Source organism: Oleidesulfovibrio vietnamensis (assembly GCF_055388115.1).
In genome coordinates this window covers 1,629,039-1,685,885 of record NZ_AP042419.1, presented here as the reverse complement: position 1 = coordinate 1,685,885, position 56,847 = coordinate 1,629,039, and the positions used below count along the sequence as shown (strand labels likewise).

Here is a 56,847-nt window from a genome sequence, read left to right as displayed (position 1 = left end):
TGTCCTTGGTTACCCTGCGCACCTGCCCGGCTTCCGCCATCGGTACACAAAAGCAGCAGCCTTAGGTTCCTGTCATCCATCGTGGCAGATATGCAAAAAGGTCTGACGGATATCCCCATTTGCAAAAACTCTGCAAAAAAAGCCGCAGCCAAATCACAGCCGGCACGGGGCAGCCGGCATCTCTGGACAGGCTCCTCCGTCACCGCCCCCCCCGGCTTTTAAATTTTACCCTTGCCAGCCACAGATATGATTCCCATATTAGATAATGTGTTTTTTCCAACCCTCACACGGAGGCTGTGATCATGCATACCCCCCTAGTCATCATCGGTTCCGGCCCTGCCGGACTGTCTTCCGCCATCTACACCTGCAGATCCGGCATTGATACTATCGTATTCGGCTCAAAGCCCAAAGTTGCCGGAGATTATGAGATAGACAACTATTTCGGATTTGAAGAAACAATTTCCGGCAAAGAACTGCTGGAAAAAGGGCGGGCGCAGGCCGAGCGCTTCGGTGCCCGCTTTAAAGAAGACAGGGTGCTCTCTGTACATCATAACGAAAGCGGAGGCTTTCATATAAAAACTGAGCACGAAGAATTTGACGCATGCGCGGTCATTCTGGCCACCGGCGTGGGCAGAGTCCGTCCGGGCATAAGCAACCTGAAAGATTACGAGGGCAAAGGAGTATCCTACTGCGTAAGTTGTGACGGTTTTTTTTATAAAAACCGAAAAGTTATCGTAGTCGGGGAAGGCATCTACGCCGCCAATCAGGCTCTTGAACTCTTGTCGTATACGCCCCACGTGACCATAATCACGCAAGGGAAAAAATCGTCCATCACTCCGGAATTCCAGCAACGCCTTAGTGCTGCCGGCATAACCGTTTCAGAACAAAAAATCGAAACCCTTTCCGGCTCTCCGGCACTGTCATCCGTTACCTTGTCGGACGGGACAAGCCTTGAGGCCGAAGGTATTTTCATTGCCATGGGCGAAGCTTCTTCACTTGATTTTGCTTATACTCTGGGGCTGGAACGCAGCGGCGTCTTTCTGGTGGCAGACAAAGAACAAAAAACCAACATTCCCGGAATATACGCTGCAGGCGACTGCACAGGCGGTTTTTTGCAAATTGCAGTAGCAGTTGGCGAAGGAGCCACTGCTGCACGCTCGGCCATTGCTCACATCAAAGAAAATTGCAAAGGCTGAAAGCAAACAGGCACCATAACATATTGACACCCCTCGTGGCTGGTGATATCTAGCTCAGCTCGTTGGACGCAAAAGGGCCTATAGCTCAGTTGGCAGAGCCTCCGGCTCATAACCGGCAGGTCGCAGGTTCAAATCCTGCTGGGCCCACCACGAACGTAAAGGTTACGACTATGTCGTAACCTTTTTTCTTTGTCTGCACCGGACACCGCCAACCCGCACCGCCATCAGCTATAGTTGCACCGACTCCACGCTGTCCCCTCACTCGTACGGGCGCAAGACCTGAAACTGAAGACGAACCCTGATCCGATTAACATCGTTGCGAATTTGTGGACACCATGCGCTTCTGCCACGCAGTTGCAATCAGATGCAGCAATGACTCCTGCCGGAGCGCAGAATTCATGCCTACCCTGCGACACAAACTCAAAAAGCCTGCCGCACTGCAAAGCCCCCTCAATCGACGCTGACGGTGAACTGCTGCCCGATGACCAGGCTACATTTTTGCCGATTCTTTGCGCGCAAAACAGCATCTCCTCATAAAAACATCACTTTCATCATAACCTGCCAACTATCCATTTTTTTATTTTGCATCTTGCACAATCATTTTTTCTGCGGTATTCGTAGCTCACTTTTTATAGATAATGAGTTTCAGAATCAAAATCAAAAAGGATCTGTACCCGGTGAAGTTAATGAAACCAAATTGTTATCTTACATCTGCCGCACTCCTGCTTCTTATGCCGTTATCGGTCTTGGCAGCTTCCCCTGCTGCTGATGTCATTGCCGAAACAGCCAAAGCAATACAGGCGGAATCAGCGGCACAGGCAGATTATTCCCGCTGGGCAGATCAAAAAGAAGCACTCGGCGCTGAAATCCGTGATCTGAAAGCCACAGACACATGGCTCGATTTTCAGAATGAGAAATACGCAGCCTATATCAATAAGCAGCATGAAGTAATTGCCGAACTCCAGCGAAGAAAACAGGAAGCCCGACGCATTCAGATGGAGCTGGAGCCTTTTCTGGAAACCATTGTCGATGACCTTGCCCTATTCATACAAAGCGACCTGCCCTTTCTGGCAGAAGAGCGGGCGGCAAGAGTGGCCTTTTTGCGCGACAGTCTGGGCGACTACAGGCTGGAGCTCAGCGAAAAGCTACGAAGAGTTTTTGAAGCTCTGCACGTTGAAGCAGAATACGGACGCACAATTGAAGTATCTGCGCAGGAACTGACCATTGAAGGAGAGCCGAGGCAGGTTTCGCTTTTCCGTCTGGGCAGAACAGCACTCTACTACACCACGGGTGACGGTGCCCGGGCAGGCATGTGGAATGCTGCGACGCAGACATGGCAATCTCTCGATCAGGATACCGCCCGCACCCTGCACAAAGCTGAAGAAATGGCGGCGCGCAAACGTGCAGTTGAGCTTCTGCAACTACCCATCGGAAAGGTACAATGAAATACAAAATACTCACACTGGTTACACTGCTGATAACCGCCAGCGTGCCGGCACACGCCCAGTGGTCCGGTGCGGTGGCTGAAACCCGCAAACTGGCTGCGGAAACCCGCTCAGAGGCAGCCAAAACCCGCGACCTGATAACATCGGAAAAAAAAGCTGTGGTGAACGAAAAAGCGCAGCTTGAAAAAGTGATTGCCGCCAAGCACAAGCAGCACGAAGAGCTTAAAGCCAGATACGAAGCTTTGCTGCAGCAGGAAGCCCGACTGAAAGAGGAGCTGGCGCAGCAGGCCCATGAACTGAAAACCATTGACGGCACCATCCGCACTTCAGCCAAGCAGGCCAGAGACTATTTTCACGAAAGCCTCACAACACCTGAATTTCCGCATCGTGAACCGGTGCTGAGCGCCATCCTGACTCCGGAAACCTTTCCCGGACTTGAAGGCATAAAAAATCTGCTGCGGCTTTATATGGAAGAGATGTCCGCCTCAGGACGTGTACAGCTTCGCGAAGGGTCTTTTGTCAATGCTGACGGACGCACAGAAACCGCCCGACTGCTGCGTATAGGCACATTCACAGCGGCCTTTAAAAAACAGGACGGCACTGCCGGATTTCTGCGTCCCCTGCATGAAGGTTCGTTACTGGGCGCTGTTCCGGGAAATCCCGGCTGGACGCTGGGACGCGGAATGCGGGCGTACTTTGAAGGCGAAAGCGATACCTTTCCGGTAGATATTTCCAATGGAGCAGCGCTGGCCAGGCTGGAGCAGGACCAGAAAGGAATATACGAGTGGCTCCAGACAGGCGGCCTGCTGGTATGGCCCATCATTCTGGTGGGCATCATCGCGCTGGGCCTTGTTATTGAACGTTTTTACACACTGGGCAGGTTGCGCGGAAATTCTGACAGAAACATGCAGACCATACTGTCCATGATTCGTGCCAGAAAATGGCATGAGTGTCAGGAGTTCTGCGCAAGGGCTTCCAATTTTCCCACATGCCGTATCATAGGACATACTCTGGGATATATGGGGGCAACCCGCGAGATTATTGAAAACGCTTATCAGGAAGCAATGCTCAAAGAGTTGCCTGTTCTGGAACGCTTTCTGCCCACACTCAGCGTGCTGGCAGCGGTGGCGCCGCTTCTGGGGCTTCTGGGTACCGTCACCGGCATGATCAACACCTTTCAGACAATCACACTGTACGGTACCGGCGACCCGCGCATGATGTCGGGCGGTATTTCAGAAGCATTGATCACCACTCAGCTGGGACTGGCCGTGGCCGTGCCCATCATGATTCTGCATCACATTCTGGAACGTCGGGTAGATGCTCTGATGGGCGACATGGAAGAAAAAGGAACAAGCTTTACTGTAGCACTGATGCAGCAGCGCCAGATACGACAGGGAGAATCATACGGTGCAGCTGCATGATTATCTTGAACAGGTGCTGGTGTATTTTAATGCCGGAGGGCCGACTATGGTTCCTATCATGGCATTCTCGTTTGCCATCTGGCTTATAATATTACTCAAATCATACTGGTTCATTACCGAAAACCGCTGCGAGGCCGCGCCGGCGGACTGCCTGCGCACCACGCCGCAGGAAAAATGCAGATGCGCCTGCTGGCAACGGGAAATAGCTGATGCGTACATTCAGTCAAAAAGCGACGCCCCCGACCTGAACCGCAAACTGCTGCATAGTCTCTGTGTCAGGCAGCATGCAAAAACAAACAGGCTTATCGCCACGCTTTTTATTCTGGCAGCCATCACCCCCCTGCTGGGTCTGCTCGGCACTGTCTCCGGCATGATATCAACATTTAACGTCATATCCCAGTTCGGCACCGGCAACGCACGGGCCCTTGCCTCCGGCATATCAGAAGCCCTTGTAACCACGCAGAGCGGACTGGTGGCAGCTATTCCCGGTCTGCTCATGGCAGCCATACTGGCCCGCAGGGCAGACAAAATGAAAAAACGTATGGAAATGTTCTGCATAGGACTTCAGTACGAAACCGACAGCCCCATGACCTCAACCCACACGGCCGGTTAACCATGCAAAGCATCCGCTATACCCGGGCCGCCCGCAACAGGCGCAGCGAAGTCAACATGACACCGCTTATTGATATGGTGTTCATCCTGCTGATTTTCTTCATTGTGACCACCAGTTTTGTGCGGGAATCCGGCATAGATGTAAATCGTCCTGCTGCCCAGTCGGCGGAAACCAAAGAAAAAGCGAACGTCATACTGGGGCTAACCAGCGAAGGCAGAATATATGTTGAAGGCAGAACGCTGGATATACGCTCCGTACGGGCGTACATGGAACGGTTTCTGGCGGAAACCCCCGAAGGATCAGTCGTTATTGTAGCCGACAAACAGAGCATGACGGGCAACGCGGTGCAGGTTCTCGACCAGTGCCGTCTGGCCGGAGTGCGCAACATCAGCATTGCGGCCAAAAAAGAATGATCGTCAGGCCCATACGACACACCGGCAGACTGATTGCCGGAGCGGCAGGTGCCGTTTTCATGGTGGGACTGCTGCATGTGGGTATCCTGCAGCTTAACCGTGGCGGCGAGACAACCCATCCTGAAGAAATACACGGTGCCATCCGGCTGGCACAGCAGACAGACGAGCCGCCTGTCCCCGAAGAGCGGGCGAAAGCCATAAAGGAAACCCCGCCGCCGGAAAAACTCCCCAGAACATTTTCATCGAAACAGACTTCGCGGCCGCAACGCCCCGCCATGACGCAGGCTCCGTCTTTTTCCGCAGAGCTGCATCCGTCCGTGAAAGGCGGCATGGCCATGCCCGCGCTGTCCGTGGCCGGAGCAACCTTTACCCTTGCCGAAGTGGATACGCCGCCGCGGGTGGTACGCACCGTCCCCCTAAAGTACCCGCTTGTGGCCAAACGCAGCAACATTGAAGGCTATGTGATCGTAAACATGCTTGTGACTGCCGAGGGCAAACCCGAGCAACTGAGCATACAGGCCGCTTCTCCGGCAGGTATTTTTGAAGAATCTGCTCTTGAGGCAGCCCGGCAGTCGCGTTTCACTCCCGGAAAGCTCAACGGGCAGGCTGTTGACACATGGGTTCAGCAACCGTTTGAATTTAAAGTGACGCAATGAAATACGCCATACTTGTATCATCTGTTTTACTGCTGCTCTGCATCAGCATAAAGACGTCCCGGGCAGACGCATTGCCCGCCGAAGCCAGAAAACCTCTGCACACAGCGCAGCAGTATATCCAGAAAGAACGCTACAACGAGGCGGCTGCTGTTCTTGAGGATTATTTAGCCACTGCCGCAGACCCTGCCCCGCCGGAAGCATATCTGCTGCTTGGCGGGGCGTACAGCCATGCAGAAAAAACCATGCAGGCTCTGGAAATATGCAAAAAAGGTCTGCGGAATTTTCCGGAAAATGCCATGCTGCACCACAATGCAGGAATCGCCGCATATTCGCTCAAGCGCTATGCCGAAGCCGCATTACATCTTGAAAAAAGCTGCACCCTGCAAAAAAAACCACAAGCGGCACTGCTTCTGCAGACAGGATATGCCTATTATCAGGCCGAACACTACAAGGATGCAGCACGCGTACTGCAACTGTTGCTGGACAGATATACACCGCATCAGAAGCAATGGGTAAGCCTGGCGGTACATGCCCACCTTAACGCAGGAGCGGCCCGGAAGGCGGAAGAAATCATACTTTCCGAAATCGGGGCAGAAAGCATCACTCCGGACTACCTAAAGCTGCTTGCCAATATTTACCTTGAGCAGGAAAAAACAGCCAGTGCCGCTGCCGCCATGGAACTGTATTCGCGTCTCACAACCATGTCCGCTCAGGACTTCAGCTGGCTGAGGTCGCTTTACCGCTATCTGAACGCGCCCCTGCTGGAGCTTCATACGCTCAGCCGTACCGGCGCACAGGCCGGTTCATCCCAGACGGCTCTGCAGACGGCAAAGCTGTATGCAGAGGCAGGCAGAACGCTTCAGGCTGTGGCTCTGCTGCAAAAACACGCCGGTCAGAATGCCCTTATGGAACAGGGAAAAATTCTGTACAACGCCAGAAAGTTTGCCGATGCCCGCACAGCCCTGCAAAAAGTGACTGACCCCGACCTGCAGCAACAGGCCAGATTCTATCTTGCTCTTTGCGCATGGGAACAGCAGCAATGGAGTTCCGCGCGCAGCAGTCTGCAGCAGATCAGCAGACAGTCACCGTTTGCAGCACAGGCCCGTCCGTATCTGAACATTCTTGACGAGCTGGACAAAGCAAAAGAACTGCAGCCATCATCATAAACGCCGCTCTGCCGTGCTGCAGCAATGTCATGCGCAGCCATGCGCATGCTGCCCTGTTGTCTCCCTGCCCTCCCTATATCGCCTCTTCGCCGCGCCCCGGCCTGCGTACGGCAACGGCTGCCTTCTTGCCGCCGTTGCCGGCGCGGGCCGCTTTCCACAATCCTCCGGAACCATCTCCGCCCTGCCATCCGCTGCCGCAATCTGCCCCGTTCCGGCGATTGCCGGCATGCGGCAAAACTTTATCAATGAAATAACAGCCGATTCATACATAATTACCGCTACAACAGTCATTCTGCTCACAACAGCGTCTTATCCGGATGCATCCAGACAGGCAGAGAGGTCCGCCATGCTCAACAAGCTTAGTATCCGTTCCATTATCCTGTTCACCGTGCTGCTGGGCCCAGTGGTGCTGACAGTGCTGCTGGCGGGACAACGCCTGAACGATATCAAAGAAAGTTCCAGACAGGCCATTCTGAGTCAGAGCCGTGCCATAGTACAGCTGGCGGAAGATACCCGTAATGAAATGGCACACAAGCTCAATGACGGTATTCTGAAACCGCTGGACAGCTTGCCTGCGGACAAGGTGCTGAGCGCGGTACCTGTTGTGACAGCCATGCGCATTGCCCAGCAGAGTTCACAGAAAGCCAACTATACTTTCCGCGCTCCCAAAATATCACCACGAAACCCCGCCAACGAACCGACTCCGGCAGAGCTGAAAGCGCTCAGCGCCATGAAGCGGGACAATCTCAATGAATACATTATCACGGAACCGGACAGGATTCTGTATTTCCGCCCTGTGCGCCTGACAGAAGAATGCATGTACTGCCACGGCGAACCGAAAGGCACCCGCGACGTGACAGGCGGGATCAAGGAAGGCTGGAAAACAGGAGATATCCACGGCGCATTTGTCGTCATCAGCTCTCTGGACGAAGCCAACAGAGACATGGCGCGGGCGCGGATGAGCGTTGCAGGCTGGGCGGGCGGCGTTCTGGCCGTTATCCTCAGCATAACATGGCTTATGCTGAAGCGCAGGGTCATATCACCTCTCAACAACCTGCAGAGTATAACAGAAGAGATGGCACAGGGCCGCTTTGACAAAACGATCCGGTCCACAGCCAGAGATGAGTTCGCCATGCTTACAAAATCGCTGGGCAAAATGCAGTCTCGCGTGGCCATGACAGTACAGGGAGTCAAGGTCACGGCATCGCAGGTGGCGGACGGCAGCAGACACCTTTCCGAATCAAGCCGTTCCATGTCCGAAGGGGCGGTAAGTCAGGCGGCATCCATGGAAGAAATATCGTCTTCCATGGAAGAGATGGCCTCGAATATCAAGCAGAACGCCCAGAATGCCCGTGAAACCGAAACCATATCGTTGCAGGCGGCACAGCAGGCGGAACAGGGGGGCACAGCCGTGCTGCGCACGGTGGAAGCAATGAAAGAGATAGCACAAAAAATCACAGTGATTGAAGAGATAGCCCGGCAGACCAATCTGCTGGCACTTAACGCGGCCATAGAAGCTGCGCGCGCCGGTGAGCACGGCAAAGGCTTTGCCGTTGTGGCACAGGAAGTACGCAAGCTGGCAGAACGCTCCGGCAGCTCCGCTGCCGAAATCAACAGCCTGTCAGCATCCAGTCTGGAAGTGGCAGACTCCGCACTGGCCATGCTGCGCAAAATTACCCCCGATATCCAGAAGACATCGGGGCTGGTGCAGGAAATTGCTGCAGCCTGTGCGGAACAGAATATCGGCGCAGAGCAGATAAACAAGGCTATCCAGCAGCTGGACGCCGTGGTACAGCAGAATGCAGCCACTTCGGAACAGGTAGCCAGCACTTCCCGGCAACTGGCCGCCGGAGCTGACGAACTGCAACGGAATATCGACTTTTTTCAGGTAAGCGAACACAGCGCGGGCCATGGCAGCGACTCCGCGGCGCTCAGCCCCGTCAGGCAGGCAGGCCCGGGCAAAAAGCGCTCAGGCCGGAAAAATTCCGGCGGGCAGAAAAAACATGCAGCAGATGAATTTACCAAGTTCTGAACCGCAGGCGCGTGGCAACACTACCCGGCGGCAACTGCACCAGCGTAAAAGGCGGCCTCATGGTCAGTCCCCGAAGAATACTGACGTTCATCCTGCTTATGGCAGCCGCGACAGCATGTTCCGCTGCGCCGCCTCAGGAATCATCCATGCTGCCGCAGTGTCCTGACCGTCCCAACTGTGTCAGTTCCCTGCAGCAGGGCACAAGCCACGCCGTGCCTCCCATGGCGTTGCACGGCACCACAGAAGCTGCAATGGAGACTGCGGAACAAATCCTGCGGCAGATGGGCGCGGCATCAGTCAGCAAAACAGAAAACGGAATCCATGCTGTCTTTCGCAGCAGAATTTTCGGCTTCAAAGACGACATGCATATTGTCGCTGATTCCTCGCAAGGACTTCTGCATATCAGGTCCGCTTCGCGAACCGGTTATTATGATTTCGGCGTCAACCGGCGGCGGGCACTGGATTTTGCCGCACGCTATGCCGACGCCACCCGCAGGCCCTGAACCTGAAATGCGGCGGTCAGTACCATATTCCACCCAACCGCCATCTGGGGCGCAGTATCTGCCGGACCGGCACCTGCACCGGCTGCGTGTACCGGACATAGAGCGGCACCTGTGCGCTGCCGCCCTGCGTATGCATCCGGCCTGCAACAGCCATCAGCCTGTTCACCCGCTCATGCGTGGGCGGATGAGTCCGTAAAAAAGAAGGTTCTTCCACTCTTCTGCCCGGTGCCAGCATACGCTCCCAAAGTCCGGCCCCGGAACGCTCCAGACGCTGCAGCGCCATGGCCAGTCCCTGCGGGTCGCCGCTGAGCCGTGCAGCCATGGCGTCGGCATCAAACTCGCGCGTCCGCGACAACGCAAGCTGAAGCAACATGGCCATATGGGGCGCAAGAATAAGCAGCACCACCAGCAGCCACGAAACAGTGACCTCTCCGGCAAGCAGCAGCGGAATGTTGAGCAGCAACAGAATCTTGCCCGCAGTGGAAAACAACGCCGTCACCCTGCTGACAACATCGGCAAGAGTCATCACACGGGTGTCCGCACCCGCGATATGTGACACCTCATGCGCCAGCACGGCAATCAGTTCGCGCATGGTCAGGTTACGCAGCAAAGCGTCGGAAACAGCTATGGCTGCATGCTTTCCGCTGCCGACGGTAAAGGCATTAAGCACCGTGCTAGGTATATGATACAGCACCGGCAGATGCTCCAGCCCCGCCCTGCGGCTGAGTTCTGCCAGAGCATGGTACACTGCGGGCGCATGTTCACTGCGCAGTGGTCTTGCCCTGTACATGCGCAGCAGAATGGCAGGCGACACAGACGGCAGCCACAACAGGGCAGCGCCTGCCGCGGCGACAGCCCACACGGCGCCTCCGTCGCCCAGCAGTATCCATCCTGTCAATGCCAGCAGAGCAAGCATCCCTGCCACCAGCAGCACTGTCTGTATCAGATTCCCGTGGCGGAACCCCTCGTGTAACATGATTTTCTCCATATCGCTGTCAGTCAGATCACATCATGAGCTATAACAGCAACCTGTCTTGTCAATGCGTGCCGGAGTGCTTTTGTTCCCCGGCAAAGTACGCTATGAGTTCCTAACCACGTGCGCAGATTGTGCATTCATACAGGAGCCGCCATGTCCCAGACCCTATCCACCGCAACACAGCAACACCCGTTCAGAACAAAACCAGCCAGAACATTTCTGTCACTGGCTGTGCCGGTGCTGTTCTCGCTGGTGGCAGAACCGCTGACAGGTCTTGCAGACACGGCCTTTGTAGCCAGACTGGGCGAAGCGCCGCTGGCAGCACTGGGCGTGGGCACCATGACCCTCTCGGCCATTTTCTGGGCATTCAATTTTCTGAGCATAGGAACACAGACAGAAGTGGCACAGGCTCTTGGCGGCGGTAACAGAGAAAAAGCGGCAGACACATGCGGAGCCGCCCTGCTCCTTTCATGCTCACTCGGCGTGGTCACGGCTCTGGCGGCGCTCCCTTTTCTGCATCCGATCGTAACTTTCATGGGGGCCGACGAAACCATGGCTCCGCTGGCAGCAGAATACATCCGCCTGCGCCTTGTGGGGGCTCCGGCCCTGCTTGTGACTCTGGCCGGCATCGGAGCGCTGCGGGGGCTGCAGGACATGCGCACACCGTTCTGGGTAGCCTGCATTGTCAATATAATGAACATTCTGCTGGACTGGCTGCTTATATTCGGTATCGGGCCTTTTCCCGCGCTGGGCGTTTCCGGTGCGGCACTGGCCACATCGTGCAGCCAGTGGGCCGGCGCGGCATGGACGCTGGCCGTGGTGTGGAAAAGGCTGCGTCCTTCATGGCACATCCAGCTGCACGACATAAAAAAGCTGTTCACCATCGGCGGCGATCTTTTTGTACGCTCAGGAATGGTCATTCTGTTTCTGCTGCTGGGCACCAGAGCAGCCACCGCGGCAGGTACTGACGCCGGAGCGGCGCATCAGGCCATAAGACAGTTTTTCATCTTCACGGCATTGTTTCTGGATACCTTTGCCATTACCGGACAAAGCCTCATCGGTCTTTTTTTCGGCCAGCGCGATATTGCCGCATCGCGTCTGGTCGCCTCTTTTGTCTGCCGCTGGAGCCTGTGGACAGGTTGTCTGCTTTCTGTAGTGATGCTTGCAGGACAAAAAGGCATCGCATGGCTGCTGGTGCCCGCATCTGTGCTGGATACATTTATTCCCGCATGGGTGGTGGCGGCGCTTATCCAGCCGGTGAACGCACTCTCTTTTGCCACCGACGGCATCCACTGGGGCACAGGTGATTTCCGCTTCATCCGCAACGCCATGGTTGCGGCTTCCACCACGGCCATTGCCGCTCTTATCTGCATCACCTACCTGCAACCTGCCGCCATGCTCAACTGGGTATGGGGCATTACCGGACTGTGGACTACAGTCCGTGCCGGATTCGGCCTGTACCGCATCTGGCCCGGATCCCCGTCAGCCCCGCTGGGGCGCAGCAGCCCGCTGTAGCGGTGTCCTGTACCCCGCGTACCCCGCCTGCTCATTCCTGTGCACACTGCGATTCTCTTTTACGTCTACCGGATATCACTATGAGCATACTCCAGATAAAACATTGCACCGCCTGCGGTAAAAAAACCTATCACAGATTTTATGACGCGCTGAAAAACAGATACGTATGCCGGTCATACTGGGAATGCCTGGACTGCCGGACACGCTCGGAACAGCCGCATGACAAAGGCTTCAGTTCAGGATGCCGCATGGCACCCGACACCGGAAAATGAAGCGGGATGCCGAAGCATCCCGCAGGCAGGTTCTGTAACCGGATTATCTCATTTCAAACCCGTCATACACCGTGTCGTAGTCAATCCATGCAGCCTTCACATCAAGAATGCCGGTTGCCGGACCGCCCTGTTTCAGCACAACTTTCAACTTTTCAAGCCCGCCGTCATTCCCCTGAGCCAGCAGCTCGGCACGGCCGGTTTCAATCCTGCGTACCCAGCCGTTCAGCCCCAGAACAACGGCATGATCATATACCCATGCAAGAAAGTACCCCTGCTCAACATTACCAGTTACGATAAGATGCAGGCTCTTCATATGGTACCTCTCTTTTCTGCACATTACGATGAGTCACCAACGCACCGCACAGCTGCAAGGCTTGTTTTTAGTATAGCTACGCATTAAAAATCAGGCAAGATCACTACCATGGAGTATGTGCCGGTGGCAGACTCTTGCGTGGCACGCCGTGCTGGTATATCTGGGCGGGACAACGCTGAACCGATGCCCGCAAGGAGGCTCCCATTACATTCAAGGAAACAGTGATGCTTGCCATTAAGATGGCAGGTAAGCAGAAAAAAGAATTTGTGGTAGGCAAGGAGGACGGGCGCTGGCTGATTGCGGACATAGGTGACCCGTCTTCGGATCAGCTTTCGCCCAGCATCATTGTCACCGGAGAAGGCATAAAGTACCCGGACGACGAGTATCTTTTTACACGGCTTGTGGCCGAAGGTGCCTGAGCTGACGCCCGGAAAAACAAGGCCGCCCTTGCGGGCGGCCTTTAACAACAATGCCGGCTGCTATTTTTTAAGCCAGGGCATCATGGAACGCAGGCGCGCCCCCACTTCTTCAATGGGGTGCTCGGCCTCGATGCGCCGGCGGGCCGTGAAGGTAGGATAGTTTGCCTTGCACTCAAGGATGAAATCCCGTGCAAAACGGCCTTCCTGAATATCCTTCAGCGCAGCCTTCATTTCTTTTTTGGTTTCTTCAGTCACAATGCGGCGGCCGGTCACATAGTCACCGTATTCTGCCGTATCGCTTATGGAATGCCGCATTTTGGCAAGACCGCCTTCGTAGATAAGATCCACGATAAGCTTTGTCTCGTGCAGGCACTCGAAGTAGGCGATTTCAGGCTGATAGCCTGCTTCCACCAGAGTTTCAAAACCAGCCTGAATCAGAGCGCTGATACCACCGCACAAAACCGCCTGTTCGCCGAAAAGGTCGGTTTCCGTTTCTTCACGGAAGGTGGTTTCAATGACGCCGGAACGTGTTCCGCCTACGCCCATGGCATAGGCAAGGGCTTTCTCCATGGCCTGTCCGCTGGCATCTTGGTGGATGGCCACAAGACAGGGAACGCCGCCACCTTCGGTATAGGTACGGCGGACAAGATGGCCCGGCCCCTTGGGAGCGATCATGAACACATCGACATCCTTGGGCGGTACAATCTGGTTGAAATGGATATTAAAGCCATGAGCGAACACCAGCGACTTGCCGGCGGTCAGATGCGGCTTGATATCATTTTCATACACAGAAGCCTGATACTGGTCGGGGAGTAGAATCATGATCAGGTCGGCTTGTGCGGCAGCCTCTGCTGCGCTAAGGGGCTGGAAACCATGCTCCTTTGCCAGCTCGAAGTTGGGGCCGCCGGGGCGCTGGCCGACGATCACGTTCACGCCGGAATCACGCAGGTTCTGCGCATGCGCATGGCCCTGACTGCCGTAGCCTATGATGGCCACGGTCTTGCCCTTGAGCACTTCCAGGTTTGCATCCTGTTCGTAATAGACCTTCATTTCTACTCCCTGCTGTAGCTTGTACAGCTTCCCAAAGGTTAGTGGTTACCTATAAAAAAACCCACCTGAGAGGCTCAAGCGCCCGTCAGGTGGGTTGCCGCAAAAATGCAGTTAAACCTGTTCCGGTTGCATGGAGCGCTTCATAGCCACGGTACCAGTTCTGGCTATCTCCTTGATGCCGAATCTGGTTAGCAGCTGAATCACTGCCTGAATTTTACCATGATCGCCGGTCGCTTCCAGCGTCAGATCATGCAAACTCACATCGACCACCTTGCAACGGAAAATATCGGCAATGCGCAGAACTTCCGCCCTGCGCGTTTCCTCGGCGTTAACCTTTAAAATAACCATCTCCCGCTCTACGGCGGCTATATCTTCGAAGTCAACAACTTTTATAACTGTCACCAGCTTTCGCAGCTGTTTAACAATCTGCTCGATAATCTGATCATCACCGCTGGTGCTGATGGTCATCAAAGATACACCGGCTTCAAGAGTCGGGGCAACGTTAAGCGATTCAATGTTGAACCCCCTGCCGCTGAACAGCCCGGCCACCCGGGAAAGAACGCCCGGTTCGTTTTCCACCAGAACGGAAAGTACATGACGCATGGAAGTCTCCTACACAAGCAGCATCTCGTCCAGCGCCGCACCGGCCGGAACCATGGGATAGACATTTTCCTCGCGCTCCACGCGCACATCAACAATAGCCGGAGCCGGGCTTTGCAGGGCCTGCCGCAACACCGGCTCAAGATCAGCCTGTGCTGTGATGCGGTACCCTTCCGCTCCGTAGGCTTCAGCCAGTTTCACAAAATCAGGCTGGGCCTCCATGCAGGTTGAACAGTAATTACGCTGATAGAACAACTCCTGCCACTGGCGCACCATACCCAGATAGCCGTTGTTCAGAATAATTATTTTAACCGGCAGCTTGTTACAAACCGCTGTGGCCAGTTCCTGAATATTCATCTGAATGGAACCGTCGCCCGCAAAATCAATCACCAGATGCCCCGGAAACGCCATCTGCGCACCTATAGCCGCCGGAAAACCGTATCCCATGGTGCCCAGTCCGCCGGAAGTCAGCAGCGTGCGCGGTTTACGGTATTTGAAAAACTGTGCGGCCCACATCTGGTTCTGCCCCACCTCGGTGGTGACAATACACTCGCCTCTGGTAATACCGAAAACAGTTTCCACAACCTGCTGCGGTTTAATACCTTCAGAAGGCACATACCCCAGAGGATGACTCTGCGCCCAATCGTGCACCGTGGCAAGCCACTCAGTCCAGCGGGGTACGGGAATGTTTTCTTCAAAGCGGGCCGAAAGAATCTCGCGCATGCCAGCAAGCGCCATACGGCAGTCGCCCACCACAGGCACCTCTACGCCCACATTTTTTCTGATGGATGTGGGGTCGATGTCTATGTGGATAATCTTGGCACCGGCGGCAAACGCCGAAAGCTTTCCTGTCACTCTGTCGTCAAAGCGCGCACCGGCGGCAATAAGCACGTCACAGCTATTCACCGCCTTGTTAGCGGCAAAGGTGCCGTGCATACCCAGCATCCCCAGAAAGAGCGGGTCGTCACCGGGAAAAGAACCAAGCCCCATCAGACTTGAAGTTACCGGAATCTGCAACGTGCGGGCCAGCCAGCCAAGCTCTTCGCTGGCATCGGACCCCACAACCCCGCCACCGGCGAACAGCAGCGGCCGTCTGGCAGAAAGAACCAGTTCCGCCGCTCTGCGCAGCTGGTTAAGATTCGGTCTGTATGTCGGGTTGTAGCTGCGCAGCTTGACTTCTTCAGGAATCTGAAACTCTGCACGGGCTACCATGATATCTTTTGGCAGGTCGACAAGAACGGGACCCGGCCTGCCGGAACGGGCAAGATAAAAAGCTTCGCGGATAATACGCGGCAAGTCGCTCAGTTCCTTCACCAGATAATTATGCTTGGTGCAGGGACGCGTAATGCCCACTATATCCACTTCCTGAAAAGCGTCATTGCCTATCAGCGCACGCGGCACCTGTCCGGTTAGCACCACCAGAGGAATGGAGTCGCAGTACGCTGTAGCGATTCCGGTCACGGTATTGGTGGCGCCGGGTCCCGAAGTGACCAGACAGACCCCCACTCGACCGGAAGCACGGGCATAACCGTCCGCGGCATGTACTGCGGCCTGTTCGTGGCGCACCAGCACATGACGCAGGTCATGCCGGGGAAGTTCGTCGTAAATGTCGATCACGGCCCCGCCGGGGTAGCCGAAAATGACATCAACGCCTTCCTTTTTAAGACACTCCAACAGGATCCGGGCCCCGCTCGACTCCATCTAGTTCTCCTTACTGCGGTAGCTTTCAAGGATGGTCAGAAGCTTTGTCTTCCCTTCAAGCTTCTGTTTTTTAAGTTCTTTCACATGTGTCTGTTCACTGGGTGTCAGGAACGGTTTGTTGTCCAGTTTCTCGATCTGCTTTTCGTAAAGCACATGATCTTCCCACAAGGCTTTGAGCTCAGGATCCCGGGACGACAATTTCTCCAACAGTTCAAGGTCTCGCGTTTCCATGAAACTCATCTCCTTCGGCTATGTTGGGTTGCTCCTGATGCCCTGTTTCCGGCACATCCAGAACAGGCATCGTATCCCTTTCGATCAACAAGACTTTTTTTCTGGAGCTTACCCCCGATTCAAGTCGCACCCTGTTCTGTTTCACACCGCAGAGCTGCGCCACAAACCGGATAAGCTCTTTGTTCGCCTTGTTGTCCACAGCGGGCGCGCTCAGCCTTATGCGCACCCTGCCGTCATAAAGTCCTGCTATACCGCTGTGTTTTGCCCCCGGCTGCGCCCATACTTTCAGGCGCCATAAACCTTGTGCCGCAGGGCAAAGATACTCATTGTCATTCATCACCGTTTCCGGCGGGCTGCTGAGCCTCATCCGGCACGGAACGGGGCTGCTGTTCGGCAAGCGAAAGCTCCAGCAGATGCAGATGGGCATCAATGACTGACCGGACTTTCATTTCAAACTGCGCCCTGAGCTTTTTGGCCTGCAGAATCTCTTCCTGCAGTCTTGCAAGCCGCATGTGCCCCTGATTCACCAGCGTTTCAGCCTTGGCATGTGCCGCGTCGATAATAAGCTGTGCTTCGCGCTGCGCATTGGTTTTCATGTCTTCAGTCATGCGCTGGGTGGCTATTAGCGTATCGCGCAGGGTGGCTTCGCGGTCCCGGTATTCCGCAAGGCGGGTTTCAAGTTCCGCCACCCGGGTTTCCAGACGCGATTTATCTTCTCCCAGCCTGCCTATGGTATCAGCCATCTCCTGCATGTACCGGTCGACTTCCGCCGTATCGTACCCGCGCAGAGAGCGGGAAAAACCCTGATTGAGAATATCTATGCGACTGACAGCCATACCCTGTGCTCTCCTACATGCCCGCCGCAAACATGGCCAGCGAACGGATGACAAATCCCCGTATGAATTCAATGGCAAGCAGAAGTACCACGGGAGAAAGATCTATACCGCTGAAATAAACAAACGGCAGCCACTTGCGGATTCTGTACAGAACAGGTTCCGTAAGGCTGTGAATAATTCTGACAATGGGATTGTACGGGTCGGGATTTACCCAGGAGAGTACCGCTGCCGCGATCACAACCCAGAAGTAAAGTCCCAGAACCGAATTCAGAATCGTGGCAACAGTGGATATGAAATTTACGGCAAGTACGTCCATGAATCCTCCTGACGGGGTTCTTGCCGGGTGAGAATCTGCCTTTAGAGATATAATTCACTTCCCGGCGTTTGGAATCAAGCAAAAAATTACATCATTGCTAAAAAAGAGCCGGACGGGAGCAACCGCTCGCCAGCAAAGAGAAATACTGCACAAACTGAGCGCGTAGACTCCAGAAATCGTTGATATGCCGCTCAGCCTGCAATGTTTCATTACGGAACGCCCAGAAAGGGACCTCCGCGCTGTGCGCCGCCTGACTGTCCAGCAGCGAATCGCCCACAAAGGCAATCTCGTCCCTGCCGCACTCCCAGGCTTCCAGAACTTTATTGACCCCTTCCGGATGGGGTTTGGCAACAACCTTCGATGCAGTCATCACCGGATGAAAAAAACCGCTCATGTCAAAAACATCGAGCACATACTCCATGCTGTTTGTGCGGTTGGTATGCACAGCCATGCGCACCCCGTTGTCTCGCAGCAAAGCCAGAAATTCCAGCAGGCCCGGCTCCGGTTCCATGGATGGCACTATTTCCTTGAGATAATCCACCTGCTTGCGCGCCCATCCCATACGGTCATGCATGGCAGGCGGAATGATGTGCACCAGAGACTCGCCCACGGTGTGCATATGCACATAATCTTCCTGCGCGGCCGTCATGGGTCCCAGTCCCAGCTTTTCCAGAATCAGGTTGTAGTACCGCATGTTCGCAGCGCGCGAATCAAACAGCACTCCGTCACAATCAAAAACAACACCATGCAGCCCCCGCGGGAACCGTGAGGCCAGATAATGGGCAGTCAGCAGCACAAAAACTCCTTACAGATCGATATGATAAAAAACTGACACAACGGCTCAGCTTTCCGCGCCGAAAACAACCGTAAACACGGTCTGCTGCCAGTCTCTTCCTTCGGGGACACGGCCATGCCCCAGTATGCGCCACAAGGGCGCCTGCACCTTCATCAGCCTGCCGGCTGCGGCCAGTGCGCTGTCATCCCACGCACTGCACAGAGCAGCAGCCTCCTGTGCGTCCAGCGCAGCAGTTTCTTCCATTGCCGCAAGCACATCTTTCATACCGTCGTCATCCGTGACCAGTACAGTGCCCTCCGGAAGAAAAACTGCCATATTATCCAGCACCACACGCCACGAAAGACGCATAATATCAGTGCCGCGGCCTTCAAGTGCAGAAGGTGCGCCAGCCAGTCCGGCCAGTTCCTGCAGGTCTGCATCACGCTCAGCGCCCAGCAGATCCCCCATAGAGGCAAGAGAGCTTTCATAACGGCTTTGCAGCGTTTCCAGCTCGCTTACGCTCTCCTCAAGAGAATATGCCAGCAGAAGAGTTTTCTGGGCCTCCACCAGCGGGTTCTTCATCAGGGTTTCATGCGGGGCGGCAGGGGCAAAGCTGCCGCCGCCTGCCGCCACAAAAGCTTCCAGATCAGCCAGTTCCTGCTGTCCGGCATGCTTGTGTGCATGGTCTTGCGCCTTTTCGTTGTCCAGAGCAAAAACAACCAGATCGCGGCTGTTGCCGAAAGTTTCAGCCAATGAAGCCAGTTCGTGCAGACAGGCGCGCGCAGCGGCACCGGTGAACGGCAGCCCCGCAGGTGTAAAGCTGCAGCGCTCGTCATCCTCCGAACCATACAGAGGAGCCAGTCCGGGATTAAAGAAACGCACCTGAGGCAAAGAGAGCGCCCCCGTTCCTGTTTCGGGCACCACAGGATGCATACAGGGCACCGCCACAACAGGCGGTTCAGAACATGTTCGGTCATTATTCACCGGCATAACCGTTTTCTCCAGCATTTCAATCGTTATGATTCGGATGGCTGCTCAGTACGAAAGCGGAACCTGCGGCAGACGCCTTCACAGGCGGGCAGCCGCAGAATACACAGCCCACCCAGCGAATGGGTGCAGTCGATGCTTTCCGGAGCACCGTCATCCTCTTCTCCGGCACAGCCGCCGCAACCGCGGCAGCCGACTTCCGGCCGGTATTCTTCGCAGGCGCTGCCGGCAGGCGGCACCCCCTCCATCAGCCGGAAGATGAGGTTAAAGGCTTTGTCACCTGACAGATTAAAGCCATCTGCCCGGTTCATCAGCTCTTCATACGCAGCCACAATACGGACAATCTCGGTACAATGAAAAGACTCGTCCAGACCGGGGTTCAGCTCTTCTTCGTACAGGCAGTGCCCCGATACATAAAAATCACATGCCACACCGGGCATTCTGCAGACAGTACCCACTGCATCAGCCCTGCGAGACGGTTTCATAGGGCCACATATCCATGCCGCCGTCCAGCACATAGACATGCCCTGCGCCCAGCCCTGCCAGATAACAGGCCACACTCCACGCATCATCAGAGCTGCGGCCGACGATGACCAGCGGGGTGAATCTGGGCACTTCATCCTGCAGCCGCTCTTTCAGCTGGGGCAGAGGAATGTTGCAGGCGTCTTCGATATGTCCTTTTTTCCACTCCGGCTGCGACCGCAGATCAAGGGTGAAAAACTCCGCACCGGCAGCGCGGGAAGCTATCAGTTCATCAGGGCTGATGCCGAACACTTTGCCCCGCAGCTTGTTATCAACAATGCAGGCAGCGGAACGCAGCAGGCGCCCGCTTTCGCCGGGCAGGTCCAGTGCCGCCAGCATTTCCACCGTCATGCCGCCGGACAGTGCCAGCGCCCCGGCAGAAGCGAATCCGTCGGACAACCCGCAGGGGTCACCCGATACAGCCTGAACCCCCAGAACGCGGCGGGTGGATTTATCCACCACCAGCTTTACGGCACAGGGTGCCTGCCCTGCGGCCCCGCCGCCGGTTTTCAGCATGGCAAATTCGGCTTCGATGCCGGCAGCCAGAGCCTCGGCCAGTCCGGTACCGGCTTTAAACAGCCTGCCGCCGGGAAAAGCCTGCGTCACCGGAGCGATCATGGGCCCGGCAGAGAAAGGCTGTTCACCGGAAAGGACATCAGCCACATGGCGGGCCATGGAGAAAACAGATTCTTCACCGGCCACCACAGGCAGCTGCGCTGCCCCGCAGTGCTTTACGGAAACAGCACTGCCGATGGCGTATACATCCGGTATACCGGTCATGAAATTGTCATCCACAGCCAGCAGACCGTTTTCGGCAAGCTCGATGCCTTCGTTGGCCAGCAGCGGATGCACGGCCCGCTGCGGGTCCGCCCAGAAAAACATGTCGCCGCTCACGCTTTGTGCTTCCGGCGACTCCAGTGAAACCAGCAGGCCGTCCGCGTCCGTCACCGTGGCCAGCTGGTCAAGGCGGAAACTGCTCCAGTCGAGAATCTGTACTCCGCCGGCACAGGCAGTTATCAGCGAATCGGCATGGAACCACATGTCGGCATCAAGCACCGGTGACTGCGCAGGGGCGGTGCGCAACCAGCGTACGGGAACGTCCGAAGAGGCGAGAAGCCGGACAAGTTCCACAGCCTGACGGCTGCTTCCCACCACTACAGCAACAGAGGGGCGGATTTCTGCCAGAAAGGTATCAAGCGCCGCCACATCTCCCACCGGCCAGGGAACAACATTGTCACAGCGGCGCAACGCTCTGGGTACACGGGGAACGGTGTTTATTTCCAGCACCAGCTGGTCAAAACGCATGGGCAGCCAGCCTCTGGCCGAGCGCACGTGGATTTCACGCTTTTCAAAATCAAAATCCAGCTCATCCGTTTCCAGCACGCCCACATCACGGGTTTTCATCTGTTCAAGCGAAATGCGGTTCTTTTTCGCATAGCTGCCGAAAACCCCCTTGCCGGCGTCGCCGGCGGAAGACAGCACCAGATTCACCTCGGCGTTCTCCGTCATCCGTCTTGTCCGGGCCGCCAGCTTGGCCGCTGCGGCGCCTTCCCCCACAATTACTATCCTGCGCATTATCCGTGCTCCTTCCTGTGACCGGACATCCTGCCGCACAACCGTCTGATACGGGGCGGCAGGCGCTCTTCAGCATCAGTTATTTTTTTATAAAACCCTAGCGATTATGGCCTGCCAACCGCAGCGCGCCTTGACCTCAAAGGCTCACCTTGTGTATAGCGACCTCATTATCCCACGGAGGCATGCTATGTTCGGAATTGGAATTCCCGAGTTGCTGGTTATCTTCGTCCTCATCCTTCTGGTTTTCGGGGCCAAAAGGCTGCCCGAAATAGGCGGAGGACTGGGGCGCGCGATCAAAAACTTCAAAAAAGCGACCACCGAGCCTGACGAAATCGACGTCACCCCTTCTTCCGAGAAGAAACACAAGGACGAGTAACCTCTTTCGCCCTGCGGTGAACCGATGTACAAAATCCCGAGGCCCCAGGCCCCGGGATTTTATTATAGTGAACCGTCAGGCTCCAGCACCCAGCTGAGCCCTTTGCCTTCGAGCGCAGCCTCCAGACGCCGTTCGAGAGCCCCTCTGGAAGCCCCGCGGAGCACCCAGCGGGCTGAAATACCGGCAGCCTCCATACTCACCTGTGCAAGACCGGCTTCGTCAAAATCGCGGTCCCATGAACTGAGTTCTTTATCAAACGACTCCACCCCGTCGGGGGTGAACCAGCCGCTGACCTGCAGCACCAGCGCATCATGCGGGCCCTGGGCTGCGGCAAGCGAAGAAAAATACTGCGCCCATATGCCATGCCACGCATCTGCCAGCGTGGTTCCGGATGCCGCCCTGCTGTGCCCGCCGGCATCCAGTCTGCCGGTCCACATGTCCCCTCTGTGTTCCAGAAAAACCGCCACAGAAGCGTTCTGGGTCACCCTTGTGTTGTACAAAGCCTGCAGACGTCCCAGCTCATCCCATACATCAGAAGCACCGCCGATGGTCAGCATGTACTCCACAGGCTCCGCCGAGCCGCGCATACATCCCAGCCCCCGCAATGTGTCTTTCAGCGCTCTGCGGTTTACCAGCACACCAACACTCAGCGTTGTACCGGAATCAGAAGAAGCACTGCCCAGCTCGGAGTAGCTCTGAACATACTCCATAGCCCGGGGCACAATAAACTCGCGCAGCAGTTCTCTGCGGGCATCACTCAATCCGTCGTCCGCCATGGAGAGCGCCTCCAGCCAGACAGCCTGCTCAAAAGCCTTTTCGCGGGCGGCAGAAGCACTGGCGGGCATGTTTTCTTCCGCTGCCGCGTCCCGCACTCCGGCATCGGCACTCCAAAGCACATCCACCTGCCGGGCCTGCACACCGGCTGCGGTGCCAAGGCAAAAAGCGCCGGCAAGCACAAGCGGCAGAGCATGACGCATCAGCCTTCCGAAAAGCAAAAACAATGTTCTCACGATAAACCTCTTATGAAAAATCAGGCACTGCGGCCTCAATGTCAGTATAGAGCTTGTCCGCCGTCATTCCAGCATAAAACAGGGCGGCGGGCAAGCGGCAGCATGCGGGCATTCCCGCACGCTCATGGCTGTTTCGCACCGCCGCAACCGGCCATGCCGCGCAGAGCGGCCAGCACCTGCAGGGCCTCCATGGCTGAAACGGGCTGCTCCGCGCCGAAACGCCCGTCACGCAACTGCACAAAACCGTTCTGAACCAGCAAAACCGCTGCATTGAATACGGCATCGTCTCTGCGCACGTCAGACAGCACTCCGGCGCTCTGCATAAAGCGGACAGCAAGCGAAGGGTCGCCGCTGACCCTGATGGCACAGTCCTCATACAACAAAGCAAGATCGGAACGCCGGAAAACCGAATCCGGATCAAACCTGCCCGCTGCGGACATCTGCAGTCCCCGCAGGCGCTTTTCCAGAACGGCCATTATGGCCTGTTCGTCCTCATGTCCCGCGATATCAGCCGGCAGCTCTTCCTCTGCCGGTACCAAATGCATTCCCGGCACGGCAAATTCCGGCATCAGGGGGGCGGGACAAGCCTCGAAAAAACCCTGCGCGGCCAGCTCCGCTTCAAGCAGACCGGCCATGCGGGCGCGTGTGAGCTCGGGGACAAAAGCCATCCGCCGCCCCGTGTCTGTCACCGCAACCCGCAGCACCCTGTCAATATCCGCCAGCCGCCGCTGGAGCAGTTTCATGCGGGAACGGTCAAGCCCGCGGGCGACCTGAGCCTGCACATACAGCTTGCGGGCCTGCGTCAGCCTGCCGGTATGCCACAGGGTCTCCGCCCGCATGAACAGCAGTCCGGCACCGCTGACACCGCTCTGCAGCGCGGCGTCAAAAACGCCGTCGCTCAAAGCGGCATAACGCTGTCTGTCCAGTCCGCCGTACAGAAAAAAAGCGGTCTGCACGCGCAGGCACTGTTCCGCCGCAGCCGAGCAGCCTGCCGGTATGCCGCCCGACCGGCCACCCGCCCCGCCCGGCAGCGCGCCCGTGCCTGTGTCCTGAACGGAATCCTCAAGGCACAATTCTCTGCCGAGCACCGCAGGGGCGTAAGCGGTACCGGCAAGCAGGGCGGCATCAAAAGCCTCGCAGGCTTCAACCGGTCTGCCAGCTTCCAGCAAATCCAGCGCGCGGGAGCTCTGCGTCATGGCGCCATCAGGCACAACGGCCGGTGTCCTCTGACCGGCGGCAACACAGCCGGAGAGTCCGGCCAATCCGATCAGTCCGATCAGCCTGATCAATCCGGCCAGTCCGGCCAGTCCGGCCAGTCCGGGCAGTCCGGCACCCCCCGCAAAACCTGCTCCGCCCAGCCACGGCCCGCACCGGAACAATGAGCGCCACCGTGTTTCAACCGGGCCGCATCCGGCTGCACAGGCAGTCGCTGCGCCATGCAGGGGAATAAAATGCACTCCTGCACGATACAGCGCCCTGACCGCAGCGCGCCGTAAAAATATGGACAGGAAAAAAAGATAAGAAAACATAACCGTGAGCATCCGGCGCATCAGAAAACCGCATCAAGCAACACCACCACACGGCAGGCTGCCAGACTTTTCACCGCTGCCGGAGAATGCAGCAGCTGTGCCTCTGGGTCATCAAGCACAATAACAGACGGAGCGGATTCCTGCACTGCGGCCGCCCTGAGAGTGAGAGGTGCACTACCCGCCACCGCGGCAACTGCTGCGGCCTGCCCGTCTGTCACATACACTGCCAGACCGCGCTCAAGCGCATAACGCCGCACAGCCTGCCTCACGCCGTACACGGTCTCTCCTCCGGACAGAACCACAACAGGCATCAGGGCAGGAAGCGCTCCCGTTCCTCTGGCATCAATGACCACACCGGAAAATTCCCCGTCCTGCAAAATCTGCGGCTCAGCAACCTCCGACGCCGGAACACTGCGGCCGGATACCGGTGAAGCGGCAACCTTGAACGGCAGTGCCGGAGCAAGGAACTGCCCCAGCAAACCATCACGCAAAGCAATACTGACAACAACCCGCGCTGAGCCGTCCGCCAGAAAATCCTGCCGGTCTATCCGTGAGTTCTGCACCTGCCCGCGCACAAACTCCGACAGCGCCCCGCCGGCATCCAGCATATCTCCCGCGGTGATTCCGGGGGTAACCTGCACAGAACGCACAGTATGCAGCAGACGGCCTCTGGCTTCGGTAACTGCAGCCCGCAGGGCCAGCGCACGCGCACGGGGCAGACTTACAGCCGAAGCAGGAGCTATCGCCGTCCCTTCAGCCCGTACAACGCCATCACACCAGTCTACTGTTCCCTGTTCAAACTGCTGGACAAAGCCCTCTTCCGCAGCACCGGCGGCCAGAGGCACCAGCAACAGAAACAGGCACACAGCCAGACCGCGGCGCACAGATGTCAAGATCATGCATTCCTCCCCTCGCCTTCCCGTCAGCCGCGGCTGCCGAGCAGCCGCTCCATGGCTTCATCCAGATGATCTATCCATATATCCACAAAAGCCGCATGCTCGACCATGCCCTGCAGCACAGGCAGGCACACCATGCCCGCAGCGGCTATGCGCGAACGCCATGATTCGGGATGATCGCCTGCCATGTCCCGCACGGCATGACGCCCCACAACAGACAGTAAAGGCTGAAGAAACACACGACAGTATCCTTCCTGAAGCAGAAGCGGCAGCACATGGTCGATGGTGTGGCTGCCGTCCATGGTGCCGATGAACACTCCGGCATCCATACGCCGCACCGCAGCGGAAAGATCATCATACCGGCTGTCACCGGCGTGCCATGTTCCGTGTCCCATGAACACCACGGCATCATGCGCCGTGCGCTCCGGCGGCAGACTGGCAAGCAGCGCCCTTGCGGCGCGGGTCACATCTGCATCGCTGTGCAGCAGGGGCCTGCCCACGGTTATCTTTTCAAACCGCGCCTGAGCCGTAAAAAAAACGCCTCCGTCAGCGGGCGGCGCAAGTGAGCAGTCCCGTCCGCCGGCCATCTGCACAGCTTCGGCTTCCAAATCGTCATATTCCGCACCGGGAATGATATGCAGCGACTGCACGGCCACATGCGTATATTTTTCAAAACACATCTTCTGCAGGGCCTTGGTCACGGAATCCGTCTTCATGCGGCGAGCCGCCAGCCGGTCGCGGATAAGCCCCGACGTAAAGGCCCAGCGCACAGGAACATCGGCAAACCGCTGCCGCACCTTTTCGTCAAACAGGCGGAGCGTCTGATGCGCCTGACGGTTGCTGGCACCGAAAGCGGCCAGAAGAATACCCGGTTTCATATGATTTCACACCCTACCTGATGAGCAGACCTCCTGAAACGGAGGGAGATTATTTACAGGCCGGAAATGGTAACGACAGGGCCGAAGAGTTGGCAAGCCTTTTCGCACGGGGGGTGCTTTTGATGCCATCCAGTCCGCCGCGGCATTATGCGCGTTTTTGGGTTTGACCGGGTACCGGACGTACAGGTATGTAGAGGGGTCAAACCAAGTGAGGAACCCTGCATGCGACTACTCGTCACTGGCGGCTGCGGCTTCATCGGCACCAACTTTATCCGGTACCAGCTTAACGTCCATCCGCAGACCACCATTGTCAACTTAGATAAACTGACCTACGCGGGAAACCCCCAGAATCTTACCGACATTCAGCAAGCCCACGGCGGCACCCGCTACTTTTTTGAAAAAGCGGATATCGCTGATGCGGCGGCTGTTCAGGCTGTAATAGAAAAGTACAGCCCCGACGCCGTACTCAATTTTGCCGCGGAATCACATGTGGACCGGTCCATCTCGGACCCGGCACCTTTTGTAACCACCAATGTGCTGGGTACTCAGGTGCTTATGCAGGCGGCCCGTACAGCAGGAATAAAGCGTTTTGTCCACATATCCACGGACGAGGTGTACGGTTCGCTGCTGCCCCACGAGGCACCCTTCACGGAAAGCAACCCTCTGCTGCCCAACAGCCCCTATTCGGCCTCAAAGGCCGGGGCGGACCTCATGGTCCGGGCTTTTGTGGAAACATACGGCTTTCCCGCCATCATCACCCGCTGTTCCAACAACTACGGACCGTACCAGTTTCCGGAAAAGCTCATTCCGCTCATGCTGGGCAAAGCATGGGAAAACGCCCCCCTGCCCGTCTACGGCGACGGCACCAACGTCCGTGACTGGATTCACGTGGAAGACCACTGCCGGGGCATTGACCTTGCCCTGCGCAAAGGCCGTGACGGCGCCGTATACAATTTCGGCGGCAATGCCGAACGCACCAACCTTGATGTGGTCAGAGCCATACTGCGCCTGACCGGAAAGCCGGAGTCGCTCATATCCTTTGTGAAAGACAGGCCCGGACACGACAGGCGCTATGCCATGGACTTCACTCTGGCCGGCGACGAACTGGGGTACGCCCCCGTGCATGATTTCGAAACAGGACTTGCAGATACTCTGGCATGGTACGAAAAACACACAACATGGCTGGAAAACGTAAAAAGCGGGGCCTACCTTGAATTTATGTCCCGCTGGTACGGAGACCGCTGATGACCGTGGCACCCAAGGCAGTGGTTCTGGGCGGGCGCACCGGCCTGCTGGGACAGGCGCTGGTGGCGGACCTGACCCGTGCTGGCTGGCAGGTTGAAGCACACGGCAGAGAAGATGCCGATGTGCATGATTCTGCCGCGCTGGAAAAATACATCTGCTCCCATGCTCCCGACGTGCTTTTCAATGCGGTGGCGTACACACAGGTGGACAAGGCGGAAGAAGAGCAGGATGCCGCCATGCGCCTGAACAAAAGTCTGCCCGCACTGCTGGGCAGACTGGCCTGCACCGGCAACATGCATCTTGTCCACTACAGCACCGACTTCGTCTTTAACGGACGCAAGGAAACGCCGTATACAGAAGATGACGAAACCGCCCCGCAGAGCATCTACGGCCTGTCCAAGCTGGCCGGAGAACAGGTACTGCTGCAGATGAACCTGCCCCGCCTGACGATTATACGCAGCTCATGGCTTTTCGGTCCGGGCAGGGGCAACTTTGTGCAGACCATACTGGGGCTGTGCGAGACGCGGCAGGAAATCACCGTGGTGCATGATCAGGTTGGCTCGCCCACCTACACACCGGATCTTGCCGCCGGTTCACGCCTGCTGGTTGAAAAAGGGGGCACAGGTCTCTTTCACCTGAGCAACGGCGGTCAGGCCACATGGTGCGAGCTGGCGGCTGAGGCGGTCTCGCTGGCGCAGAAGCCCTGTCAGGTCCGGCCTATCCCTTCGGCGGCTTATCCGCAGCGGGCCACCCGCCCTGCATATTCCGTTCTCGACTGCTCCCGGTTCACCGGCATTACGGGAATCAAACCGCGCCCCTGGATTCAGGCTCTGCGCGAGTATATCTTTCAGCACATCGGCGTGGCCGGACAGGAAGCGGGATAACCGGCCTGCACTGCAGGCAGGGTGCCCGCGCTTTGCAAAGGAGTTACAGAATGGCTTTTCCCGCAGTGACGGCGGCTGTCAGGAAAATATTCACCGATGCGCTACGGGTCAGCCTTGATCTGTACAAGGTGATGATTCCCATCATCATCGCCGTCAAAATCCTCACTGAATTCGAGCTGACAGGCTATCTTGCGCTTCCGCTTGAACCCTTCATGCATCTTGCCGGTCTGCCTGCGGAAATGGGACTGGTGTGGGCCACCTCCATTGTGGTCAACATCTACAGCGGCATCATAGTGTATGCTGCCATTTTTCCCACGCTGGAACCGCTGACCGTTGCACAGGTCTCGGTGTTGTCCACCATGATTCTGGTGGCGCACAATATGTTTGTGGAATGCAAAATCGCCCAGCGCTGCGGGCTGAGCTTCACAGTACAATTTCTGCTGCGCATGGCCGCCGCACTTATTTTCGGCTGGATTCTGCACATGATTTTCGGGCTGACAGGCACGCTGCAGCAACCGGCACAGCTTCTGTGGCAGCCGGAACAGGCCCCTGCCGGTCTGGCCGCATGGGCTGCGGGACAGGCCCGCAATCTTTTTTATCTTTTCTGGGTTGTACTCGGGCTGATGACAGTCATGCGTCTGCTGGATGTGCTGGGCATTACCCGCAGACTTAACACGCTGCTCAAGCCTGTGCTGCGCCTTGTGGGTATAGGGCAGAGCGCGGCCACCATCACCGTGGTGGGGCTTTCCATGGGAATAGCATACGGCGGCGGGCTGATAATTCACGAAGCCCGCTCCGGCAGAGTGCCCCCCGCCGATGTTTTTTCATCCGTCACGCTCATGGGTTTTTCCCACGCGCTGATAGAAGACACCCTGCTCATGATGCTGATCGGAGCACATATTTCGGCCACGCTCTGGGGCAGACTTATTCTTTCGCTGCTGGCCGTGGCCCTGCTGGCCCGCCTGTACGCCCGTTTTGTCCCTTCTGCACCGCAGACCGGTGCAGGTAACCCGCAAAAAGCCTGATTTTTGATGACACAGAAGCACAAAAACATCTGGATAAGCGCCGGAGAAATGTCCGGCGACATGCATGCAGCCAATCTGATACGGGCCCTGCAAACTCAGGATTGCGGCATAACATGCTCGGGCGTGGGCGGTCCCGACATGCGCAGTGCCGGCTTCAACGCCCTGTTCAGGGTGGAAGATCTGTCCGTCATGGGCATAACCGAGGTTCTCGGACACCTGCCACGGATACTCTCCATGCTGCGCTCCATCCGGCGCACCCTGCGGCAGATGCGCCCCGACGCCGTGGTTCTTGTTGACGCCCCCTCCTTCAACTTCCGCATAGCCCGCTATGCCAGAGAACTGGGTATTCCCGTCTTTTATTATATAAGCCCCAAAATATGGGCATGGCGCACAGGCAGAATCCGGTTCATACGCAGCCATGTGCATAAGGTCATCAGCATTCTGCCATTCGAAGTGGATTTTTATCGCAGCCACGGCATGGAAATAGAGTATGTGGGCAACCCGCTGGTGGATATGGTGAACTGGGACGAAATAGACGCCATGACTCCTCTGCCGCAGCGCATAGGGTTGCTGCCCGGCAGCCGGAAAAAAGAAATCACCTCGCTGATGCCGCAGTTTGCCATTGCCGCAGAAATAATGCACCGACGTCTGCCCGGACTTGAATTCCACTGCGTACGCGCCCCGGGCATAACCGAAGATGCACTGCGCAGGCTGTGGCAAACCGATGTGCCGCTGCACATGCATGCCCCCGACAACCGGTACAGCTTCATGCGCAGTTGCAACATGCTCATTGCGGCATCAGGCACTGTCACACTGGAATCAGCGCTGCTGGGCACCCCCACGCTGGTGACATACAAAGTTTCGCCCCTGTCGTTTGCCGTGGGCAAGCGTCTGGTCAGGGTTCCTTATGTAAGTCTGCCCAATCTTGTAATGCAGCGGGAAGTCTTTCCTGAACTGCTGCAGGAAAACGCCGACGGCACGGTACTGGCGCGCCACGCGCTGGCATGGCTGGAACACCCGGAACAGATGTCCGCCGTACGCGCGCAGCTTGCCACATTGCGCACCATGCTGGGAGCCCCCGGAGCCCCTGCCCGCGCTGCCGGTATTATTCTGAAAGCACTGGGCACCGCCGCCTGAAATTCTCGCCGCGCGGCATAACACCGCACGGCTGCGGCCAAAGCCCGTGCAGACGCGCCTGCGGTGTACCGCCTTTTCTGTCCTGCGGCACACAGCATGGCACCTTACTGTACGCGTCTGAACTGCCCTGCTTTCCGTTACAACAAAAACGCCCTGCGGTCATACGATCGCAGGGCGTTACGTCATTGCGCTTAAGCCAGAATCAATAACGCTGGTCGCTGTGCCAGCGCCATGCGGTTTCAATGATCCGGTCTATATCCGTATAAACAGGAGTCCATCCCAGCGCGGTACGGGCACGTGCAGCATCGGCCACCAGCATGGGAGGATCGCCAGCCCTGCGTCCTTCCACGGTAAAGGGAATATCAACACCTGTCACACGGCAGGCGGCGTCCAGAATTTCGCGCACGGAAAAACCGTTGCCGTTACCCAGATTGAACACTGCGGCACCGGCATGAAGGGTCATATACTCCAGCGCCGCCAGATGCGCGCTGCACAGGTCCGTCACATGGATGTAGTCGCGTACGCACGTCCCGTCCGGCGTCGTATAATCATCGCCGAATATCTTCAGGCCGTCGTTTCTGCCCAATGCCGCCAGCAGTACGTTGGGCAGCAGATGGGTTTCGGGCGAATGCGCCTCACCTATGCCGCCGTCCTCGTCAGCTCCCGCCGCATTGAAGTACCGCAGAGAGACAGAACGCAGGCCATACGCGGTCGCATGGTCGACAAGCATGGTTTCCACCATGAGCTTGGACCGCCCGTAGGGGTTTACCGGCAAGCATGGATGATCTTCTGCAATGACAGGTGCCTGCGGATCGCCGTACACGGCCGCCGTACTGGAAAACACCAGCCGCCCAACGCCGCTTTCGCGCATGGCTTCCAGCAGATTGCAGGTGCCCGTCACATTATTGGTATAATACAGGGCGGGATGAACAACCGATTCGCCCACCAGACTTTTGGCAGAAAAATGCATAACCGCATCAAAGCAGTATTCACCGAACACGCGCCGCAGGGCCTGCATATCCAAAAGGTCGCCGCGCACAAATTCCGCCTGCCCGATGGATTCAAGATGTCCTGTGGAAAGATTGTCAAAAACAACAGGCAGGTGTCCGGCACGCATAAGCGCCCTGACCATATGTGAACCGATATACCCGGCCCCGCCGCATACAAGCACCTTCTGAGGCTGCATAGCTTCGTGTCTCCCTGTCATTAGTATCTGTCAATAAAATCGCCGCGTGATGTAATGCCCCTGCAGACAGTACGTATCCCCGCTTCCGCCATCACCTGCCGATATCAGACGCGAACCGCATGCATTGCTTCGGCGGCTTCTATTCCGTATGCTTGCATTTCTGCAAATTCGGAATCCGGAAGATGAAAACTAACCCGTTAAGCAAGGTCTTTCAACCACACAGCCATCCGGTACCATGAGAAAAAAGAATCTGATGCATTTTTGTCTGTGGCTGCTGGCAGCCGTCATGGCGGTGTATCCGCCTGTATGCCGCGCGGCCGGTGCCGACCTGAAGGCAATGGCCGATGCCGTCATAGATACCGGCGTGAAATACGATAATATCCCCGCCCTGATGAATCCGGAATATGTGACCGTTCCCAATGCGTCACTCAGTCTGGAACGCGGAGAACCTGTATTCGTCATACACCTGCCGCAGGGCGTACGCATCTACCCGCAATACATCATGGTCTGGCACGAAGCCGTCAACGAGACCACACCCGACGGTGCACCCGTGCTCATCACATACAGCCCTCTTACCGGAGCGGTGGCGGGCTACAGCGCACGTGCAGGCCGCTTTGATACATCTTTCGGCGTTACCGGCAAGCTGCTGAACGCCAACACGGTGCTGTATGACAGAGCCACCGGCAGCCTGTGGCCGCAGATAACAGGCACCGCCATCGAAGGTCCGCTGGAAGGTACCACGCTGGAGCGCCTGCCCGTGCTGTGGACAACGTGGGAAAAAGCGGCCGGACGCTGGCCCGGGGCACTGGTTCTTTCGCGGGCAACAGGCTACAGACGCTCGTACGGCAAAGACCCCTACGGTTCGTATCGCTCCGGCAACAGCTATTACCAGAACAATACGGTAACCTTTCCTGTCATGCATGCCGATGCCCGGTTCAATGCCAAAGAACCCATGCTGGGACTGACCCGCGACAACCTGCAGACAGCGGTGCACAAATCGCAGGTAAAGGCGCAGGGAGTCATCAACTTCACCATGGGAACCGAACCGCTGGCGGCGGTATACGACAGGCAGCTGGACGCGGTACGGATTTTTTCCCGCGTGGTGAACGGCAAGACGGTCTCGTTGTTCATGCGCGACCGCACCATGGCAGATTCTGAAACCAATTCCGAATGGACACCGGAAGGAACCTGTGAGTTCGGCGTACTGCGGGGCTATCAGCTTACACGGGTGCCTGCAGTGGAAGTAATGTGGTTCGCCTGGGCGGCATATTATCCGGAAACAACGGTCATTCCGCCGGCCGAAAACAGCTGGTAGCTGCGGTACCGCCCTACTGCTGCAGCGGCCGTGAAATACGTGTGTCAGCGGTCCGGTACCGAGTGAAGCCTGTTGACCAGCAGGCGGTGTGCGCACCGCAGAAACAGCCTGACTGCGGCCCTGTCCGGCCCGTCGGGGGGGCGGTACAAAAAGCGGTGCAGCACGGCAGCCTGCCCCAGAGTCCGGAATAGGTTTCTTTTCAGCAACCGCATGTAAAACGTGCCGGCACCATGTTCCTCATGCAACACGCTGCCTGCGGCACGCACCGGCAGTGCCTGCATGACCGCCTGCGCCGCAAGACTGCCCGACAGCATGGCGTAGTAAATCCCCTCTCCGAAAACGGCATCGGCAAAGCCTGCGGCATCACCCGCCAGCAGAACCCTGCCTGAAAAAGGGCGCCGCAGATGCCCGCCGAACGGCAGCGTATATCCGCGCGGCTGCGGTATATGCCCCGCCTGCACGCCGCAGCCGCACAGCCATGTGCGCAAAACACGTGCCGGATGTTCACCACGGCACAGCAGCCCGCCCACTCCGGCCACAATATTTCGCCTGTTGGGAAACAACCAGCCGTAGCCTCTTTGCAGCAGCCCCAGATGCACGGAGGGAAGCTGCACTTCTTGCGGCACATGCCAGCGGGGCACGGCGACCTCCACAGCCACAGCCTGACGGACAGAATGCCGCAACCCGCCGCAGACAGCTTTGCGCACGGTACTGTGCACGCCGTCGGCAGCTATGATAAATTCGGCGCAAACACTGCTGCCGTCGTGGCAATGCACTTTTCCCGTGCGGCAGTCCGCATGCACGACTTTTGTACCCTCGCGCACAACAGCCCCCGCAGCGGCAGCACTCTTCAGCAGACGGGAGTCAAAACGGTCGCGGCGCACAAAATAAAACGGACTTCCGTTGCTTCCTGCAACAATCCTTCTGCCGCCCGCATAAATATGGTAGGAGTTTTCACAGCCTTCAAGCGCGCCCGCGCGTGCAAGACATGATGCGTCCATGCCGAAACAATCGCGCAGAAACGCCGTGCTTTTACCGGTCAGCAGCCCGCCGCACAGTTTGAAGCGCGGAAATTTTCCGGCATCGATAACCATGACGGTGTAACCGTTACGGGCCAGAGTAAAAGCCGCAGAGGCCCCGCACGGCCCGCCGCCCACTACGACGGCATCGTACCTGAAAAGACCATTGCCAGACACACAAGGCTCCCGTAACATCCATGCGCCGGAGCATAAAGCACGAGCAGTTTCAAGAGGATAGGAAAGACTATGTTATCACGGCACGCTTTGCAAGCGATCGCGTTCGATTTTGACGGAACGCTTGCAGACTCAAGAATAGACTTCACCGAGATGAGGGCCGCACTGCACGCAACGGTCAGCCGCTTCATGCAGCCGCCTTCTGACAGCGGTATGTATATACTGGAATGGCTGGAAGCTGCAGAAAACGAACTGGCAGAAACATCAGCACCACAGGCGGCCCTGCTCAAGCAGGCCACGCTGAAAACCATAGAAGAAATAGAAGTGGCTGCCGCACGCAGAGGGCAGATGTTTTCCGGAGCTGTGCATATGCTGCAACAGCTGAAATCCGCAGGCATTTCCACATATATCGTCACCAGAAACTGCCGCGCCGGAGTGCTGGCCATGCTGCCGGAAGCATACTCGCTGTGCACGGGTGTTTTCACCCGTGACGACGTGACCGCAGTCAAACCGGACCCCCGCCATCTGACGCAGGCTCTTGCGGTCTGCGGCTGTCCGGCGCAGAATGCTCTTATGGTGGGTGATCACCCCATGGATATTCTGATGGGAAAACAGGCCGGAGCCGTCACAGCCGGAGTGACCACCGGCGAAGGAAATCATGAAACCCTGCAGCAGGCCGGTGCGGACTACATAGCGGACAGTCTGCAAGAACTTATGCAAAGCATCGGGCCTGCCCTTGCCGCGGCAAAACAGCAGCCCCGGAAAGACCGCCCCTGAGTGCTACGCGGAATATACCGTCACCGCCGCACCGCCGCAAAAAAGGCGATGGCGTTCCAGCTCCCTCAGGCCCTGCCGGTGGGCCAGCCCCTGCATGCCTCCGGCCTGCATGAAGCTGCGGAAGAAACGGTAATGCATGCGCCCTGCCATACGTTCCGGCAGATGCATAAGCAGCGCACCGGGAACTTCCAGCACACGCTCCGGCATAGTATATTCGGCAACAATCAGCTGCCGCGCAACCCGCACACTTTCGGCCAGCACCGCCGCAGCCTCTGCCGGCGGCTTTTCGTGCAGGGCAAAGGCAATGACTGCTGCGTCAAACGTATTGTCAGCAAACGGCTGAAGGATACCGTCGGCCCGCAGCAGCGTTACCGCGGTTCCGCGGTCTTCACCTTTGCCCGCAGCTCCGCGGCAGGGGCCGCTCCTGATACCGGCTTTGCATAACGCCCTCATGCCCTGTTCCAGCATGGCACCGGAAATATCAACACCGGTGTAGTCATGCACACCATGCGGCAGAAAAACGGCCTGCCGCGCCGTGCCGCAGCACACATCCAGCACACGGCGGCATGACAGCCGCTCCAGCACACAGGCTATCCGGCGGCGCACCGGATCAAGCACAGGGTTCAGCACCCTGTCATAATGCCGCGCCATACGGGCATAAGGATCGTCTGCGCCGCCCATAGCCGTCAGCACGCGCAACCGGTTCTGCTGCGTACAAACTGCTCCAGCCGGTTCATGGCCTCATGAATCTTTTCCAGAGAGCTGGCATAGGAAAAACGCAGGTACCCCTCGGCCCCTTCGCCGAAGTCAATGCCCGGCGTCACACCCACGTGTGCCTGCTCCAGTATTTCAAATGCCAGAGCATAGGAATCCGCTGAAAGAAAACGGGCATTGGCAAGCACATAGAATGCTCCCGTGGGCTCCACGGTGATGCCGAACCCCATCTCGCGCAGACGGCGGATCATAAATTTGCGGCGCTCGTCGTAAATAATGCGCATACGGGCCACATCGGCATCACATTGTGTCAAAGCCGCAATACCCGCATGCTGCGAGACGGAGTTGGGAGAGATGAAAAAATTCTGGCACAGCTTGCGCAGCACCGGAACCCATGCATCCGGAGCAATAACATACCCCAGACGGAGTCCGGTCATGGCATACAGCTTTGAAAATCCGTTGAACACGAAAGCATTATCTGTGAATTCAAGAATCGTGTGCTCTTTTTCACCATATTCCAGCCCGTGATAAATCTCATCGCTGATGACGGGAATTCCCAGAGAGGCAATGCGGCGCATCCTGTCTGCCGGCAACTGGTTACCTGTCGGATTGGAAGGGGAATTGATGAAAATGGCTCTGGTACGCCCGGTCAGTTTGGCCTTGATGGCATCCACACGGTACTGAAAGCCGTCTTCCTCATAAACGCGGACTTTTACCGGTACCCCGCCTGCAAAACTGATAAAGCTGGGGTAGCAGGCGTAATGAGGGTCGGAAATGATGACCTCGTCGCCCTGCTGCAATAAGGCACCGAACAGCATAAACATGGCAGGAGATGTGCCGCTGGTCACGGCAATGCGTTCTGGAGAAACATCAACACCATACCGGCGGCGATAGTCCTTTGCGATGGCCTGTCGCAACTCAAGCATGCCCATGCTGCCCGTGTAGTGGGTGTGTCCGCCCTCCACAGCCTGCACCAGCGCCTGCCTGACCGGTTCCGGCACATCAAAATCCGGCTCGCCCAGAGCAAGATGGATAACATCGGCGCCCTGCCTTTCCAACTCCTGAGCCCGCTCAAGCACATCCATTGCATAAAAAGGCTTTATACCCGCCGTTCTGCCGGTTTCCTTCATGCACTTTCTCCGTTCTGCGTCATGGCGGACATTCCGCACATGTGCTTCGTTTTTCCATTATACGGCAACAGCCGCAAGCACTCCGGCCCTGATGTCATCAAGCACCCCCGTCCCGTCTTCCGGCAGCTGGCGGACCAGAGCAGCCATCACTCCCTGCTCTTTCACCAGACGCAGCGCAGCCCTGTTGCGAAAACCGTAAACCCAGCTGCACAGCAGCAGAATGAAGTCGTTCAGGTAGCGCATATCTTCATAGCCCACCTGTTCTCCGGCCTGCACGGCAGCAGCCACAGACCGGCTCCAGCAGGCCGGACAATCCTGCAGGTCAAGGGTGACCACGTCATTACGCGGCCCGTCCGGACGAAGATAACAGGCGATCACACCCATGATATCTATTTTGTCGGCATCTCTGACCACATCTGTCACACTGCGCAGTTCCTCAGGTATGCCCCGGGGCAGAGATCTTCTATTGTGCAGAGCCACGGCTCCCAGCGCCAGCCGCCTTACACCAGTCTTTTCCGCCCCCAGAACGCCGAGAGAACGCAAGGTGCGGCACCCCAGCAGGCCGTGGTTTGCCGAAGTTCTGTCATTGAACGTTCCCCAGCGCATATACTGCGGAAACCTTCCGGTATCGTGGTACAAAGCCGCCAGAAGAGCAGCGCGCTGCAGCTCTTCCCGCCGGTAAAAAGGACTGTCTTTTTCAGCTGCCGCGACGCGTACCATGGCTGCTGCATTTTCCAGCACCCGCCATGTATGACCTGTTTTCAGGCGCAAAGGCTCGTCGTCACCGCTGCAGGCCTGAAGATGCCAGTCGGCATATTGTGCAAACCAGCGGCGGTGCGCGTCGATGTCGTTTCCGGCAGCGGCCTGCACGGCACCCGCATGTGCAAAGACAGGACACCCGGCCATGTTCAGTCCCTTCCGCGATAAAAAAGGCCGTCCGGGCGTCTGCGTGTACCGGAACCGTCTTTCTGTGCTTTTTCCCGTTCTTTACGGGCCTGCTCGTTCCACTCGTCCCACTTTTTTTCCCGCAGGATTCCGCCGGGACCAAACAGAAAACGCAGGTAGCCGATGATCAGCAGAAAAAAGACCGCGATCATGGCATATTGTCCCCATTTGGTATTCAAAAAAACAGCCAGCTGCATCTTCCAGCCGTCCGGTGCCTGCTGCGCCGCCTCCTGCGCGGCAAAACTGCCGGCCGCAGAAAGACATACAGCAGCCAGAGAAACCGGTAAAACCTGCATCAGCCGCATAATGTTATTCATACTGCACCCCTTGCGCCATAGTGTTGCAGCCGCTTACGGCCGGTTGCGCGGTAGGCGTTCCGCCTTGGGCATGGATGTATGACGCCGCGCCGCCCGATGCAACCCGCCCACAAAGGGCCGCCGCGCCGCCAGAACGGCTTTGGCGGGCCACAATTGCGACAACCCTCTGTTTCCATTTACATTTTAGGCAATTGAGTGCAAGTTTTTTTTCTGTTATCTTCATTGTTTAATCATCCGAAACACCCAACCCATCAGCAGCATGCCACAATTTGTCCATCTTCATTGTCATACGGAATACAGCCTGCTCGACGGCGCCATCCGCCTGAAAGATCTTTGCGAAAAAGCCAAAGAATTCGACATGCCTGCCGTGGCCATTACCGACCACGGCAACATGTACGGAGCCGTATATTTTTATCAGATGGCCCAGAAAATGGGCCTGAAGCCCATCATTGGCTGCGAGGTATATGTCGCCCACGGCGACCATACCGACAAAACAGGCGATATGGCCAAAAAACGCTACCACCTTGTCCTTCTGGCACAGAACAGAACAGGGTATCATAATCTGGCAAAACTGGTCACGCGCGGCTTTACAGAAGGCTTTCACTACAAGCCCCGTGTCAGCAAAGACCTGCTGAGGCAGTACAGTGAAGGCATCATAGCTCTTTCCGCCTGCCTTGCAGGCGAAATTCCGCGGGCGCTGCTGAACGAAGGCATGGACCGCGCCATTGAACTGGCCCGCGAATATGCCGAAATATACCCCGACAGGTTTTATCTGGAGGTTCAGTCAAACGGCCTGAAGGAACAGGACGAGCTGAATGACAAGCTGATAGAGCTTGCCGGTATAACCGGTCTGCCGCTGGTGGCAACCAACGACTGCCATTATCTGGAAAAAACCGACGTTGAAGCGCACGATACCCTGCTGTGCATCCAGACCGGCGCCAAAGTCACCGACGAGCGCCGCATGCGCTTTGAGACTACGGAACTGTATTACAAGTCGCCGGACGAAATGGCAGCCGCCTTTGCCCATGTTCCGGAAGCCATAGAAAACACCGTCAAAATTGCCGGACAGATTGATGTCACGCTGGACCTCGGGAACTATTATTTCCCCAACTACGAACTGCCGGAAGGCATGACGCTTGAAGACGAATTCCGCAAGCTTTCGCACGAGGGGCTGCAGAAACGTCTGGAGATTCTGCCCTACCGCGACCAGATAGACGAACCCGCCTACTGGCAACGTCTGGAAAAAGAGCTTGAAGTCATTTGCAGCATGGGTTTTCCCGGTTATTTCCTCATCGTGCAGGACTTCATCAACTGGGCAAAAGACAACAAAATCCCTGTGGGTCCGGGCCGTGGCTCCGCTGCCGGATCCATCGTGGCATGGGCGCTCAAGATAACAAACCTTGACCCCATTCCCTACAACCTGCTGTTTGAACGCTTTCTGAACAACGAGCGTGTGTCCATGCCTGATATCGACGTGGACTTCTGCGAACGCAGGCGCGGCGAGGTCATACAGTATGTAGGCAGAAAGTACGGCGAAGATTCAGTTGCCCAGATAACCACCTTTGGAAAAATGAAGGCAAAGGCGGTAGTGCGCGACGTTGCGCGGGCACTGGGGCTGTCTTTTCAGGACGGGGACAGAATAGCCAAGCTGATTCCCGAAGACCTGAAAATGACGATTAAAAAAGCTCTGGACATGGAGCCGGACCTTAAAACGCTTTACACCAACGACCCGCAGATACGCAAACTGCTCGATATTTCCATGCGGCTTGAAGGACTTTCGCGTCATGCGTCCACCCATGCCGCCGGCGTGGTCATTTCAGACAAGCCCATGTTCGAGTATCTGCCGCTGTATCGAGATAAAAAAGGCGGTATTGTCACCCAGTTCGATATGAAAATTGTCGAAAAAGTCGGTCTGGTCAAATTCGACTTTCTGGGTCTGCGCACCATGACGCTGGTACAGGATGCGCTGGACCTCATTGCCATGCAGGGCCTTACTCCGCCCGACCTCGACACCATGTCTCTGGAAGACAAGGAAACATACGAACTTTACTCCCGCGGTGAAACCGACGGCGTCTTTCAGGTGGAAAGTTCCGGCATGCGCCAGTACCTGCGCATGCTGCGCCCCTCCTGCTTTGACGACGTCATCGCCATGCTGGCCCTGTACCGTCCCGGTCCGCTGGGGTCCGGCATGGTGGATGAATTCATCAAGCGTAAACACGGAGAAGTGGCGGTCACCTATCCGCTGGAAAGCCTGAAAGACTGCCTGCGCGACACATACGGTGTCATTGTCTATCAGGAACAGGTCATGCAGATTGCCCAGATTGTGGCAAACTACACGCTGGGCGGCGCTGACCTGCTGCGCCGCGCCATGGGCAAAAAGAATGCCGAGGCCATGGCCGAAGAGCGCATCAAGTTTACGAAAGGCGCTAAAGAAAACAACGTTCCCGAGGCAAAAGCGACCGAGATATTTGACTTGATGGAAAAGTTTGCGGAGTACGGCTTCAACAAGTCGCACTCCGCGGCATATGCGCTCATATCCTATTACACCGCCTATCTGAAGGTGCACTACCCTGTGGAATTCATGGCCGCGCTGATGACGTCGGAAATGAACAATCAGGAAAAGGTGCTCAAATATGTGGCCTGCTGCAAGGATATGGGGGTTGAGGTTCTGGCTCCTAACGTGCAGATTTCGCGCCGCGAATTCAGCGTGCTGGACGGCAAGGTGACATACGGACTGGGCGGCATCAAAAACGTGGGAGACGAAGCTATCCGCGAGATAGTGAAAGCCCGCGAAGAAGACGGTCCTTTTCAGTCCATGCTGGACCTGTGCATGCGTGTGAATCTGCGCAAAGTCACCAAACGGGTGCTTGAAAACCTGATTAAAAGCGGTGCCTGCGACTGCCTGGGGTGCACCCGTCAGGGCATGGTGGCCGGACTTGATACCGTGGTGGCCCGCGCACAGAAAAAAGCCAAAGAAAAAGCCTCCAACCAGATTTCCATGTTTTCTGTCATGGAGCAGGAACCGCAGACCTGCCCCGGACTGGGTTTTGACTGCCCGGAACAAAGCATGGAGGAATGGGACGACGAAGAAAAACTGCGGAAGGAAAAGGAAGCTCTGGGCTTTTATCTCAGCAGCCACCCCTTACAGCCCTACCGGAAAGAAATTTTCCGGCTCAGGCTTACCCCGCTTGAAGACTGCCGCGAGATGGGACCTGAACAGAGTTTCAAATCAGCGGTGCTGGTCACTTCCATCAAGGAAATTCTGACCAAGAAAGGTCACCGGATGGCTTTTTGTCAGGTGGAAGACCTTACCGCCTCCGGTGAATGCATCTTTTTTCCCGAAGCTTATGCAGAATGCCGTGAGATGCTCCAATCTGACCAGCCGCTGCTGCTTGAAGCGAAAATCAGTGATAAAAAAGATGACGAGCAGCCCGCAAAACAAGATGATGAAGAAGAAATTCTTAAAGAGATAAAAGTGATAGGCGAAGCGGTCATTCCGCTGGCAAAAGCCTGCCACGAAAGTGAAGAGCCTGTGACCATAGAGCTGGGGCTTCATCAGCTGCACTCGTCTGATCTGGACAGCCTGAAAGCACTGCTGCGCAAAAACAAAGGGACCATTCCCGTCAACGTGCAGCTGGTCATAGAAGACAGCTGGTGCCTGCTGCAGCTGGGGCCGGAATACTCCATCCAGCCCGGCCCCGTGTTTGATAACGACTTCAATCAGTGGAAAATGAAAGGAAAAACTACTCATGCCTAAGGGAATATGGCGCCTTACCGTGCGTTCCGACTTTGCGGCGGCCCATTCGCTGCGCAACTATTGCGGCAAGTGCGAAGCACTGCACGGCCATAACTTCGGCGTTGAAGCCACAGTGGAAGGGGGAATCCTCACGCCTGACACAGAGCTGCTGGTGGATTTTAAAGTACTGAAAAACGCACTGAAACAGGTACTTGACGGTCTTGACCACTGCGTGCTTAACGAAACGCCCCCCTTTGACACCTGCAATCCTTCGTCGGAAAATCTGGCAAGGCACATTTACCGGCATATGGCCCCCCTCGTACAACCGCACGGGGTACGCATGCACAGTGTGACCGTGTCGGAAAAGCAGGCGCAATCGGCTACCTATATGGAAGTGGACGAATAATGGCAGACCTGTCTTTCCGCAGTGTTTTCGAGATAGCCCTGCCGCTGTTTCTGATTATGGACCCGCTGGGCAACGCCGCAGTGTGCATCGGCATGCTGAAAGGTACAACACCCCGCGCCATGCGGGCTATCCTGCTGCGCGAGCTGTGCATCGCTCTCGGAATCATTTTCCTGTTCTATTACGTGGGCGACGCCATGCTCGCCATGCTGGATATCCATCCGTCCACCCTGCGGCTGGCGGGCGGCATCATCCTCTTCATGATATCCATCAAGATGATTTTTCCGCGGGATGAAGGGTATACCGAAAAAACGCAGGATCCCTTCATCGTTCCCATTGCGGTACCGCTTATTGCCGGACCATCGCTGCTGGCGGCTGTCATGCTGTATGCTCACCGTGCCGAAGCGCCGTTTCCCGGTTCTCCGGCAGTGCTGCTGGGCATTCTCAGCGCATGGCTGGGTACCGCGGTTATCATGCTGTTCACCCCCGAAATGACCCGTGTGCTGGGAAAGCGCGGCATGCGCGCAGCCGAGCGGCTTATGGGGCTTATACTGGTGCTTCTGGCGGTGCAGATGCTGGAAAACGGCCTGATGCTCTTTGTCCAGAGCCTGCAGAGTGCGCTCTGACATCAGTCCTGCAGCCCCGCTCCGGCGGGGCTTTTTTTTTGCACAGTACCGGAGCAGATATCTTCCGCTGCGGCCCATGTGTCCCCCCCTGTAACGCAAGTGTCTGCAACACCCCTGCAATCCGGCACTCTCCGGAACCGGAGGATCAGCCCGCAGGATACGCGGAGCACCCGTGACCATTCCGCGACCGGCGGCAATGCATTCTGTTTTTACAGATATGCCTTTACAAGACGCGACCTGTGGCTAGAGTAACAGTCTGGCCCAACAGCAAGCAGATACGGAGAACGCCATGAATGAGACAGTCCTTACCCCTTTCCTGTTCCGGCATGCCAGCAAGGATTTCGATCCCGACAGAAAAATTCCCGAAGACCAGTTTCTGACCATTCTGGAAGCAGGCAGACTCGCGCCCAGTTCCTTCGGCTTTGAACCGTGGAAGTTTCTGATAGTGCAGAACCCCGCCCTGCGCGCCGAGCTGCACCGGCACACATGGGGCGGCAAAAAGCAGATTCCCAACTGCAGCCATCTGGTTGTCTATCTGGCCCACAAACGCCCGCGTCTGCTGCCGGAAAGCGATTATATACAGTCTTCCATGCGTGAGGTGCTGCAACTGCCCGACGACATCATAGCCCTGAAAACGGACTATTACGGCAACTTCCTGCGCAGCGATTTCGGCATGATAGATAACGAGATGCGGCTTTTTGAATGGTCGTGCAGGCAGGCGTACATAGCGCTGGCCAACATGATGACAGCGGCAGCCATGATGGAAATCGACAGCTGCGCACTGGAAGGCTTTGTTGAAGCGGACCTGAACGCCGCCGTGAAGCAGCACCTTCAGGTGGATACGGATCAGTTCGGTGTTGCCTGCATGTGTGCCTTTGGCTACAGAGTGCGCCCCCCGCGGCCCAAAGCCCGCCACAGCATGGAAAACGTGGTACGCTGGTACGATTAATCTGCCGCAAAGACAGCGGACAATGACGGGGCAGGGAACCTCTGCCGCTCCGGTACCGCATGCGGCTGTCCTGCACCGTAATCCGCATGCCCGCAAAGACGCACACCATATAACGCAAAAGTCCCGCCGTCATCCGGCGGGACTTTTTTACGTAGCTGGCAAACAGCTCACTCCTGAAGCCCGAGCATTTCCAGCAGGGTCCGGCGGATGGCCGCGCGGTCTATGCCGGTGAGCTTACGAAGCTGTTTCTGAGTACCGTGCGTCACAAAATCATCCGGCAACCCCAACCGGCGCACGTGCACGCCGGCAAGACAGTCGTGATCGGCCAGCAGCTCCAGCACACCGGAGGAAAAACCGCCGGTTGTTGTGTTCTCTTCAAGCAGCAGCAGGCTGTCATGGCTGCGGGCCAGCGCCACAAGCTGCTCCGCGTCAAGAGGCTTCACAAAACGCGCGTTGAAAACAGAAACAGCCTTGCCGGTGGAGCGCTCTATTTCTTCGGCCACCGCCAGCGCGGGATGCACCCTGCTGCCCACTGCGATGACAGCAACATCCGCTCCCTTTTTGAGCAGCTCTCCCCTGCCGTGTTCCAGCACTCCGGGGTCGGCGGAAAGACAGGCTCCCACACCGATGCCGCGGGGATAGCGTATGGCCACAGGTCCTTCACCGGCCAGAGCCGTCTTCATGGCCTGCTGCAATTCGGCCTCGTCCTTGGGGGCAATGATGGTCAGATTGGGAATATGCCGCAAATAACTCAGGTCAAAAGCACCATGGTGTGTCGGACCGTCTTCACCTACCAGCCCGCCTCTGTCCAGACAGAACGTCACAGGCAGCTTCTGCAGACACACATCATGCACGATCTGGTCATACGACCGCTGGAGAAAAGTGGAATAAATGGCCACCACGGGCCGGAATCCCTGCGCAGCAAGACCGGCTGCAAACGTGACGGCATGCTGCTCGCAGATGCCCACATCCACAAACCTGTCAGGAAAACGTCGGCTGAATTCGCCCACTCCTGTGCCTTCGGGCATGGCGGCGGTAATGGCAATCACACGCTCGTCTTTTTCCGCCAGACTGCACAATGTGCTGCCGAACACTTCGGTATACGAAGGCAGTGAATCCGAATCCACAAATTTACACGCGGCACCGGTTTCCAGTTCAAACCGGCCCACCCCGTGAAAATAGGTGGGGTTGCTTTCAGCCGGTTCATAACCTTTGCCTTTTTTGGTCAGCACATGCAGCAGCACCGGCTCATCCAGAGCACGCGCCATCTGCATCACCTTGGCAAGATTGCGCACATCATGGCCGTCCACCGGTCCCACATAGTTGAACCGGAAGGCTTCAAACAACATACCGGGCGTAAAAAAGCTTTTCAGGCTGTGCTCACTGCGCTTGGCATAGTTGAGCATTTCTTCACCTATGCCCGGTACCGACTTAAGCCAGGTTTCCACATCGCGCTTCATGCGGCGCACCCAGCGCGAAGAAAGATTACGGCTGAGAAAAAGAGATAACGCACCGACATTCTTTGATATGGACATTTCATTATCATTCAGGATGACCAGAAGCCGCCGCCCCTGATGCCCCGCCTGATTAAGTCCTTCAAAAGCCAGCCCCGCGGTCATGGAACCGTCACCGATGATGGCTATGACATCGTTGTCATCTCCGGCCAGATCGCGGGCCATGGCCATGCCCGCCGCAGCCGATATGGACGTGGAAGAATGACCCACCCCGAAATGATCGTAGGGACTTTCCGCCATTTTGGGAAAACCGCTGATCCCCTGATACTGCCGCAGCGTGGAAAATTCATCGCGCCTGCCCGTCAGCAGCTTCCATGCATAGGCCTGATGCCCCACATCCCAGACAAATTTGTCCTTGTCGGGATTGAAAACCGACAGCAGCGCCAGCGTCAGCTCCACCACTCCGAGCGAAGGCGCCAGATGGCCGCCGTTCTGGGAAACCGTGCCGATGATGCGTTCGCGCAGTTCATCTGCCAGCTGCCGCAGTTGGTCGGCATCCAGTTTAGCCACATCCGTAGGGTGCTGAATCGAATCCAGCACATTATCTATTGTCATGCCTGTCTGGCTCATTCCCTTCTGTCCCGTTATCACTGCGGCAATGCCTGAAAACCGGCACACAACGTGACACGCAGTGTGCATTCATCCGTACCCCCGCAGACTCCGTACGGATAATGCGCGCCACGCATGCCGCAAAAACAGATGCCGCCGTACGCATTCAGCTACGACAGGGCACCGCTGTTAAAAAAATCACATGGCCCGATCGGCAATGTACTGTGCAAGTGCCCTGAGGAAAAGCGCATTTTCACCTTCATACCCCGACAGGCAGGCCACGGCGGCATCCACCTGCTGCTGCGCCAGCTCTCTGCTGCGCTCAAGCCCCAGCAGGCTCGGATATGTGTTCTTGCCCTGTCCGCTGTCACTGCCCACCGGCTTGCCCAGTGTCGCCTCGTCGCCGGTTTCATCCAGAATGTCATCAACAATCTGAAAAGCGGCTCCGATGGCTTCTCCATAGCGGGATATCCGTTCGGCATCTTCCTGCGGTGCGCCTGCAAGCAGGGCTCCGGCAAGACACGAACAGCGGATGAGCGCACCTGTTTTCATGGCGTGCATACCGCGAAGCATGTCCAAAGACACATCAGCGCGGCCGGTGTACTCCATATCCAACATCTGACCTCCCACCATGCCTCCGGCGCCTGCCGCAGCAGCCACCACAGACAAGGCGGAAAGCACTCTGGAGGCTTCCACAGCAGCTCCCGCCGATGCCATCAGGCAAAACGCTTCGGTAAGCAGGCCGTCACCGGCCAGTATGGCTGTGGCCTCGCCGAATTTTTTATGATTCGATGGCATGCCGCGCCGCAGGTCGTCATCATCCATGGCGGGCAGGTCGTCGTGCACCAGAGAATATGTATGAATAAGTTCGATGGCCGCGGCAAAAGGCAGCACCGCATCGCGCGCCAGACCGAAAAGACCGGCCGTGGTAAGGCACAGCACGGGTCGCAGACGCTTACCGCCGGCAAGCAGGCTGTAATCCATGGCCTTCAGAAGATCACAGGGTATTCCCCGCCCTTTAAGGCACCCGCCAAGATACGCTTCCACTTCCAGCGCTTCCGCCGCAAGCCGCTGCTTCATGGCCTGCGGTGTCATTTCGTCCGCATGAGACATGTTCACGTCCCTGTGTAAAAGTTGCTGTCCGTCGCCTGCCGCTGCAGAACGCAAAAAACCTGCCGGCGCACACAGATTCAGTCATCCGCCGCCGGAGAATCTTCCGGCATGTCAAAGTCCTTCAATACGCCGTCGCTGAATACTTTGATATCATTGCGCGCCGTTTGCAACCGTTTGCGGCACCCCGCAGCCAGTTCCAGACCTTCCTTGTACAGCGCCACGCCCTCTTCCAGAGGCAGTTCGCCGGTCTCCAGCCTGCGGACTATCTCCTGTAGGCGCGCCAGCTGCTCTTCAAAACCCGTCGTTCCGGTTCCGGTCATTATTATTCTCCGCTGCCGTGCAGGCTCACTTACTCGAACAAAGGCATGGGGTCTACAAAAACCCCCTGCAGGCTCAGGCCGAAATGCAGATGAGGCCCGGTGACCCTTCCGGTGCTGCCTACGGCACCTATCACCTGTCCCTTTTTCACACGTTCGCCTGCGCGAACGTCCAGTCTGGACATATGAAAATACATGCTGACCACTCCTTCGCCGTGGTCAATGTACACCGAATTGCCTGCAAAAAAATGATTCTCGGCCAACACAACCACCCCTTCGGCACAAGCCTGTATGGGGCTGCCCTGTGCACCGCGCAGATCAATGCCGGAATGCGGTTTGCGCGGCTGGTCATTAAAAAAACGCCGCAGGCCGAAAACGCTGGAAACACCCCCGGGCACAGGCCGGTGCAACGGCAAATCCCAGAACCGCATACCGGTACGCAATGCAAGAGCCTGCTTTACTCTTGCCCGCTCTTTTTCATGACGATCAAGGTCTGCCTTGGCAACGTCCACATAGCGTTTTTTTACCGTCAGACGCTGCACGGGGTATTCCTTATCCCGCACTTTCAGTTCGCGGCGGCTGCTGTGCGCGGCACCGGACACCACCGCGTCCACCCTCAGGGGCACCCTGCCCGGTTTTTGCGAAAGCCCCACACCAAGAAGAGCAGCGGCATAGCGGGCTTCACCGGCTCCGGTCTGCCGCACCTCCACAGGCAGATCAATGGCCTCGCCGTTCCACTGCACAGTCACTTTTTCCACAGGTTCATCGGCTATCAGGGTGACAACAAAAGGCTGACCGGGAAATACAACTTCCGGCGCTTCCAGACGCACAGCACCGCTTGCCGTCCGGGCACCGGACAGCAGAAAAAGCGCCAGCACGGAAAGAAAGACAATCCCGCCGGAAAAGAAAAATGTCTGCGGTCTGCCCTGCCGGGCACCACCACTGCGCGAAAACAAACGGTCATGACTCATCATCGGAACGGTCTCCTTTGATTTTTTTCCCACCTGCCGGCATACCGGCGGCCTCTGCCGCAGAAACAGCGTGCACAGCCGTCACCGCCACATCAGCCGCTCCGTCACGCACCAGCACCCGCAGGTTATCCCCCGCCTCAAGCCCTGCCACACTGCGGACAAAACCGCCGTCGGGACGCTGCAAGATGCTGTACCCCCGCTCCAGAGGGAGCAGCGGGTCCGCAGCTTTCAGCCGCAGCGTTTCCCGCTCCAGACGCACGGCGGCACGTTCCGCAAAAGATTCACCGGCACGCACAAGCCTTGCCGCAAGCTGACGCACGGCAAGCAGTCCGGTGTCCAGCGCCGCAGGGCCAAAGGCATGCCGCAGCGATGCAGTCTCTGCTGCCAGCCGGCGTTCCTTGCGTTCTGTCAGTGCCTGTGCGGCCGCCATCAGCCGCCGCACGGCTTCGGCAAAACGTTCATCCAGCCGTTCCAGCGACCGCTGCGGAGAAAGCCAGTGCAGCGCACGTTCGCACTCTTTCACGCTTTTCTCACGTTCCTGCATACCGAGTTCCCATGCGCGGTCAAGCAGCTGGGAAGCATCATCAAGCCGCTGTACCAGCTCCTGACGCTCCGGCCACAGCAGCTGGGCCGCATGAGACGGTGTCGCGGCCCTGACATCAGCCACCATGTCGGCTATGGCTGTGTCGACCTCATGCCCGATACCTGTCAGCACCGGTAAAGGACTTTCAAAAACAGCCTTTGCCACACGCTCGTCATTAAAAGCCCACAGGTCTTCCAGCGAACCGCCGCCGCGGATAAGCACCACAACCTGCGCCCAGTCATGCGCGGCGGCAAGCTCCAGAGCGGCGGCAATACGGGGCGGGGCATCATCCCCTTGCACCGGCACGGGGTAAATCCGTATGGAACAGCCGCTGCCCCTGTCGGCCGCAATACGCACAAAATCACGCACGGCAGCGCCTGTGGCCGCAGTAACAACAGCCACACGCAGGGGATGACGCGGCAACGGGCGTTTGCGGGCGGCATCAAACCAGCCCATACCGGCCAGCTTTTTCTTAAGCTCTTCAAACCGCAGGTGCAGTTCGCCCAGCCCCACATCCTGCGCAAGCTCGACCACAAGCTGATATGTGCCGCGCGGCCCGTATACCGTCACACGGCCCGCGCAGAGCATCTCCTGCCCGTTGCGCATGACAGCGGCCAGCCCGGGGCGCGGCCCGTCGTCAAAAACCTCGCCGGTAAGCGGGTCAAAGGTCTCTTCACCGCGCTGCGCATGACGAAACCACACACAGGCAAGCGAGGCGTCTTCATCTTTGAGAGAAAAATACACATGACCGGATGCCGGACGCGACAGGTTGGAAACCTGCCCCCTGACCCATACAAAAGGATACGCCGCCTCCAGCGTATTTTTTATACCGCGGGTCACTTCGCCGACCGAAAAAATCTTTGTCATACCCTAATATCCGGTCATATCTAAAAACATGCGGGGCACCGTCCGCACGCGGTCGACCCCGTTGAGATGCGCCTTGCAGCGCCATGCAAAACCGCCCGTATCCCGCAAGGGGGACACGGGCGGCAGACTGTCAGCGTATTACAGACCCCAGCCCTGCAGAACCTGCCTGCGCCATGCGGCAAAAGCCTGCGCAAACCCGTCCACGGACAGTTCCGTTTTTTCTCCGGTACGGCGGTCCTTGGCCTCCACAATGCCTCTGGCAAGGCCTTTTCCGCCAACAACCAGCTGCATGGGAACACCTATCAGGTCAGCATCCTTGAACTTGACCCCGGGACGCTCATTACGGTCGTCCATCAGCACATCGCATCCGGCTGCCTGCACTGCCCCGTACAGCTCGTCCACTCTGGCGTTCACATCATCGTTCTTGCCGTCCAGATTAAGCAGCAGCACCTCAAAGGGGGCAATGGGGGGCGGAAAAACAATGCCGTTCTCGTCACTGTTCTGTTCAATACAGGCGGCCACCACACGGGAAACGCCTATGCCGTAGCACCCCATCAGCATGACCTGTTCCTTGCCGTTCTCGTCAAGGAACTTGCAGCCCATGGCCTCGCTGTATTTTGTGCCCAGCTTGAAAACGTGGCCCACTTCAATACCGCGGGTAAGCTCCAGCGTGCCGGAACACCGCGGGCAGGGATCCTTTTCCGTAATCATGCGCAGGTCGGCATATCCCGAAAGGCGGGTGTCGCGTTTCAGGCTTACATGCCGCAGGTGCGTGTCTGCCTTGTTGGCACCGGTTATCCAGTCCGTGGCAAGCCGCAGCTCATTATCGGCAAACAGGCGTTTCACGCCCAGCCCCACAGGGCCGGCAAATCCCACCGGTGCGCCGGTCCATTCCCTGACCTGTTCAGGAGAGGCCAGCTCCAGAGTATCGGCACGCAGCAGGTTTTTCAGTTTGGCCTCGTTAAGCTCGCGGTCACCGCGCACCAAAGCGGCAACAGGCTCGCCGTCGGCCACATACAGCAGGGTTTTGATCAGCGCTGCGGCAGGCACATTCATGAACTCGCACACTTCTTCCACCGTGTGCCGGTCAGGAGTATGCACCTCTTCCACACCGGCAACGGGGGCATCGCATTCATCCAGCGTGCACACTACTTCCGCACGTTCGACGTTGGCGGAATAATCACAGTCGTGGCAGAATGCTATAGTGTCTTCGCCTGTTTCGGCCAGCACCATGAACTCATGCGAAAAACTGCCGCCTATGGAACCGGAATCCGCTTCCACTGCGCGGAATTTCAGCCCCATACGGCTGAAAATTTTCATATAGGCTTCGTACATGGCACGGTAGCTGAGATCCAGCCCCTGTGCGTCCCGGTCAAAGGAGTACGCATCCTTCATCATAAATTCACGGCCGCGCATCAGCCCGAAACGCGGGCGGATCTCGTCGCGGAACTTGGTCTGGATCTGATACAGATTCAGAGGCAACTGCCGGTACGAACGCACCTCACCCCGCACAAGGTCGGTAATGACCTCTTCGTGCGTGGGCCCAAGGCAGTAATCGCGGCCGTGCCGGTCTGAAATACGCAGCAGTTCTTTGCCGTAAAAATCCCAGCGGCCGCTCTCCTGCCACAGGTCGGCAGGCTGCACCATGGGCATAAGCAGTTCCTGTGCTCCGGCGCTGTTCATCTCCTGACGCACGATGGACGCCGCCTTTTCGATAGAGCGCAGCCCCAGCGGCAGATAAATATAAATCCCCGAAGTAAGCTTGCGGATCATTCCCGCACGGATCAGCAGCTTGTGGCTTACCACTTCCGCATCGGCAGGGGCTTCTTTAAGGGTGGGAATATAAAAATTGCTCCAGCGCATTGTTGTTTTTTACCGTCCTTGACGTTCAGCCAAAAATTTATCCAGTTCTTCATTAAAAGCAGCCAGCAGGTTGGAACCGCCTTTCACGGTCCGGATAACCTCGCCGTGGCGAAAAATGATACCCTTGTCACGGCCGCCGGCAATACCGATATCCGCTTCCCGTGCTTCACCCGGACCGTTGACCACACAGCCCATGACTGCCACTTTGAAACTCTGGGTTTCGTTCTGCAGCCTGCGTTCAATCTCTCCGGCCAGCGAAATGAGATCAATTTCGGTACGGCCGCAGGTAGGACAGGATATGATTTCCGGTCCGCGGAAACGCAGCCCCAGCGAACGCAGAATTTCCCATGCCACAGCCATTTCGGCCACGGGATCTTCCGTCAGCGAAACCCGCAAAGTATCACCTATGCCCTGCCACAGCAATATGCCTATGCCCACCGACGACTTGACAGAGCCGCGCAGCATGGTGCCCGCTTCTGTCACGCCGATATGCAAAGGATATTCACACTGCTGCCCGAGCAGCCGGTAGGCCGTTACAGTATCCGTTACGGAAGAGGATTTGAGCGAAATCTTGATGTTGTCAAAATTGCGGTCTTCCAGCATCCGCACATGGCGCAAAGCGCTTTCCACCATGGCCTCCGGCGTGGGACCGCAGTATTTTTCCACCAGATCGCGCTCCAGCGAACCGCCGTTCACTCCCACACGGATGACGGAACCGTGGGCCTTGGCAGCATCCACCACCTTGTCCACGTTTTTCTGACCGCCGATGTTGCCCGGATTGATGCGCAGGGCGTCCACGCCTGCCTCCAGAGCGGAAACAGCGAGACGATGGTCAAAATGAATGTCCGCCACCAACGGCACCGTGACCTGATCTTTGATCGGCCTGATAGCCCATGCAGCATCATCATTAAGCACAGCCACGCGGACAATCTCGCAGCCGGCTTCGGCAAGGCTGTTGATCTGTTCCACGGTCTGCTCGACGTCACGCGTATCGGTGTTGGTCATGCTCTGGACAACTACGGGATTATCTCCGCCGATACGCACGTTTCCAATGGTTACTTCGCGCGATTTTCTGCGTGCAATGGTCATGTAAAGCATCCTTATTGGCTCGGTTACGGATGCAGGCTTCATACTGCATTTCCACAGGCAAGCCAAGCATCGGGGCGGACAGGACGCATTTTATCCGCAGGGATGCGTTGACAGAAAGCCTGTGCAGCCACATACTATGCAACTGAGTTGCATTCTCATAACCCTATCACCGGCAGGAGTCAGTATGAACCGCCTGTTTCAGTACGCCGCAACGGCGTTTATAACATTGTTCACGGGGCTTATGCCCCTTGGCGGCACCGCAGCCGCGGCCGACGTTTCCGTGGCTGTCAGCATCATTCCGCAAAAATATCTTATCGAAAAAATCGCAGGAGACACAGCCGATGTCTCGGTGATGGTGCTTCCGGGTGCCAGTCCGGCAACATATGAGCCCCGCCCCGCTCAGCTCGCCGCCCTTGCCGGAGCCGATCTCTACTTTTCCATCGGGGTTCCTTTTGAATCGGCATGGCTTGAGCGCATTCTTTCGGCCAGCAAAGCCATGACACCGGTTGCCATGGATAACGGCATTACCAAACTGCCCATGGCGGAACACCATCACGAAGACGACCGTCATGCCCACAATGCGCACAGCCACGACGAAGACGGTCACCATGACCACGAGGAACACGGACACCACGAAACGGAACACAGCGACCATGCCGGAATTGCCCCGCATGAACACGGACATGACGAGCACGGGCATGACGAGCACGGGCACGAACACGAAGGAGGCAGCGATCCCCATGTATGGCTTTCGCCTGCCAATATGAAAGTAATGGCACGCACCGCGACAGAAGCTCTCATCAGAACAACGCCTCAGCATGCGCAGCTCTACCGTGCCAATCTGGCTGCTTTTGAGCAGGAAGCCGATGCACTCGACACGAAACTGCGCGCCATTTTCGCCTCCACTCCGTCAGACAGAAGAGCCTTCATGGTTTTCCACCCTTCGTGGGGATATTTTGCCGCCGATTACGGGCTGCACCAGATTCCCATCGAACTGCAGGGCAAGGAACCGAGCCCCCGCACCTTGCGTGAACTCATAGAGACAGCGCAGGAAAAAAATATCCGCGTCGTTTTCGCTGCACCGCAGTTTTCTCAGAAAAGTGCGGCTGTCATCGCCCGCAGCATAGGCGGTACCGTAGTCACGGCAGACCCGCTGGCTGCAGACTGGGCTGACAACCTCATCAGTGTGGCAGAAGCTTTTGCAGCCTCATTCGGTAACTGAAATGACGCAACCTGTCATAGATGTGAACGCTGTCAGCTTCAGCTACGACAGCCGCACAGCTTACGGCGACCGGGGACTGGCACTGGACAACGTTTCGCTGCGTGTGGACGAGGGCGAGTATCTTGCGGTGCTCGGCCCCAACGGCGGCGGCAAGACCACACTGTTCAAGCTGTTGCTGGGGCTGCTGAAACCCACAGCAGGAACAGTGCGCCTGTTCGGCGAAGAGCCGCGGGAAGTACTGCACAAGGTCGGCTATGTACCGCAAAGTATCACGGCGAAGCCCTCTTTTCCTGCCAGTGCGCTTGATGTGGTGCTGATGGGGCTTGCCAACCGTGACGGAAAAGGGCTGTTCGGCAGGTGGCGACATACCCCTGCCGAACGGCAGAAAGCCATGCAGTGCATGGAGACCGTCGGGCTGGAGCATCTTGCGGCCAGCCGCTTTTCAGACCTGTCAGGCGGACAGCGCCAGCGGGTGCTTGTGGCGCGGGCGCTGGTTTCCGACCCGCTCCTTCTGCTGCTGGATGAGCCCACTTCCAACATCGACCCGCAAGGCAAGTTCTGTTTCTACGAGTTTCTGGCAGAGCTGCGCGGCCCCATGACCATTGTTGTGGTCAGTCACGATCTGTCCATTGCCGGTTCCGCGTTCAGTGCCGTGGCACTTGTCAACAGAACGCTGAGGTACAATGCGGGGCCCGCATTGACTGCCGAGATGCTGACCATGCTCTACGGCACTCACGATAAAACCTGCCCCATGGGCACATTCATCAACTCCGTTTCGACCATCTTTCCCACGCTGCCGGAGAAAAAACATGATTGAAGCCCTTTCATATGACTTTATGCAGCACGCTTTGCTGGCGGCCCTGCTGGCCAGCATCGCCTGCGGCATCATAGGCACGCTGGTGGTGGTCAACCGGCTGGTTTTTCTGGCCGGCGGAGTCGCCCATGCGGCATACGGCGGTGTCGGACTGGCTTTTTATTTCGGGCTGCCCGTACTGCCGTGCACCCTCGGATTCTCTGTGGCCACCTCGCTGATCATGGCCGACATAGCCCGACGCGACAGACAACGGGCCGATGCCGCCATAGGAGTTCTATGGGCTGCCGGCATGGCTGCCGGCATTATCCTGCTGGACCTCACCCCCGGATATAACGTGGATCTCATGAGCTATCTTTTCGGCAGCATCATGGCGGTTCCCGCCGGAGACCTGTGGCTTATGGCGGGGCTGGATGCGGTCATCGTGAGCGCCGTAGCCTATTTTTACCAGCCGCTGCTGGTGGCATCGTTTGACGAAGAATACGCAGCCGCGCGGGGTGTTCCGGCCAGACTCCTGTACCTGCTGCTCATCGCCATGGCGGCAGTCACCGTGGTCATGCTCATCCGCATTGCGGGGCTTATTCTTGTCATCGCGCTGCTTACGCTGCCCACTTTCGCCGCGGCGCGCACCGCGCGCACCATGGGCGGCATGATGTTTGCCTCCACGCTGTGGAGCATGGTGTTCTGCCTGTGCGGTCTGTGGCTTTCGTACATGTTCAATCTGACATCCGGCGCGGCCATCATAGCCGCCGGAGTGGCTTGCGTCTGCGTCACAGCTGCGGCCTCGCGGCTGCGCAGAGCGCGCACCGCCGCACTGTAGGATGGCATAATGACAGACAACCATCATACCGCCGGCGCTGAACAGTGCCTTTTGACGGCAGGGCTGGAAGCCACCCCCAACCGTCTGGCCGCACTGCGCGCCCTGCACGGCATGGGATATGCCGCAAGCGCGCAGGAGGTGCTGGAAGCCCTGCCGGCAGGAACCATGGACAGAGTTACCCTGTACCGCACGCTGGATACGCTGGCGGCACGGGGAGTTATCAGCAAAACAAGCGCCGCCGACAGGTCGTTCCGCTACTGCAGCACACCGGAAAACGGTATAACGCCCCACTGCCACTTCTATTGCCGCAAGTGCGGCAGAATGCATTGCCTTGCTCCCGCACCGCTGGAACAGTGGGCCATGCGCACAGCCGCAGAACATAATGTAGACGTGCAGCGCATCGAAATACGGCTGGACGGGCTGTGCGCCGCCTGCTCCAAAAGACAGACTGACCATTCCTGACATACAAAGGCCCCCCGCGGGCCTTTGTTTCTTTATGACCTCCGCATTTTCTGCACCGGCATATCCGGATGCTCTCTGCACTTAAGAAATACCGCCAGCTGCCGATATGCTTATCGGATGCTACTAATTCGCCGCAGGGAAGCGGCAGAAGTATACGGAGGACATGGATGTCAATCCTGAAAAATACACTGCTGGCATGCGCCATGGCGGGAGTGCTGACGACAGCGCCCGCAGCGCTGGCCGAAGACGTGCAGCACGGCACCGGCATGGAAGGCTTTAATACCGGCACGGCGTTGCGGGTGCAGAATCCGCAGGGCGACCACACGCTGGTACAGGGCGGCAGAACCACCCTGCGCACCGTGCACGGGCTGCCCCGCGGAGTTGTGGTGTCCGACGGCAACAACGGTCTTGTGCACATCACCGAAGACCGTGCCGTGCAGCCGCCTTCGCCTGAATACGACGACGCCCGTGAGCTCAAACTGAAAATACGAGAACTGGCGGATCAGCTGCTGGAAGGCAAGGCGGAAAAAGCGCTGAAAGGCGTTGCCGCACTGCCTGCTTCTTTTGTCAATCAGGACAATTTCGAGCAGAGCTCATCCTTTGGCAGATATATTGCCGAACAGCTGTTCTACGAATTCAACCAGCGGGGCTTTCCCGTACGGGAATACCGGCTTCAGCAAGGCATAGCCACACGCCGAGCCGAAGGGGAATTCATTCTCTCGCGCGGCAATCAGGTCATCGCGGCTTCTCCCGCCGCCAATATTTATCTGACAGGCACATACTACCGCGACAGATACAGTGTATTCGTCAACGCGCGGCTTATCAGAGCGTCCGACGGCCTTGTGCTGCGCACGGGACAGCT

At 57.2% G+C, this 56,847-nt stretch carries 57 protein-coding genes and 1 tRNA gene (1 of these 58 cut by a window edge); 28 read left to right on the top strand and 30 right to left on the bottom strand.

Annotation, left to right across the window (positions count from 1 at the left end):
* Positions 1–302 precede the first annotated feature (302 nt).
* From ACZ5D1_RS07495 to ACZ5D1_RS07450, 10 genes are all read left to right on the top strand, one after another.
* The gene (locus ACZ5D1_RS07495; protein ID WP_011368047.1) at positions 303–1,196 is read left to right on the top strand and encodes an NAD(P)/FAD-dependent oxidoreductase; all 894 of its coding nucleotides are present in this window, start codon (positions 303–305) and stop codon (positions 1,194–1,196) included.
* 74 nt (positions 1,197–1,270) lie between these two features.
* A tRNA-Ile gene (locus tag ACZ5D1_RS07490) sits at positions 1,271–1,346 on the top strand.
* 536 nt (positions 1,347–1,882) lie between these two features.
* Positions 1,883–2,641 carry a DUF3450 domain-containing protein gene (locus ACZ5D1_RS07485; protein WP_148204138.1) on the top strand — a complete coding sequence of 253 codons (759 nt, stop codon included), beginning with the start codon at positions 1,883–1,885 and terminating at the stop codon, positions 2,639–2,641.
* Entirely contained in the window at positions 2,638–4,062 is a 1,425-nt protein-coding gene (locus ACZ5D1_RS07480; protein WP_464556423.1) for a MotA/TolQ/ExbB proton channel family protein, read from the top strand. Before ACZ5D1_RS07485 ends, ACZ5D1_RS07480 begins: the two co-directional genes overlap by 4 nt.
* Positions 4,049–4,675 (top strand): MotA/TolQ/ExbB proton channel family protein, encoded by a 627-nt coding sequence (locus ACZ5D1_RS07475; RefSeq protein WP_011368050.1) that lies wholly within the window; start codon positions 4,049–4,051, stop codon positions 4,673–4,675. The genes ACZ5D1_RS07480 and ACZ5D1_RS07475 overlap by 14 nt, the downstream gene beginning before the upstream one ends.
* 2 nt (positions 4,676–4,677) lie before the next feature.
* Complete coding sequence (locus ACZ5D1_RS07470) at positions 4,678–5,088, top strand: ExbD/TolR family protein (protein WP_011368051.1); 411 nt, start codon at positions 4,678–4,680, stop codon at positions 5,086–5,088.
* Positions 5,085–5,744, top strand: coding sequence for an energy transducer TonB (locus ACZ5D1_RS07465; protein ID WP_464556421.1), 660 nt, complete (start codon positions 5,085–5,087; stop codon positions 5,742–5,744). Before ACZ5D1_RS07470 ends, ACZ5D1_RS07465 begins: the two co-directional genes overlap by 4 nt.
* The gene (locus ACZ5D1_RS07460; protein ID WP_464556419.1) at positions 5,741–6,910 is read left to right on the top strand and encodes a tetratricopeptide repeat protein; all 1,170 of its coding nucleotides are present in this window, start codon (positions 5,741–5,743) and stop codon (positions 6,908–6,910) included. Before ACZ5D1_RS07465 ends, ACZ5D1_RS07460 begins: the two co-directional genes overlap by 4 nt.
* A 346-nt stretch (positions 6,911–7,256) precedes the next feature.
* Positions 7,257–8,942, top strand: a complete 1,686-nt coding sequence (locus ACZ5D1_RS07455; protein WP_464556418.1) for a methyl-accepting chemotaxis protein — start codon at positions 7,257–7,259, stop codon at positions 8,940–8,942.
* Between the two features lie 59 nt (positions 8,943–9,001).
* Positions 9,002–9,445 carry a DUF1499 domain-containing protein gene (locus tag ACZ5D1_RS07450; RefSeq protein WP_049753826.1) on the top strand — a complete coding sequence of 148 codons (444 nt, stop codon included), beginning with the start codon at positions 9,002–9,004 and terminating at the stop codon, positions 9,443–9,445.
* Between the two features lie 16 nt (positions 9,446–9,461).
* Here the strand turns inward: ACZ5D1_RS07450 and ACZ5D1_RS07445 are convergent, their stop codons facing one another.
* Positions 9,462–10,421: a zinc metalloprotease HtpX gene (locus ACZ5D1_RS07445; RefSeq protein WP_011368056.1), complete on the bottom strand. Its 960-nt coding sequence runs from the start codon at positions 10,419–10,421 to the stop codon at positions 9,462–9,464.
* Positions 10,422–10,574: 153 nt separating this feature from the next.
* Between ACZ5D1_RS07445 and ACZ5D1_RS07440 the strand changes: the two genes are divergently transcribed.
* Positions 10,575–11,936, top strand: a complete 1,362-nt coding sequence (locus tag ACZ5D1_RS07440) for an MATE family efflux transporter (protein ID WP_464556417.1) — start codon at positions 10,575–10,577, stop codon at positions 11,934–11,936.
* A gap of 315 nt (positions 11,937–12,251) precedes the next feature.
* Here the strand turns inward: ACZ5D1_RS07440 and ACZ5D1_RS07435 are convergent, their stop codons facing one another.
* Positions 12,252–12,521 (bottom strand): acylphosphatase, encoded by a 270-nt coding sequence (locus ACZ5D1_RS07435; protein WP_464556415.1) that lies wholly within the window; start codon positions 12,519–12,521, stop codon positions 12,252–12,254.
* A 224-nt stretch (positions 12,522–12,745) separates the two neighbouring features.
* Between ACZ5D1_RS07435 and ACZ5D1_RS07430 the strand changes: the two genes are divergently transcribed.
* Entirely contained in the window at positions 12,746–12,940 is a 195-nt protein-coding gene (locus ACZ5D1_RS07430; RefSeq protein WP_155891328.1) for a hypothetical protein, read from the top strand.
* Positions 12,941–13,000: 60 nt separating this feature from the next.
* On the opposite strand, the gene ilvC is transcribed toward ACZ5D1_RS07430, so the two are convergent.
* The 11 genes from ilvC to ACZ5D1_RS07375 all read right to left on the bottom strand — a co-directional run bounded on the left by ilvC (position 13,001) and on the right by ACZ5D1_RS07375 (position 21,533).
* Positions 13,001–13,990, bottom strand: coding sequence for a ketol-acid reductoisomerase (gene ilvC / locus ACZ5D1_RS07425; protein WP_011368060.1), 990 nt, complete (start codon positions 13,988–13,990; stop codon positions 13,001–13,003).
* A gap of 111 nt (positions 13,991–14,101) precedes the next feature.
* A complete protein-coding gene (gene ilvN / locus ACZ5D1_RS07420) occupies positions 14,102–14,593 on the bottom strand; it encodes an acetolactate synthase small subunit (RefSeq protein WP_011368061.1) in 492 nt (163 codons plus the stop codon).
* Positions 14,594–14,602: 9 nt separating this feature from the next.
* Positions 14,603–16,291, bottom strand: coding sequence for a biosynthetic-type acetolactate synthase large subunit (gene ilvB, locus ACZ5D1_RS07415; protein ID WP_011368062.1), 1,689 nt, complete (start codon positions 16,289–16,291; stop codon positions 14,603–14,605).
* Complete coding sequence (locus ACZ5D1_RS07410) at positions 16,292–16,522, bottom strand: DUF465 domain-containing protein (RefSeq protein ID WP_011368063.1); 231 nt, start codon at positions 16,520–16,522, stop codon at positions 16,292–16,294.
* Positions 16,503–16,859 (bottom strand): DUF167 domain-containing protein, encoded by a 357-nt coding sequence (locus ACZ5D1_RS07405; protein WP_455696286.1) that lies wholly within the window; start codon positions 16,857–16,859, stop codon positions 16,503–16,505. The genes ACZ5D1_RS07410 and ACZ5D1_RS07405 overlap by 20 nt, the downstream gene beginning before the upstream one ends.
* Positions 16,852–17,358 carry a DivIVA domain-containing protein gene (locus ACZ5D1_RS07400; protein ID WP_011368065.1) on the bottom strand — a complete coding sequence of 169 codons (507 nt, stop codon included), beginning with the start codon at positions 17,356–17,358 and terminating at the stop codon, positions 16,852–16,854. Before ACZ5D1_RS07400 ends, ACZ5D1_RS07405 begins: the two co-directional genes overlap by 8 nt.
* A gap of 13 nt (positions 17,359–17,371) precedes the next feature.
* A complete protein-coding gene (locus tag ACZ5D1_RS07395) occupies positions 17,372–17,674 on the bottom strand; it encodes a YggT family protein (protein WP_011368066.1) in 303 nt (100 codons plus the stop codon).
* Between the two features lie 97 nt (positions 17,675–17,771).
* On the bottom strand, positions 17,772–18,470 hold the full coding sequence (locus tag ACZ5D1_RS07390; protein ID WP_011368067.1) for an HAD family hydrolase: 699 nt from the start codon (positions 18,468–18,470) through the stop codon (positions 17,772–17,774).
* 45 nt (positions 18,471–18,515) lie between these two features.
* The gene (locus ACZ5D1_RS07385) at positions 18,516–19,382 is read right to left on the bottom strand and encodes a hypothetical protein (protein ID WP_148204141.1); all 867 of its coding nucleotides are present in this window, start codon (positions 19,380–19,382) and stop codon (positions 18,516–18,518) included.
* An 83-nt stretch (positions 19,383–19,465) separates the two neighbouring features.
* Complete coding sequence (locus ACZ5D1_RS07380; protein WP_464556413.1) at positions 19,466–19,921, bottom strand: hypothetical protein; 456 nt, start codon at positions 19,919–19,921, stop codon at positions 19,466–19,468.
* Complete coding sequence (locus tag ACZ5D1_RS07375; protein WP_464556411.1) at positions 19,899–21,533, bottom strand: rhodanese-like domain-containing protein; 1,635 nt, start codon at positions 21,531–21,533, stop codon at positions 19,899–19,901. The genes ACZ5D1_RS07380 and ACZ5D1_RS07375 overlap by 23 nt, the downstream gene beginning before the upstream one ends.
* 187 nt (positions 21,534–21,720) lie before the next feature.
* Between ACZ5D1_RS07375 and ACZ5D1_RS07370 the strand changes: the two genes are divergently transcribed.
* On the top strand, positions 21,721–21,909 hold the full coding sequence (locus ACZ5D1_RS07370) for a twin-arginine translocase TatA/TatE family subunit (protein WP_011368071.1): 189 nt from the start codon (positions 21,721–21,723) through the stop codon (positions 21,907–21,909).
* Positions 21,910–21,971: 62 nt separating this feature from the next.
* Here ACZ5D1_RS07370 and ACZ5D1_RS07365 read toward each other — a convergent pair whose 3' ends face one another.
* The 4 genes from ACZ5D1_RS07365 to ACZ5D1_RS07350 form a co-directional block, all read right to left on the bottom strand.
* Complete coding sequence (locus ACZ5D1_RS07365; protein WP_464556410.1) at positions 21,972–22,919, bottom strand: hypothetical protein; 948 nt, start codon at positions 22,917–22,919, stop codon at positions 21,972–21,974.
* Positions 22,920–23,041: 122 nt separating this feature from the next.
* Positions 23,042–24,298, bottom strand: coding sequence for a hypothetical protein (locus ACZ5D1_RS07360; protein WP_464556408.1), 1,257 nt, complete (start codon positions 24,296–24,298; stop codon positions 23,042–23,044).
* Between the two features lie 170 nt (positions 24,299–24,468).
* Positions 24,469–25,347 (bottom strand): hypothetical protein, encoded by an 879-nt coding sequence (locus ACZ5D1_RS07355; RefSeq protein WP_464556407.1) that lies wholly within the window; start codon positions 25,345–25,347, stop codon positions 24,469–24,471.
* A gap of 23 nt (positions 25,348–25,370) precedes the next feature.
* Positions 25,371–26,222, bottom strand: coding sequence for a sirohydrochlorin cobaltochelatase (locus ACZ5D1_RS07350; RefSeq protein WP_011368075.1), 852 nt, complete (start codon positions 26,220–26,222; stop codon positions 25,371–25,373).
* Between the two features lie 222 nt (positions 26,223–26,444).
* Here ACZ5D1_RS07350 and rfbB point away from each other — a divergent pair, with 222 nt between their 5' ends.
* From rfbB to lpxB, 4 genes are read left to right on the top strand one after another with little or no spacing between them, the layout of a single operon-like run.
* The gene (rfbB, locus tag ACZ5D1_RS07345; RefSeq protein ID WP_011368076.1) at positions 26,445–27,467 is read left to right on the top strand and encodes a dTDP-glucose 4,6-dehydratase; all 1,023 of its coding nucleotides are present in this window, start codon (positions 26,445–26,447) and stop codon (positions 27,465–27,467) included.
* Positions 27,467–28,351, top strand: coding sequence for a dTDP-4-dehydrorhamnose reductase (gene rfbD / locus ACZ5D1_RS07340; RefSeq protein ID WP_464556406.1), 885 nt, complete (start codon positions 27,467–27,469; stop codon positions 28,349–28,351). The genes rfbB and rfbD overlap by 1 nt, the downstream gene beginning before the upstream one ends.
* Positions 28,352–28,401: 50 nt before the next feature.
* A complete protein-coding gene (locus ACZ5D1_RS07335; RefSeq protein WP_464556404.1) occupies positions 28,402–29,376 on the top strand; it encodes a hypothetical protein in 975 nt (324 codons plus the stop codon).
* A gap of 6 nt (positions 29,377–29,382) precedes the next feature.
* A complete protein-coding gene (gene lpxB / locus ACZ5D1_RS07330) occupies positions 29,383–30,513 on the top strand; it encodes a lipid-A-disaccharide synthase (protein ID WP_027181160.1) in 1,131 nt (376 codons plus the stop codon).
* Positions 30,514–30,715: 202 nt separating this feature from the next.
* Here the strand turns inward: lpxB and galE are convergent, their stop codons facing one another.
* Positions 30,716–31,699 (bottom strand): UDP-glucose 4-epimerase GalE, encoded by a 984-nt coding sequence (galE, locus tag ACZ5D1_RS07325; protein ID WP_027181161.1) that lies wholly within the window; start codon positions 31,697–31,699, stop codon positions 30,716–30,718.
* Positions 31,700–31,934: 235 nt separating this feature from the next.
* On the opposite strand from galE, the gene ACZ5D1_RS07320 reads away from it, so the two are divergent.
* Entirely contained in the window at positions 31,935–33,014 is a 1,080-nt protein-coding gene (locus tag ACZ5D1_RS07320) for a DUF3179 domain-containing protein (RefSeq protein WP_051363805.1), read from the top strand.
* A 44-nt stretch (positions 33,015–33,058) separates the two neighbouring features.
* Here the strand turns inward: ACZ5D1_RS07320 and ACZ5D1_RS07315 are convergent, their stop codons facing one another.
* Complete coding sequence (locus ACZ5D1_RS07315; RefSeq protein WP_464556401.1) at positions 33,059–34,210, bottom strand: geranylgeranyl reductase family protein; 1,152 nt, start codon at positions 34,208–34,210, stop codon at positions 33,059–33,061.
* A 69-nt stretch (positions 34,211–34,279) separates the two neighbouring features.
* Between ACZ5D1_RS07315 and ACZ5D1_RS07310 the strand changes: the two genes are divergently transcribed.
* The gene (locus ACZ5D1_RS07310; RefSeq protein ID WP_011368083.1) at positions 34,280–34,984 is read left to right on the top strand and encodes an HAD family hydrolase; all 705 of its coding nucleotides are present in this window, start codon (positions 34,280–34,282) and stop codon (positions 34,982–34,984) included.
* Positions 34,985–34,987: 3 nt separating this feature from the next.
* Here ACZ5D1_RS07310 and ACZ5D1_RS07305 read toward each other — a convergent pair whose 3' ends face one another.
* From ACZ5D1_RS07305 to ACZ5D1_RS07290, 4 genes are read right to left on the bottom strand one after another with little or no spacing between them, the layout of a single operon-like run.
* Positions 34,988–35,677: a class I SAM-dependent methyltransferase gene (locus tag ACZ5D1_RS07305; protein ID WP_464556399.1), complete on the bottom strand. Its 690-nt coding sequence runs from the start codon at positions 35,675–35,677 to the stop codon at positions 34,988–34,990.
* Positions 35,671–36,828, bottom strand: a complete 1,158-nt coding sequence (locus ACZ5D1_RS07300) for a pyridoxal phosphate-dependent aminotransferase (protein ID WP_273195404.1) — start codon at positions 36,826–36,828, stop codon at positions 35,671–35,673. The genes ACZ5D1_RS07305 and ACZ5D1_RS07300 overlap by 7 nt, the downstream gene beginning before the upstream one ends.
* Positions 36,829–36,885: 57 nt before the next feature.
* On the bottom strand, positions 36,886–37,734 hold the full coding sequence (locus ACZ5D1_RS07295) for an HD domain-containing protein (protein ID WP_273195407.1): 849 nt from the start codon (positions 37,732–37,734) through the stop codon (positions 36,886–36,888).
* A 2-nt stretch (positions 37,735–37,736) separates the two neighbouring features.
* Positions 37,737–38,090 carry a hypothetical protein gene (locus ACZ5D1_RS07290; RefSeq protein ID WP_011368087.1) on the bottom strand — a complete coding sequence of 118 codons (354 nt, stop codon included), beginning with the start codon at positions 38,088–38,090 and terminating at the stop codon, positions 37,737–37,739.
* A 259-nt stretch (positions 38,091–38,349) separates the two neighbouring features.
* Between ACZ5D1_RS07290 and dnaE the strand changes: the two genes are divergently transcribed.
* From dnaE to ACZ5D1_RS07270, 4 genes are all read left to right on the top strand, one after another.
* Entirely contained in the window at positions 38,350–41,847 is a 3,498-nt protein-coding gene (gene dnaE, locus ACZ5D1_RS07285; protein WP_027181164.1) for a DNA polymerase III subunit alpha, read from the top strand.
* Positions 41,840–42,232 carry a 6-carboxytetrahydropterin synthase QueD gene (queD, locus tag ACZ5D1_RS07280; RefSeq protein ID WP_011368089.1) on the top strand — a complete coding sequence of 131 codons (393 nt, stop codon included), beginning with the start codon at positions 41,840–41,842 and terminating at the stop codon, positions 42,230–42,232. The genes dnaE and queD overlap by 8 nt, the downstream gene beginning before the upstream one ends.
* A complete protein-coding gene (locus ACZ5D1_RS07275) occupies positions 42,232–42,855 on the top strand; it encodes a MarC family protein (RefSeq protein WP_011368090.1) in 624 nt (207 codons plus the stop codon). Before queD ends, ACZ5D1_RS07275 begins: the two co-directional genes overlap by 1 nt.
* 289 nt (positions 42,856–43,144) lie before the next feature.
* Entirely contained in the window at positions 43,145–43,804 is a 660-nt protein-coding gene (locus ACZ5D1_RS07270; RefSeq protein ID WP_455696271.1) for an NAD(P)H-dependent oxidoreductase, read from the top strand.
* A gap of 167 nt (positions 43,805–43,971) precedes the next feature.
* Here the strand turns inward: ACZ5D1_RS07270 and dxs are convergent, their stop codons facing one another.
* The 7 genes from dxs to ispG form a co-directional block, all read right to left on the bottom strand.
* Positions 43,972–45,888, bottom strand: coding sequence for a 1-deoxy-D-xylulose-5-phosphate synthase (gene dxs, locus ACZ5D1_RS07265; RefSeq protein WP_011368092.1), 1,917 nt, complete (start codon positions 45,886–45,888; stop codon positions 43,972–43,974).
* A 177-nt stretch (positions 45,889–46,065) separates the two neighbouring features.
* On the bottom strand, positions 46,066–46,980 hold the full coding sequence (locus ACZ5D1_RS07260; RefSeq protein ID WP_273195421.1) for a polyprenyl synthetase family protein: 915 nt from the start codon (positions 46,978–46,980) through the stop codon (positions 46,066–46,068).
* Positions 46,981–47,057: 77 nt separating this feature from the next.
* Positions 47,058–47,300, bottom strand: a complete 243-nt coding sequence (locus ACZ5D1_RS07255) for an exodeoxyribonuclease VII small subunit (RefSeq protein ID WP_011368094.1) — start codon at positions 47,298–47,300, stop codon at positions 47,058–47,060.
* A 29-nt stretch (positions 47,301–47,329) separates the two neighbouring features.
* Complete coding sequence (locus tag ACZ5D1_RS07250) at positions 47,330–48,271, bottom strand: M23 family metallopeptidase (protein ID WP_273195425.1); 942 nt, start codon at positions 48,269–48,271, stop codon at positions 47,330–47,332.
* Positions 48,258–49,718 (bottom strand): exodeoxyribonuclease VII large subunit, encoded by a 1,461-nt coding sequence (gene xseA / locus ACZ5D1_RS07245; protein WP_011368096.1) that lies wholly within the window; start codon positions 49,716–49,718, stop codon positions 48,258–48,260. The genes ACZ5D1_RS07250 and xseA overlap by 14 nt, the downstream gene beginning before the upstream one ends.
* Before the next feature lie 138 nt (positions 49,719–49,856).
* On the bottom strand, positions 49,857–51,581 hold the full coding sequence (locus ACZ5D1_RS07240; protein WP_464556392.1) for a proline--tRNA ligase: 1,725 nt from the start codon (positions 51,579–51,581) through the stop codon (positions 49,857–49,859).
* A 9-nt stretch (positions 51,582–51,590) separates the two neighbouring features.
* Entirely contained in the window at positions 51,591–52,670 is a 1,080-nt protein-coding gene (gene ispG / locus ACZ5D1_RS07235) for a flavodoxin-dependent (E)-4-hydroxy-3-methylbut-2-enyl-diphosphate synthase (protein ID WP_011368098.1), read from the bottom strand.
* A gap of 184 nt (positions 52,671–52,854) precedes the next feature.
* Between ispG and ACZ5D1_RS07230 the strand changes: the two genes are divergently transcribed.
* The 5 genes from ACZ5D1_RS07230 to ACZ5D1_RS07210 all read left to right on the top strand — a co-directional run.
* Entirely contained in the window at positions 52,855–53,892 is a 1,038-nt protein-coding gene (locus tag ACZ5D1_RS07230; RefSeq protein ID WP_464556390.1) for a metal ABC transporter solute-binding protein, Zn/Mn family, read from the top strand.
* Between the two features lies 1 nt (position 53,893).
* Complete coding sequence (locus ACZ5D1_RS07225; RefSeq protein WP_464556388.1) at positions 53,894–54,709, top strand: metal ABC transporter ATP-binding protein; 816 nt, start codon at positions 53,894–53,896, stop codon at positions 54,707–54,709.
* Entirely contained in the window at positions 54,702–55,523 is an 822-nt protein-coding gene (locus ACZ5D1_RS07220) for a metal ABC transporter permease (RefSeq protein WP_011368101.1), read from the top strand. Before ACZ5D1_RS07225 ends, ACZ5D1_RS07220 begins: the two co-directional genes overlap by 8 nt.
* Before the next feature lie 9 nt (positions 55,524–55,532).
* Positions 55,533–55,985: a Fur family transcriptional regulator gene (locus ACZ5D1_RS07215; RefSeq protein ID WP_011368102.1), complete on the top strand. Its 453-nt coding sequence runs from the start codon at positions 55,533–55,535 to the stop codon at positions 55,983–55,985.
* Between the two features lie 167 nt (positions 55,986–56,152).
* A protein-coding gene (locus ACZ5D1_RS07210; RefSeq protein ID WP_464556385.1) for a FlgO family outer membrane protein crosses the window boundary here: on the top strand, positions 56,153–56,847 show its 5' portion. Its footprint extends 148 nt past the window's final position; the window shows 695 of its 843 coding nt (coding positions 1–695); its start codon is at positions 56,153–56,155; its stop codon lies beyond the right edge, outside the window.

Coding starts and splice junctions, on each gene's coding strand:
- ACZ5D1_RS07465 (WP_464556421.1), top strand. CDS start 5,085: ATGATCGTCAGGCCCATACGACACACCGGCAGACTGATTGCCGGAGCG.
- ilvB (WP_011368062.1), bottom strand. CDS start 16,291: ATGGAGTCGAGCGGGGCCCGGATCCTGTTGGAGTGTCTTAAAAAGGAA.
- queD (WP_011368089.1), top strand. CDS start 41,840: ATGCCTAAGGGAATATGGCGCCTTACCGTGCGTTCCGACTTTGCGGCG.
- ACZ5D1_RS07455 (WP_464556418.1), top strand. CDS start 7,257: ATGCTCAACAAGCTTAGTATCCGTTCCATTATCCTGTTCACCGTGCTG.
- ACZ5D1_RS07275 (WP_011368090.1), top strand. CDS start 42,232: ATGGCAGACCTGTCTTTCCGCAGTGTTTTCGAGATAGCCCTGCCGCTG.
- ACZ5D1_RS07430 (WP_155891328.1), top strand. CDS start 12,746: ATGCTTGCCATTAAGATGGCAGGTAAGCAGAAAAAAGAATTTGTGGTA.
- dnaE (WP_027181164.1), top strand. CDS start 38,350: ATGCCACAATTTGTCCATCTTCATTGTCATACGGAATACAGCCTGCTC.
- ispG (WP_011368098.1), bottom strand. CDS start 52,670: ATGACCATTGCACGCAGAAAATCGCGCGAAGTAACCATTGGAAACGTG.
- ACZ5D1_RS07295 (WP_273195407.1), bottom strand. CDS start 37,734: ATGGCCGGGTGTCCTGTCTTTGCACATGCGGGTGCCGTGCAGGCCGCT.
- ilvN (WP_011368061.1), bottom strand. CDS start 14,593: ATGCGTCATGTACTTTCCGTTCTGGTGGAAAACGAACCGGGCGTTCTT.
- ACZ5D1_RS07480 (WP_464556423.1), top strand. CDS start 2,638: ATGAAATACAAAATACTCACACTGGTTACACTGCTGATAACCGCCAGC.
- ACZ5D1_RS07320 (WP_051363805.1), top strand. CDS start 31,935: ATGAGAAAAAAGAATCTGATGCATTTTTGTCTGTGGCTGCTGGCAGCC.
- ACZ5D1_RS07470 (WP_011368051.1), top strand. CDS start 4,678: ATGCAAAGCATCCGCTATACCCGGGCCGCCCGCAACAGGCGCAGCGAA.
- ACZ5D1_RS07445 (WP_011368056.1), bottom strand. CDS start 10,421: ATGTTACACGAGGGGTTCCGCCACGGGAATCTGATACAGACAGTGCTG.
- ACZ5D1_RS07435 (WP_464556415.1), bottom strand. CDS start 12,521: ATGAAGAGCCTGCATCTTATCGTAACTGGTAATGTTGAGCAGGGGTAC.
- ACZ5D1_RS07255 (WP_011368094.1), bottom strand. CDS start 47,300: ATGACCGGAACCGGAACGACGGGTTTTGAAGAGCAGCTGGCGCGCCTA.
- ACZ5D1_RS07400 (WP_011368065.1), bottom strand. CDS start 17,358: ATGGCTGTCAGTCGCATAGATATTCTCAATCAGGGTTTTTCCCGCTCT.
- ACZ5D1_RS07335 (WP_464556404.1), top strand. CDS start 28,402: ATGGCTTTTCCCGCAGTGACGGCGGCTGTCAGGAAAATATTCACCGAT.
- ACZ5D1_RS07405 (WP_455696286.1), bottom strand. CDS start 16,859: ATGAATGACAATGAGTATCTTTGCCCTGCGGCACAAGGTTTATGGCGC.
- ACZ5D1_RS07300 (WP_273195404.1), bottom strand. CDS start 36,828: ATGAAGGAAACCGGCAGAACGGCGGGTATAAAGCCTTTTTATGCAATG.
- ACZ5D1_RS07440 (WP_464556417.1), top strand. CDS start 10,575: ATGTCCCAGACCCTATCCACCGCAACACAGCAACACCCGTTCAGAACA.
- lpxB (WP_027181160.1), top strand. CDS start 29,383: ATGACACAGAAGCACAAAAACATCTGGATAAGCGCCGGAGAAATGTCC.
- ACZ5D1_RS07385 (WP_148204141.1), bottom strand. CDS start 19,382: ATGCATCCTGTGGTGCCCGAAACAGGAACGGGGGCGCTCTCTTTGCCT.
- ACZ5D1_RS07225 (WP_464556388.1), top strand. CDS start 53,894: ATGACGCAACCTGTCATAGATGTGAACGCTGTCAGCTTCAGCTACGAC.
- ACZ5D1_RS07260 (WP_273195421.1), bottom strand. CDS start 46,980: ATGTCTCATGCGGACGAAATGACACCGCAGGCCATGAAGCAGCGGCTT.
- ACZ5D1_RS07310 (WP_011368083.1), top strand. CDS start 34,280: ATGTTATCACGGCACGCTTTGCAAGCGATCGCGTTCGATTTTGACGGA.
- rfbD (WP_464556406.1), top strand. CDS start 27,467: ATGACCGTGGCACCCAAGGCAGTGGTTCTGGGCGGGCGCACCGGCCTG.
- ACZ5D1_RS07395 (WP_011368066.1), bottom strand. CDS start 17,674: ATGGACGTACTTGCCGTAAATTTCATATCCACTGTTGCCACGATTCTG.
- ACZ5D1_RS07220 (WP_011368101.1), top strand. CDS start 54,702: ATGATTGAAGCCCTTTCATATGACTTTATGCAGCACGCTTTGCTGGCG.
- ilvC (WP_011368060.1), bottom strand. CDS start 13,990: ATGAAGGTCTATTACGAACAGGATGCAAACCTGGAAGTGCTCAAGGGC.
- ACZ5D1_RS07355 (WP_464556407.1), bottom strand. CDS start 25,347: ATGATCTTGACATCTGTGCGCCGCGGTCTGGCTGTGTGCCTGTTTCTG.
- xseA (WP_011368096.1), bottom strand. CDS start 49,718: ATGACAAAGATTTTTTCGGTCGGCGAAGTGACCCGCGGTATAAAAAAT.
- ACZ5D1_RS07495 (WP_011368047.1), top strand. CDS start 303: ATGCATACCCCCCTAGTCATCATCGGTTCCGGCCCTGCCGGACTGTCT.
- ACZ5D1_RS07485 (WP_148204138.1), top strand. CDS start 1,883: ATGAAACCAAATTGTTATCTTACATCTGCCGCACTCCTGCTTCTTATG.
- rfbB (WP_011368076.1), top strand. CDS start 26,445: ATGCGACTACTCGTCACTGGCGGCTGCGGCTTCATCGGCACCAACTTT.
- ACZ5D1_RS07375 (WP_464556411.1), bottom strand. CDS start 21,533: ATGCGCAGGATAGTAATTGTGGGGGAAGGCGCCGCAGCGGCCAAGCTG.
- ACZ5D1_RS07450 (WP_049753826.1), top strand. CDS start 9,002: ATGGTCAGTCCCCGAAGAATACTGACGTTCATCCTGCTTATGGCAGCC.
- ACZ5D1_RS07370 (WP_011368071.1), top strand. CDS start 21,721: ATGTTCGGAATTGGAATTCCCGAGTTGCTGGTTATCTTCGTCCTCATC.
- galE (WP_027181161.1), bottom strand. CDS start 31,699: ATGCAGCCTCAGAAGGTGCTTGTATGCGGCGGGGCCGGGTATATCGGT.
- ACZ5D1_RS07230 (WP_464556390.1), top strand. CDS start 52,855: ATGAACCGCCTGTTTCAGTACGCCGCAACGGCGTTTATAACATTGTTC.
- ACZ5D1_RS07460 (WP_464556419.1), top strand. CDS start 5,741: ATGAAATACGCCATACTTGTATCATCTGTTTTACTGCTGCTCTGCATC.
- ACZ5D1_RS07215 (WP_011368102.1), top strand. CDS start 55,533: ATGACAGACAACCATCATACCGCCGGCGCTGAACAGTGCCTTTTGACG.
- ACZ5D1_RS07240 (WP_464556392.1), bottom strand. CDS start 51,581: ATGCGCTGGAGCAATTTTTATATTCCCACCCTTAAAGAAGCCCCTGCC.
- ACZ5D1_RS07250 (WP_273195425.1), bottom strand. CDS start 48,271: ATGATGAGTCATGACCGTTTGTTTTCGCGCAGTGGTGGTGCCCGGCAG.
- ACZ5D1_RS07290 (WP_011368087.1), bottom strand. CDS start 38,090: ATGAATAACATTATGCGGCTGATGCAGGTTTTACCGGTTTCTCTGGCT.
- ACZ5D1_RS07380 (WP_464556413.1), bottom strand. CDS start 19,921: ATGAAACCGTCTCGCAGGGCTGATGCAGTGGGTACTGTCTGCAGAATG.
- ACZ5D1_RS07270 (WP_455696271.1), top strand. CDS start 43,145: ATGAATGAGACAGTCCTTACCCCTTTCCTGTTCCGGCATGCCAGCAAG.
- ACZ5D1_RS07350 (WP_011368075.1), bottom strand. CDS start 26,222: ATGAAACCGGGTATTCTTCTGGCCGCTTTCGGTGCCAGCAACCGTCAG.
- ACZ5D1_RS07410 (WP_011368063.1), bottom strand. CDS start 16,522: ATGGAAACGCGAGACCTTGAACTGTTGGAGAAATTGTCGTCCCGGGAT.
- dxs (WP_011368092.1), bottom strand. CDS start 45,888: ATGAGCCAGACAGGCATGACAATAGATAATGTGCTGGATTCGATTCAG.